Here is a 56573-nt window from a genome sequence, read left to right on the forward strand (position 1 = left end):
CTCCAGCCCCGCCGACGACACCTGGATGTACCTCGACGACATCACCCTCACCAACGGGTAGGGGGTTGATCGACCTCCTAGTGGCCGTTCAGGAGTTCTTTGTGGCTGCGAACATGCGTCGAAGGGTGAAAAAGCAACCCAAGGCGCCGAAGAGCAGCGCCATGAAGAAGTCGCCCATGTAACTCTTCACGAAATTCGGGTTGTTCGCCAGGTTGTAGTTCATCAGGTCCCACGGCTCGGAGCTGGTGATCAAAGACAAGGGCTGGCTATTGATGTACTTGGCGGCGTCCAGCCAGACTCCAGCGACGAAAGACAAAATCGCAGTGGCAGCTGTGATCGCTGCTATCACCCACACGCCTTTTCTGCTCAGCCCGCCAGCACCCATGACATAGAAACGGGCCGCCATCGGGGCAGCGGCGAAGGTGACGAGCGAGGACATCCAGCCAAAACTCCAGATGACAAGCCACAGAACGACGCCGATCGGGAGGGCAGGGAGGGCGAACAGCGCGCCTCGGCCCACGTTTTCGGCAGTTCGAACTGGGCGGGCGGGCGGCCATGCTGGTGCCTGAGATTGGTTGGCTTCCGGATGCCAAGAGGGAATGTGGGGGCCCGGGGCATCCGGAGCGCTCATTCCGAACTCAGGCTTGGGACGCTGCGATGCGCCGTATTCGTTGCTGCCGGGCTGCGTGTTTTCCGGCAGGTTGGTGCTTTCGGTCATGTTTCCCCCAATGTGGACCGCGGCGATCGTATGGGTCATCCTTGCACGCGACAGAGGAAATTCGCCAGCAATTGCGGCGAATAAATGCGTCGGCGATTCGACGCCGTGGGGAGAGCCTGGGGCTCGTGGACTAGCCGGCTTCGAGGATCTTCTTGAGGTTCTCCAGGTCCTTGCGCATGGCGGTGCGCATCATTGGCGCCATGAGGATGCCCGCAAGCGCGGAGAACCCGGAGGGTTCACCTGTGTTGCGGAGGGTCATGCGGGTGGCGCCATTCTCATCGGACCAGATGTAAGTGGTGCGCATCGGGAAAGGACCTTGGCTTGTGCGCATGGTGAGTTTCTCGCCGGGGACAAGCTCGGTGAATTCGTAGACATAGTCCAGATTTCGGCCCAGGAACCGTGCGGTGAAGGCAACCCGGGATCCGACCGCGAGGGGCTTCGGCGTCTGCCATTGTGCAGATCGTATGTTCACATACCAGACCGGCGCGTTGTCCGGGTTGGAAGCATAACTTGCCACGATGTCGCGGGGCCGCTGGATCAGTATTTCGGTCTGGACGTCCACCATGTCCCTAACTATCGCAGAACGCGCCTAGCGGGCGGTAACCCCCATTGAAGGAACTCATGGCAGATGCTCAGATTCTTCGGGGCGCTGCTGGGCCTCTTCACTCTGGGGTTCAATCTCCACGTAGTAGATCGCGCCTGCACCCGGGGCGTGAAGGCGGTGGGTCGCATGACGTATCGGCCGGTAGTCGTGTCCGAAGGGGTCCCGCACTGCTATTCGTTCAAGGTGGTCCACCCGCGCGAGGAGGCCGTCGACCTCCCTGAGCGTCGCGCAGTGGGTCTCTTCTCCCGCTACATCCAATACCCAGGGCGAACCGGTGGCGCCGCTGGCAAGTTCCAGGCTCAAGGTTTCAAATATTCCAGCCAGAAGGGCATCGAGCGTTGTGGGGTAGAGGCGGAGCAAACGATGCGCTTGCGGTTCGCGGCGGCGGTCGCTGATCCAGGTTTGGCGGAGCCACGTGAATTCGACCCGACCGAACGAGGACCCAAGAGTCAGCTTCCGGCCTTCCTCCAAGGTCAAGTGGAAGTTGTTCCCCGCCCGGTCCAGGATGCTGGCCGCTTCCTCAACGTACTCAAGGTCTTCCAGCATGGCGGTCTTGGACGGGTAGTACGTGAAATCGCCGAGCTCATCGACAACGACGTAGTCTTCCGGAGCCGCGCCGGCAAGCTCGGAAGCGTGTGCCGCTCCTTGGTTGAGGGGACTGCGTTTCATGGTGGATTCAGCTCCTACCGAGGTTGGCCCAAAGCCCGAATCGGCCGTGCGTCCTTTCTTCATCAGACCACCAAACCGAGCGGCCGTCGTCGGTCCTTAATGGTTTCCTTACGCGGACCGGAACAGATTTAGCGCCAAGGCTCCCGTTTGTAACAGTCGACCTCAGTTTGCCCAGAATTACGCAACAGCAGCATGTTGTTATTACAGTAAGGATTGCCTTGCCTATCTCGTTGCCGTTCCTCCCGACTCGTCGGGCTGCCGTGCACGAAGGGTAGGGCAACCCCCAGCCATTCCGGTCCCAGCCGGAACCCTTGAAAGGCCCCCCATGAAATTCGGCATCAAACCCGCTACGGCCCTTGCCGCCGCCACGGCCACGCTGCTGGCACTTTCTGCGTGTAGCGGCGCACCAAGCGGTACTGCGAGCGGTGGTTCCACGGCCGGCGCGTCCGGTGACGGCATCGTCGTATACAACGCGCAGCATGAAAACCTCACCGGCGCATGGGTGGACGCCTTCACCAAGGAGACGGGAATCAAGGTTACGCTCCGTAATGGTGACGACCTTGAAATGAGCAACCAGCTCAGTGAGGAAGGCAAGAACTCTCCGGCGGACGTCTTCCTCACGGAAAACTCCCCGGCGATGGTCCGCATCGCGAGTGCCGGGTTGCTCGCCCCCGTCGATCAGGCAACCCTTAGCCAAGTCCCTACGCAGTACCGGCCCTCCACCGGCGACTGGACAGGCATCGCGGCCCGCTCCACCGTGTTGGCCTACAACAAGACCAAGCTCAGTGCAGACAAGCTTCCCAAGTCCTTGATGGACCTTGCGGACCCGTCATGGAAGGGACGCATCGGTGCGTCCACGGGTGGAGCCGATTTCCAGGCTATTGTCAGCGCGATGCTTGCGCTCAAGGGAGAAGACGCCACCCAGAAATGGCTGGAGGCGGCTAAAACCAACTTCAAGTCCTACAAGGACGACACCCCGGTGCTCGCGGCTGTGAACGCAGGCGAGGTCGACGCAGGAGTTTTGTACCATTACTACTCCTTCGTGGACCAGGCCCAGACCGGAGAAAACAGCAAGAATGTTGATCTCCACTACTTCAAGAACCAGGACCCGGGTGCGTTCGTCAGCGTCTCGGGCGGCGCTGTCCTGGCGTCCAGCAAGAAGCAGGCGCAAGCTCAGCAGTTCCTGAAGTTCATCACGGGCAAAGCGGGTCAGCAGGTCCTCCAGAACGGTGACTCCTTTGAATACACCGTTGGCTCCGACGTACCGGCGAACTCCAAGCTTGTGCCCCTCAAGGACCTTCAGGCACCTTCGGTGGACCCCGCCAAGCTCAACAGCGAAAAGGTTACCGAGTTGATGACCAAGGTCGGGCTTCTCTAGGCCCCAGGGCCGCCTTGCTGCTGCGGACCGCCCCCTGTCCCGTCGAAGACGGGGGCTGCGGTCCGTCAGTGCCCAGCCGACCTTAAAGCCCCCGTTGCTATAAGGAATCTGGCCATTCATCCACGACCCCTGCTCGGAAAACAGGAATCTCACCAGGTCCGTCGTGTCCTCTGCCGTGCCGAGTCGACCCGCCGGAGTCGCGTCAATGCCCGAACGCCGCGTAGCGTCGTCCATCCACCCGGTGTCGATCGGGCCCGGGTTCACCACGTTCGCCCGCACGCCCCGGCCTGCCAGCTCGACGGCGGACGCTGTGACGATCCGGTCGAGGGCCCCCTTGCTCGCGCCATACGGCAGGTTGTGAACAGTGTGGTCGCTCGTCAAGGCGACAATCCGGCCGCTTCGAACCGGCGCCGGAACAACCCCACCTGGTGTTCTCCTTCATGGCCGACGACGCTAATCGCCAACCACTCTGCCGTCCCAGTTTCAAGATCCCGCCCTGCAGAGGAACAAGAAATCCTCAAGATTCGGGCCCCAGGGAACACCGAGACCCCCGAAGATCCTTGCGCCCCCGAACCCCGCCACGTAGCTTTGAGGAAGCGGACGTATGCGTCCGGGGGCATCGGGTTTGAAGCCGGTGGCCAGTCAGATTCAGAGAAGGAACATGGCCGTGGCAACAGGTATTGTCAAGTGGTTCAACGCCGAAAAGGGTTTCGGCTTCATTGCCCCCGACGACGGTTCGGCGGACGTTTTTGCCCACTACTCAGCGATCGCCTCAAGCGGGTACCGATCACTGGACGAGAATCAGCGGGTCCAGTTCGACGTCGTCCAAGGCCCGAAAGGCCCCCAGGCGGAGAACATCCAGCCTCTTTAAGAGGGCACCACTGACGAATCAGGCTAGTTCGGCAAGCAGCCGGCCCCACTTGGGTGCCAGTAAGGGCGCTCCGGCAAGCTTGAGGCAGTGCCATAGCGTCACCGCCACGGAATCAAGCACCGGCACTCCGGTGGTTTCCTCCACTTCCGCGGTGATGTTGGCGCCGTAAAGGTTCGTGCACAAATAAATGAGCGCGTCCGGGTTCGAGGCGGCAAGTTCCAAGGACCCGGGCAGCATCTCCGCGTCCGTGACCCGGGCGAAGGATTCGTTGTTGCTGAGGTCCAGGTGGCGGTGGTCAACCGTCCTGATTCCTTCGCGCCCATATGACTCAATGACGGCATGGTTCACGTCCCCTGTATAGGGCGTGAACATGCTGATCCTTTCCGTGCCGAACGCCTTGAAGGCCTCCAGGTAGGCCAACGTAGAGGTCGTGGCCGGGATCCCGGTGGCCTCCGTGATTTCCTGGACCAGCGCTTCGTCATGGGCGGAACCGAGCCAGGAGCCTGAGGTTCCGTTCCATGCGATGACGTCTACATCCGCCGTCGCGAGCAATGCGGCGGCCTCCCTCATGACGGCCGAATCGAATTGTTTGTCCGAGGAATCATCCAGTGCAATGCGTGTGACCGGAATGCGCGTGAAGTGGATGGTGACGTCCTCGCGGTCACCCAGGATCCGGTAGCTCTGCGGTTCAAGGCACGTGTTGGATGACGGCACGATCATGCCGATGCGGGTGGGGCGGTGTTCGGAAGGCATGGTTCTCCTAAGCAGAAACGGTGGCGGGAACGGACGGCAATTTTCGAACGGACAGGGCGTCGTGGTGGGCGGCGAAGCCGTTGCGGGCGACGAAACGGCCCACCGGTCCGGGATCGTGGAAACCGCCGTCGTCGACCACGACGCGTCCGGCGGAGACGACGACGGCGGGCCAGCCGTTCAGCGCCTTCCCTTCGAAAGGCGAGAAGTCAGTTCCCATGTGGAGCGCGCCGCCGTCGACCTCGCGTTCTTCGGCGGGATCGAAGATGACCAGATCGGCGTCGAACCCTGCCGCGATGGTGCCCTTGCCGGGCACGGCGTTGATCCGCGCGGGACCGGCCGAGAAGACCTCGACGAAGTCCTCCACTGTGCTGTTGGGCGCCATTGCGGTGAATGTGACGGGCATTCGGGTTTCGACGCCGGGCAGCCCGTGCGGCATGAAGCGGACGTCGTCGGTGCGCTCGCGCTTTTGTGAGAGGTCGTAGCAGGAGTGGTCCGAGGACACGGTGTGGATCGCTCCGGCCGCGAGCCGTTCCTTCAGCGCGGCGACGGTTTCAGCACTGCGCATGGGCGGGCAGCAGGCATACCACTCGGGGAATTTTGAGCCGTAGACGGTGTCATCCAGCGTCAGGTAGTGCGGGCAGGTCTCGGAGTAGGCTTCCTGGCCGCGCCCGCGGGCCTCGGTGACCAGATCCACCGCGCCGGGGGTCGACTGGTGCACGAAGTAGACCGGCGCACCGGTGTACTCGGCCATGGCGAGGGTCTCTTTGACAGAGATTTCCTCGGCGAGCTGGGGCCGTGTGGAATGCAGGTGCTCGATGCCGATCCGGCCGTCCGCAGCGTGCTGTTCGGTGCAGTCGGCGATGATGGGATCGTGTTCGGCATGGATGTACGTGAGTCCGTCCAGGCGCACCATTTCGCGCATGACTTTCAGGATGGTGTCGCCGTCGGCCATGGTGGAGCCGCGGTTGGTGGTGTACATCTTCACCGAACGGACGCCCTCGGCGGCGAGTTGCTCCAGCTGCCAGGGCACGGTCTCGTCCCAACTGACCACGGAGCCGTGCAGCGCGACGTCGCAGCGGGATTCGGCGGCCAAGCGCTTCTTGTTCAGGACGGCGTCCAGCGGGGTTTCCTGGGCGTCACGCGGAATACCAAAGTCGATGATGGTTGTGGTGCCGCCCCACAGGGCCGCGGTGGAGGTGGTGCGGTAGTCATCCAGGGTGCGGAAGCGGCCGGTCACTTGGGCCACGTGGCAATGGCCGTCCACACCGCCCGGGATGACCAACTTGCCCGAAGCGTCGATGATACGCGCGGCCGCAGGGACCGGTTCTGCGTCGTCGATGAGCTGGATGATGCGGCCGCCGTCGACCACGACGTGCGCGGCTTGCCGGCCGAAGCTGTTGACCACGGTGCCGTGGGCGATGACGAGATCGGGAATGGTCACGGTGGTTCCTACTTTCCTGCTGGAACGGCGGTGCCGGCAACGGAGGTGCCGGCGGCGGACTGGATGGCGGTCAGGGCGGCGTCGAGGTTTTCGGACAGTCCTCGGCGGTGCTTGACGGGCGGAGGCGCAAAAGCGCCTTGGCGGTGGAAGCCGGATTGCAGGGCCACAACCGCTTCGGTCATGCGGATCCCGGCGGAGATTCCGTCCACCACGGGCACGGGGATTTGTCCTTCAAGCTCGCGCGCGAGTCCGGCAAGCGGGGCACCTGCCAGGATGACGACGTCGGCGCCGTCCTCGGCGACCGCTAGCCGGCTCAGTGCCAGGAGGGTTTCCTTGAAGTCCTGTTGCACAGTGCCGATGCCGTTGAGGCTCTGGTTGATGGAACGGATCGAGGCAAGACGGCTGCCAAGTCCGAAATGCTCCACGCAGTCCCGGTACCAGGCGGTGATGCGGTCCGAAATGGCGATGATGGAGAAGCGTTGGCCCTGCAGGGCCGCGGCGCAGAGGGCGGCCTCCGTGATCCCGATGACCGGCACGTCGGTCAGTTCCTTGAGCGCAGGCATCCCGGGGTCGCCGAATGCGGCCACGACGACGCCGTCTATGCGGTCCGCAGCCGGATCGCCGCCGCAGTGCTCGGCGATGATTTCGGCGACGGCTCCGGCTGCGATGAGGGATTCGAAGCGGGTCTCGATGTATTCGACGCCATGTCCGGCGGTCCTGACGATCAGCTCGGTGTCAGTCCCCGCCGAGCGGCGGGCTTCGGCGTCGATCAGCGCGGTGACATCCGCGCTGATGTTGGGATTGATGACTAGCAATTTCATGGTCGTTTGCCTTGCAACTTGAGTTCGGTGGCGGGCTCGTTCTGGGGGAACTGCTCGCGGTACTTTCCAATGTGCGACGCCGATTGGGTTGCGGCGCGCTCGGCATCGCCGCTGGCGATGGCGGCGTAGAGATCGCGGTGCTCCTGGATCAGCTCCGGCAGGTCGTCCACGTGGCGGAAGAGCCAGTGCATGCGGCCTTGGAGCGGTTCCAGCGCGGTGCGGAGAAAATCGTTGTTGGCGATGGCCGTGATGGCATCGTGGAATTCGCTGTTGGCGCGGTGCGCCTCGAGGATTGAGCCTTTCGCAAGGAAGCGATCGGCCTCATCGAGGAGCCCGGTCAGGTGCTTGAGGTCCTTGTCCGTGGCGCGGGCCGCGGCCAGGCGGCAGGCGAGGACTTCGAGCGACTGGCGGACGTCGAAGAGGTCCTCGACGTCTTTGGGGCTCAACCCCGCCACTTCGGAACCGCGTGAGGCCCGGTCCTGGATGAGGCCTTCCTGCCGCAGCATGCGGAGGGCTTCGCGGATGGGGAGTCGCGAGACGTTGAATTCGGCGGCGAGGTCCCGCTCCACCAGCCGGGTGCCGGGCGCGTAGTGACCCTCAAAGATTCGCGAACGGATGGCGTCCCGCACGGATTCCCGGAGGGGACGGTCCGTGGTGGGGGTTTCTTCGGCAATCAGCATTCTTGCTCCATTCGTGTTCTCTTGGGTCAATGCGCCCGGCAACCCGGAGGCGTCCGGCCGTGCGGCGGTTCAGGACCGCACGGCCGGCCCGGTCAGGCGAGTTAGACCGGAAGCCGCTTGTTGTAGTTCAGGGTCAGGACGGAGACGCCCATGATCACGGCGGATCCTACAAAGTACAGCAGCGCCCAGGTGTAGGAGCCCGTGGCCCCGACAATCAGGCCTACCACAATCGGGGTGACGAACCCTGCGATGTTGCCGCTGAAGTTCATTGCACCGCCAAGGACGCCAGCGTTGGTGCGGCCGCCGAGGATTGACGGGATGCTCCAGAACAGGCCCACCCAGCGGAGGAAGAACAAGACCACTGAGAGGAGCACGACGGCGGTGATCGGGTCTGCGACGACCGTCACGCCAACGAGGCCGCCGACTACCACGACGCTGGAGATGCCCAGCAGGGTGCGCATGACCAGGTTGGCCGAGGCGCCGGCTGCGCGCCACTTGTCGGCGATAGCGCCGCCGAGGATCTCGCCGACGAAGCCTGCGCCGAAGATCACGAACGTGGACCAGCCGATGGTGTTCAAGTTGAAGTGCTTGGCCTGGGCGAGGTAGAGCGGGCCCCACGTCAGCAGGCCGTAGAACACGCCGTTGAATCCCAGCCAGCCAAAGCACATGGCCCAGAAAGAGCGGAACTTCAGGTAGGGGAGGAGTGCGCGCTTGCCCTTGACGCCGTCTTTCGTGGCCTCGGCGTCTTCTTCGGCGTGGGAGGACTCGATGTATTCGGCCTCGGCGTCGTTGACGGCCTTGTGGTTGCGGGGATTGTCCCGGACGTACCACCAGACAGCCAGGCCCATGAGGACGGTGGCGGCACCGGCGATGATGAACGAGTAGCGCCAGCTGCCTGTTGAGGCGATGAGCCAGGTGATGAGGATACCGCCCAGGCCGGCTCCGAGCGGGGCGCCTGCGTCAAGGATCGTGGCGCCGCGGCCGCGCTCTTTCTTGTGCATCCAGATGGCGTTGAGCTTGCCGCCGGCCGGCATGACGCCTGCTTCGGCGACGCCAATACCCAGGCGGGCGATGAACATGCTGAGGAAGCCGCCGGCCAGGCCGGATGCTGCCGTTGCGGCACCCCAGCCGATGCACGACGCCGTGACGACTTTACGGGGGCCGAACTTGTCGATGAGCAAGCCGACGGGGATCTGCATGAGCGCATAGGTCCAGAAGAATGCCGAAAGCAGGAGCCCGACGAGTTCGGGTGCGAGGTTGAATTCCTTTTGGATGATGGGCAATGCCACGGAAATGGAGCCGCGGTCGATGTAGTTGACGGCGACCAGGATCAGCAGCAGGACGAAGAGCCTCCAACGGACACTCGTGCGTCGCTGCACGCCGTCCTTGCCGGCTTTTTCTTCTGCTTCCGAGGCTATTGCTTCAGTGTTTTGGAGAGACACAGTTTCTCCTTCAGGGGGAGTTTGAGGAGCGGGGAAAGTCTTGAATTGTTGAGCTGGGTGCGGGTTGCCGCGGTAGCTGGACTCGCGCCGGCGGCAACTGTCGCGGCCCGGTCCTCTTTCTGGGAGGAGGGACGCTGCCGGTTCGTTGGGTCCGTTTTGGGATCCCGCTTTGGGATCCCAAAATCAAAAGTAGATGTGACCCGCGGCACTGTCAAGGCTTTTGGTATACAAGGCGAAGAAACAGAATGTGACTGAGTGGCCGTGTGTCTTTATTCCGGGCGGCGGCGTGCGCGGAGGTGCCGAAGATGGGATACCGACGCGCAAACGGCTACGCGACGCGGAAAATACCCAGCGACGCTGGAATACCGGTATCGCAGGGTATTTTCCGCCTCGCAGGGCAGCCGGGATCGGGGAGGGCTTAGCTCGGGTTGAGGTCGGCGAGAGCCGTCAGCGCCCGCTCGGGATGTTCCGCGATGCGATTCAGGACGTACAACCACCATTCGCCACCGAAGATGACGTATTCACGGGTCCTGTACCCGGCCCTGTGGAGCCGGTCGAGAAGGTCGGTCCCGAGTCCGAGGAGCATCTCGAATTCGATCGCGTCTGTCTTCAGTGCCTCGCCGTGCCTGGAGATGAGCGTGTTGACGAGCTCGTCGTCGTGGGTTGCGAGGGACACGGAGTGGCCCGAGCGGATGAGCTGGCTCGCGAGGTCGAGGTAGGCAGCCGTCAGTTCGGCGCTGTTGCGAGGGAAGGCGACGGACTCGGGCTCGAGGAAGGCGCCTTTGACCAAGCGAACGGTACCCGGGTGGCGAAGGACCCGCTCGAGGTCTCCGGGGGTGCGGTGCAGGCGGGCTTGGAGCGTGATGCCGACGCGGGGGATCTCTGCTGCGAGCTCGTCGTACAGGTCGAGGACCAAATCGGTCCGGTCGGAGCCTTCGGCCGAGATCATCAGTCCCGTTCCGTACGGTTCAGTTATCGCGGCGAGCTGGCGTACATGGTTGAGGGCCAGATCGCGGTCCACGAGTGCGCCGAGATGGGAGAGGTCGAAAGAGATGGTGCTCGGGAGGCCGCTCTTCCCGACGGCGTCGCCCAGCTCAAGGAAGACCCCGGCTTCCGAGCGTGCGAGCTCGGCGTTGCGCACGCTCTCGCCGGCATACTCGATGCTGGCGGCATGCCCGCGCGCCACCGCCGCTGCGGCTACCTCGATGGCATCGGCGGTGGTGTCCCCGGCCGAGTATCGCCTTGCCACGCGCGAAGCCATTGTTGCCAAGGCCGGCGTGGACATGACGCGTTGCTTCAGGTCTTCATCCAAAGCCCACGCCCGGAGGGTATCGGCAGCACGCTCGAGATCAATCTTGGTAGTCACCCGACAAACTGTACCGGCGGAGTTTGTGGACGCCGGCGTCGGGTTCATGATGTGAAATCCGGATCGGCCCTCCGCCCTCGCTACTCCTCCGGGAAACACCACACGGAGATGCGTGCGCCGTCCGGATCCGCGGTGACTCGGAGCCGCAGTTCCCGGCCCATCAGGGCTTCATGCGCGTCCTCGCTTGCCAGCTGGTCCGCGAGTTTGCTGATGGCAACGGCCATCGCCCGGCCCCAGTGCTGAGGCTCCCGGCTCGTGGCCACCGCCTCGGCGCTGGGCTGGCCGGGAACGGACACCCCTGCGGAATCCATCTCCCTCATGTCCATGGCGCTCATCCCGCCACCACCTTCCAGTTGTCGGCCGGTCTAGTCCCGGTCTTTGGCGTCGGCGCTCCGGGTGTGCGCCAGGATTTCCGCCAGCTCGGCAAGCCGATGTGCGCGTGCCGATTCCGCCGGCGTGAACGGTTCGTCCGGTCGGGAGAACAGGAGCGGCCCGCGCCATGCGGTCGGAATCTTGAGGAGGGTCGTGGAGGGCCCGACGGCGGCGCCTGCCTCGGCGGCCGGCCCTTCAGGTTCAGGGGTGACGATTTTCGCCGACAGCAGTTCTGCTACCGCCAGCGGTAATTCGTCCGGGTTGTCGGCGATCCGGGCAGCCAGGCTCAGGGCCTTTGTCTGGCCGTCCGCCATGGCGAGTGCAGTGGTAGGCCACACGTGCGAATCCCGGCCACCGCCGTCGTCGAGCGCTGTCAGTAGCTCATGCTCGCCGAGGTGGCCCGGGGCAGACACCACGAATTCGTCCATGACGGCTCCATCCATGGGGTGGACATGGATGCTGAGGATGTTGATGTTCGTCCGGGCGAGCGAGTGGGTCATGCGTTGGAGGGAGCCTGGCTGGTCGCGGAGCACAGTCCTCGCCCGCCAAAGCGCCGGGGCCGAATGGAGCTTCCTGCGGTGGCGGATGGCAGGTGCGTGGATCCAGCGACGCAGGATCCTGGCCGCGGAGGGCTCGGCAACCCAAATCACCAGGACCGTTGCGGTCACGGTCAGGAGGAGCACCTTGGCCAGGTAAGGGAGTTGCGTTTCAACCACAATGGCGTGGACAAGAAGTTCGATGGGAAGCATCACCGCGATTTGGGCCACGGTGACCCTTGCCTTCGGAGCCTCGGGCATCTGCCCGCACACTTCGCAGGAGAGCTCAGCGGTAACGGAAGACCTCTTCTTCGGCTTCATGGCACTATCGTGCCCGAACCCTGTTTCAGGCGGATTGCGCCTGCGTCACGATCTGGGGCGGTATTCATGGGGCCAGTTCGGCGCCGACCGGACGCGCCGAACTGGCCGTGATTCACGAAACCTAGCGGGCGTTCTCGTTGCTCTTGTTGGCAGCGGCGAGCTCGGTCAGGAGGTCGCGGATTTCAACAAGCAGGGCGGTATCAGCCGGCAGTGGCTCGTCCTCGGGCTCTTCGATGGAGGCGCGGCGCTTGGTCAGTTCGTTGATCTTGTTCATGGGCGCAACGAAAATGAAGTACACCACGGCGGCCGTGATCAGGAAAGTTAAGAACGCGGTGATGACGGCGCCGAAGTTGACGAAGGTCTTCGCGTTGTCGGGCCAAATCGCGAAGCCGAGCCCCTGGGCATTGACTCCGCCGGCGGCGGCGATGACCGGGTTGATGATGTTGGTGGTGAACGCTGCGACCAGGGCTGTGAACGCGGTGCCGATGACGACGGCGATGGACAACTCGATGATGTTGCCGCGAAGAACGAAGTCCTTGAAACCTTTGAGCATGGATTGACCTCCGGTGAATGGGTACAGGTGATGTGGCCGGAATCGCCCCGGCCCGGCTGGTAACAACCGACATGAGACTATCAATCGAAGACGTGCCGCCGTCTTACTTCGCTTCACGACCTACCATTCAACGGAAGGCGGTCCGGCTGCCTGGAGCCTCCCGGCGTAAGCTCGTAGCGGATGCCAGTGCCGCCGTCGTGGGCCCACGCCGCCAGGGTTCCCTGGCCGAGCTTGCGAGGCGAGGGCGGCGGTGGGGATTAGTTGAGCAGTTCGGCGCTCAAGAGAAGCAAAGAGGCAGGCAAGCCATTGAACGCCCTGGCAGAGATGTTCAGGATCGGTCCTGGCAACAAGGACCATCACCCGGCTGTGCGCTGCGCGGTGGGCGTCTTCCTGCCGTTGATCACCCTCGTGTTGTTCGGACGGCTGGACCTTGTGGTCTTCGCCAGCTTTGCGGCGTTCACGAATATCTACGGCCGTAACGAGCCCCACAGCCACCGTTTTCGAAGCCAGCTCCGTGCCGGTTCGTTGCTCCTCGGCATCATCCTGCTTGCCACCCTGACCGCCCGGGTTGGCCAGGGCTCGGACGCGTACCTGTGGATCCTCACGCTAGGCACCACATTGGTTGCCGCATTTTGCTCCGTGGTGACCGCGCTGTGGAGGCTTCGCCCGGCAGGTTCGCTCTTCCATATTTTCGCTTTCGCCGCGATCGCCTCCGTTCCCCAGCAGCCCCCGCTCTGGGAAGGGATGTTGGCGGCGGTTTTGACTGCCGTGTTGGCGTTGCTGATCGGAATGTCGGCGCGGGTAGTCCCGAGCCACCGGACACCATGGAAGCGACCGGCTGCGGACCGGTTGCTGCCCCAGGAAATCCGGGCAGCTTGGCTGGAAGGCCTGGGCTACTTCCTGGCTGCCGGGCTAGCCGGAACGCTTGCTACTTTGGTTGGGCAGTGGCTCGGATTCGGACACGGCTATTGGGCCATGGTGGCGGCAGTAGTTCCCCTGGTTGGGCGCAGTACCCGGCATCGGGTGCAACGGGGAATCCAGAGGATCGTGGGGACATTGCTCGGTTTGCTGGTGTTGGCCGGAATCCTCTGGCTCGGCCCGGCGCCATGTGGATGGTGTTGGTGATTGCCGCATGCCAGTTCGGAGCAGAGCTCTTCATTACGCGCCAATATCTCGTGGCGCAGATATTCGTCACACCGCTCGCGCTCATTTCCACTTTGCTGGTTGCCAACGTTCCGCCCGCGCTCCTGCTGCGGGACCGCATTGTGGAGACCGTGATCGGGGCCGCCGTCGGCGTCGCGGTGGTATTGGCGCCTGCGGCATGGTCCCGGGTCAGGGAACTCACTTCCGGCTAGGCGTTTCCCAATTGGCGACCGTGTGGGACCTTATGTAAAGGGACTTATTGTTTCCACATGCCCCAATCAGCATATTCACCGGGAGAACGCGCCATGCTTCCTGCAGATAACACTTTGACCACCATCGACCGAATCCAGAACCTGATCCTGGAGAGTGCCGACTTCGAGGAATTCCTCAACGAGCTGGCGCGGTTTTCTGCCCACCAGATGGCGGGCGACGGCGATGACGCGCTCTGTGGGATCACGCTGCTGCGCGAGCGGAAGGCACTCACGATTGGTTGGAGCAGTGATGCGGCCCGCGAAGTGGACGAGATCCAGTATTCCTTGGCCCAGGGGCCATGTTTGACGGCTGCCGAAGAGGAAAGGGAAGTCCACGTCCCGGATCTTCTTGAAGAGAACCGCTGGGGTCCCGACTATGCGAGTGCCGTTGCGTCGCACGGACTGAGGTCGGTGTTGTCGTTGCCCTTCAATCTGGAGGGAGAGGCCAAAGCAGCGCTCAACCTGTACTCCGAGGCCCCGTACAAGTTCGACGAACGGGCTGCTGATCGGGCCCGCGGATATACCCGTGAGGTGTCGCAGGCCTTGCGTCTCGCTATCAGGTTCGCCCTCCATGCAGACAGCGCAAAGAATCTCCGGGCGGCCATGGAGTCCCGCACAGTGATCGATATCGCCGTTGGAATTGTCATGGCACAAAGCCGCTGCAGCCAGGAGGACGCTGTCCGGATCCTCACGGAGGCCTCGAGCAATCGCAACGTGAAATTGCGCGATATCGCCACGTCCTTGGTGGACTCCGTTGACGCAGCGGGCACCCTGACCCACTTCGAAGAGCCCGCCCAGGAGCCGGGCCGCAGCCGGGCCGGGTGAGGCGGGCCCGCTCGTCGGTCGACTCGCGGGGTGTACAACGAGGGTTCCGGAGGATAGGCTTCTTGAGGTTGAGCCGTCGGCCATAGACGCCTCTTTTGGAGTACCTATGGACCGTAGATTGCACGCCCTTGTAAAGTTTGATGTTTCCACCGACGCTGTCGAGATCGACGTGCGGGGGAGCCTGAATCAGGACTCCCGCTCCGCGCTGGTTCACATTGTTCGCCGGATTCGCCGAATGGGCATCACCTCCCACATCAGAGTCGGCTTTTCGCACGCCGCGATTGTCGAATCGCAGGCACTAGCGGGACTCCGCAACGACCTCAATGCGATCGACGGCGGAGCCACCGAAGTTGGCCTGCCCACCGGATCCGGCGTTTCCCTGGAATTCACGGACAAGCCTGCCAGTCCCGGTTTCGGGGCCGCGGCGGGAACGAAATCGATTGAAATCACCGGCGAATTCGCAGCCTCAATCGACGCGGCGGGACTCCAACCGCTGGACAAATGCTCCGATGAAGAACTTCTTGCTGCCAGCGATTTCGCGTTTGGCCTGCTGGACCAGCCCGGTACATCCGCCTCGCCGGTAGTGCTGGCGCACTACGACGCGATCGGCTTGGAGATTTCGCGCCGGGAAACCAAGCATGCCCCTGCGGATCCCGCTGAACCGCAGTAAACTTGAGCCCACCATTGAATGGAATCCGTGGGAAATGGGGAAAGCGCAGTGGCCAACTCGGCATCCGGTGATTCCGTCGTGGACCGCATCGTCCGGATCATCGAAGCATTCCCCGAAGGATCCACGTCACTGCGGCTTTCCGAACTCGCGGAGACTGCCGGCTTGCCGCTCACGAGTGCCCATCGCCTGGTCCGGCAGCTCGCCGACCACGGTCTCCTGGATCTGGCTGCCGGCGGAGATGTCCGCCTGGGCCTGCGGTTATGGGAACTCGTCAACCGGAATTCACCCACCTTGGCCCTCCGGCAAGCGGCCCTGCCGTTCATGGAGGATATCCAGCAGGTCCTGAACCAGAACGTGAACCTTGCCGTGCTCGATGGTTGGGAAGCGTTGTTCGTGGAGCGGCTGTCCCGCCGGGGATCCGTGGCCAACCGTGCCCGCGTTGCCGGCCGGATGCCCGTTCACATTTCTTCGGCCGGGCTGGCGTTAATGGCCAGCCAGCCGCGGGAAAAGCAGGCCGATTACCTCAAACAGTTCAGCGACCCAGCTGGAAAGGTGACGGTCGACGTCGTCCGTCACCTTTTGGCTGAAACCGCCCAGCAGGGGTACGCGCAGCTCGCGGGCGTCGTGGATCCGGACACTTGGGGAATCGCGGTGCCGGTCGCGGACGGCAAGCGGCGCACGGTGGCGGCGCTCGGCGTCGTGGTTCCCCTCGCCGAAATGCGCCTGCAGGCGTTGGTGCCGGCGCTGCAGACGGCGGCGCGCGGAATCGGGCGCCAGCTCGGGGAGCAGCGGAACACTTAAGGGTTTTCCGTTGAACGGAATTCGTCTAACGCCGACGATGCGGCGGGGGTCACACTGATCAGCAGAAGCTCCGCAGCCCTTAAGGCGCGGTTCCGCAATGAAGCGAGGAAACTTTGGCACGCAAGATCATCACCACCCAAGTGGCCATCATGGGGGCGGGCCCGGCCGGCCTCATGCTTTCCCATCTGCTGGCCACAGCGGGGATCGAATCCATCGTCATCGAGGTCCGCAGCCACCAGCAGATCGCCGAAACCGTGCGTGCGGGCATCCTGGAACACGGCTCCGTGAACCTGCTCGTCGAAAGCGGGGTTTCGGACCGGGTGCTGCGCGACGGCGACAGGCATGACGGGATCGAACTGCGCTTCAACGGCGAAAGCCACAGGATCGACTTCAAAGAGCTCGTGGGGGAATCGGTGTGGCTCTACCCGCAAACTGACGTCTTCCTAGACCTCGCCGCACGGCGCAAGGACGACGGCGGCGACGTCCGGTACAGCGTCACGGACACCACCATCCACGACCTCGAAGGCAAACCGAAAGTCTGGTTTACCGACGCCGAGGGCCAGGAATTCGAAATCCAGGCGGACTTCCTGGTGGGTGCTGACGGTTCCCGCAGCCACTGCCGCTTCCAGATCCCCGAGGCCAACCGCAAGTGGTACTTCCACGAATATCCCTTCGCCTGGTTCGGCATCCTCGCCCAGGCCCCGCGCAGCTCAGACGAACTGATCTACGCCAACTCCGAGAACGGCTTCGCCCTGATCAGCCAACGCACGGAGAATGTGCAGCGCATGTACTTCCAGTGCGACCCCAAGGAAAACGTGGCCGACTGGGACGACGAGCGTATCTGGTCTGAATTCCGCAAACGCGTCAACGGAAACGGCTTTGAGCTCAAGGAAGGGCCCGTCCTCGAAAAGATGGTCCTGCCGTTCCGCAGCTTCGTCCACACGCCCATGCGCCACGGGAACCTGTTCCTTGCCGGCGACGCAGCCCACACTGTCCCGCCGACCGGCGCCAAGGGCCTCAATTTGGCGCTCCATGACGTCAAGGTGCTGTTCGAAGGCCTCGAATCCCACTATTCGAACGGTTCCAAGGCGCTGCTCGAGTCCTACAGCGACCGGGCCCTGGAACGCGTTTGGAAAGCCCAGCATTTCTCCTACTGGATGACGTCCATGCTGCACACCGTTCCCGGATCGGACGACTTCGGCCGCGCGCGCCAGCTTGGCGAGCTCCACTCCGTAGTCTCGTCCCGGCACGCCCGGGCGTACCTGGCTGAGTCGTACACGGGGTGGCCGGGCGGGAAGTAGCTGGCGACGCGCGCCGGGCTACTTGTGCGTCGTCACGTACCGGATGCCCCAGCTGGCTTCCCACGCCTCCCCGGGTTCCAGCCAGCGCAGGCCCTCGCCACTGTTGAAGGCATCGGCGGGCGCTGTCATCGGTTCAACCGCGACGGCTGTCACCATGCCGCCGTCGGCCGCGAACTCCGTGGTGGTAAAGGCCTGGATATACCCGAAGGAGGCATCCATGAACATCTGGACTTGGCTGCCGTCGGGCGCTTCGAGGTAGTGCAGCGAGCTTCCGTCCTCCTCGCGGCGGACATCGCTCCAGGCGTCGTCGAGGTCAACGACGCCCACCAGCTGCCCGGCACGGAAATCGTTCCTGGTTCCGGCGACGTCCGTGGTGATTCCACTGGGGTTCAGGCGTTCGTCCACCTCGATGTGGGTAGCGGCGTTGATGTAGAGCGTGAGTTCGTCCGTCGGCACGCTGCCCAGGCGGAGGAAAGGATGGGCGCCGAGCGCGACGGGCGCGGACCGGTGGCCCGTGTTTTCCAGGCGGTGGGTGACAAGCAGCCCGTCCTCCACGAGTTGATAGTGGACCGACGTCGACAGCTCGAAGGGGTACCCTGGCTGCGGCGAGATCCCGGCGTCGAGCGTGATGCTGTCTGTGGTGTGGGCGCCGACCCCGTAAGGAGTCCGAGTCAGGAGCCCGTGCAAGGCGTTGCCTTTGTCCGGTTCGGTGATGTCGAGTTGTTGGGCGGCGCCGTCGTAGCTCCATGTGCCGCCAGCCACCCGGTTGGGCCACGGGACCAGGACCCAGCCCGCGCACCATGGCGGTTGGGCATCGGCGGGATAGTCCTGGACCAGGGCCACGCCGTCGACGTCGAGTTCCCGCAGGCTGGCGGCGATTTCCGTGACGACGGCGCGCTGGATGCGGCCGCCTATGCTGGCCTTGAGTTCAAAATGTTTGCCCATGGGCGAACTGTCAGTGGACATAGTCGACCTTACTAAGAGGAAGCGCAGCTAAGGCGCCGGCCGGATCCGCGAGGAACTGTGCGAAGGCCAGTTCCGCGGCTCCGATCATCATGAGATCCGAGCCGAGGGCGGCCCGGTAGATCTTTACCTGGCCAGCCGGTCCGTCCATCGCCTGGGATCGCAGCGAGCTGTCCAATGTCCCGGGAGACAGGGCGTGCAAGACGCCGAGGAAGCCATCCAGGACGATCGCTTCAGGGTTGAAAATGTTCACCGCATTCCGCAAGGCGATGCCAAGATACTCAAGCTGGCGTGCCACTTCGGCGCCCACCGCTTCGCTGCTGTTCCGGCGAAGCGCTTGCTCGAGTTCACCCGCATCCCCACCGCCGATCCCGGCCAGTTCAAAAAGCGAGGACTGCGAGACTTCGGTCTCGAGGCAGCCTGCGGCCCCGCAATGGCAAGGTTTGCCGGTCGAGCGGACAAAGGTATGTCCAAGTTCCCCGGCGTAGCCGGATGTCCCGCGAAGCAATTCCCCGTCAGCGATGATTCCGCCGCCGATGCCGCTGGCGCCACCGTTGAGGAAGATCAGGTTCCTTTGGCCCGCGCCGGCGCCGAAAAGGAGTTCACCCTCGGCGCCGAGCGATGCGTCGTTGGCCGCGTGGCAGGGGTATCCGGTAGCTTCGCCGAGCATTCGGGCTATGGGTTCATCGCGCCAGCCCAGATGCGGGGCGTGCCGGACCACGCCGTCGCCGCGGTTGACGAGTCCGGGCACTGCGATGCCCACGCCCATGACCTGGTACGACGTGTCGAGCTCCGACCGCATTCCCTCGATGACGGCCGCCGCGATGTTCACGGCTTCTTTGGCCGTCGGGATCCGCTCGGTGTCGAAACGGATCTTCTTCTGGACCTTCCCCCCGAGGCCCACAAGACCGATGGTGACAGCATCGATCTCCGGGTTGACCGCAAGGGCAGCTATGGACGGCCGGGGATGGACGATCGGGCTGGGCCTGCCCACCTGCGCTTCGCCGGAGGGCGCCGTCTCATACACCACTTCCAAGTTCACGAGTTGCCCTATCAACGCCCCTACCGTGGACCGGTTCAGGCCTGTCCGCTTGGTCAGCTGGGCACGACTGAGTACACCGTTGTGGTGGACAAGGGAGGTCAGCAGCGCCAGGTTGTTTCGCCGTGACGGATCGGGCTCGCTGGCGGTGACGGGATTTCGGGTGGGGGAGGGCATCATCGCGACAATATCAGCTCCCAAACACCGTTCGGTCCAGGAAGTCGTTGCGGAACTTTCCGGACGGATCGAGGCGTTCAGCCAGGGCGATGAAGTCGTTGAAGCGAGGGTACAAGGGCGCGACGGCGGCAGCACCGGCGTCGAACAGCTTGCCCCAGTGCGGCCTCGCCGCGAACGGAGCCAGTTCCGCCTCAAGCAGCGGCAGGATGGCTTCGACGGCCGGCTGGTCCTGGCGCCACGTGAAGTGCAAGCCGATGCCGTCGCGGCCGTAGTTGGCGCTCAGCCAGAGCTGGTCGGCGGCCACCGTGCGGATTTCGCCAACCAGCAGCAGGGGAGTCACGACGTGGGAGAGCCGGCGCATGGTGCGGAGGGCGTCCACGGCGTGTTCACGGGGGATGAGGTACTCGCTCTGCAACTCGTCGCCTTGGCTCGGTGTGAATTCCATCCTGAAATGGGCCAGCCGGTCGGACCACGGCCCGGCCATGCCGAGCTGCTGCGTGCAGTTGCTACCTGACACGCCGGGAAGGGGGTGCCGGGCTTCTGTTGCCGGGGTGCCGCCGAAGAAATCCGACGTTTCCACGGCCGCATCGCCGCCGCGCCTCTTGAGCCACGCCTGGCCCACGGTGTCTTCGCTCCAATCGGTGAACAGGCTGACGCTATACGCGGAGGAGGTTATCTGGTCGAAGTTTTCCAGGACGAGGTCCCAGTTGAGGTTTTCGAACACGCTCTGGGCGACGTCGAAGGTTGGCTGGATGTCCAGGGTCAATTTGGTGACGATGCCGAGTGCGCCGAGTCCCACCACCATTCCGTCGAAATCCTCGTCGCCGCGGCCTACGCTGAGAATGCTGCCGTCCGCCGTGACCAGCTCAAGGCCCGCGACGGCGCTGGCAAGGTTGCCGTTGGCATCACCGGAGCCGTGCGTGGCGGTGGAGACAGCTCCTGCCACCGAAATGTGGGGGAGCGAGGCGAGGTTGTGAAGGGCGAAGCCTTGGCGCTGGAGTTCTGCCGCCAGGGTCCCGTACCGCGTGCCACCGCTCACGGTGACGGTCATGTTCGCCGCATCCACGCTGATGCCCGGATCCAGCTGGTCCAGCACCACGAGGGTACCGGCCGTGTCCGCGATGGAGTTGAAGGAATGCCTGGAGCCAAGCGCACGGACCTTCTGGGCGCCTGCCACGAGACCTTGCAGTTCCTCCGCGCTGGCGGGATGGGCGAGTTGCGGTGCCTGGTAGCTGTAGTTTCCTGCCCAGTTGCGTTCCGCCACCAGCTGATCAGTCACGGTTGAATCCTTCGTTCGAGGGCTCGACGGCCTTATTTGATGTCCACAACAACATAACGGCTGAATGGCCCATGCGCCAGGTATTTTCCGGACTTTTCCTTGAGGGGATGAAAAAAACTTTGTTGGCTTCACGTGGTTGACATCACAGGAATTCATAATATGTTGGATAGCGAAACAAACCCTTTTCCACTACCCGGAGCACTCAATGACGATTCAGCCCACCCGTGAAGACAAGTTCTCGTTCGGTCTTTGGACCGTCGGTTGGGAGGCGCAGGACCAGTTCGGTTCGGCCACCCGCCCTCCCCTGGACACCGTGGAAGCCGTCAACCGACTCAGCGACCTTGGCGCCTACGGCATCACTTTCCACGACAACGACCTGTTCCCCTTCGGCTGCTCGGCTGCCGATCGCCAACGCGAAATCGACCGCTTGCAGGGTGCGCTCAAAGCCACGGGGATGATCGTTCCCATGGTCACCACCAACCTGTTCAGCCACCCCGTCTTCAAGGACGGCGGTTTCACGAGCAACGATCGCGGCGTCCGCCGCTTTGCCCTGCGCAAGGTGCTGGACAACATCGATCTCGCCGCAGAACTCGGCGCCGAAACGTTCGTCATGTGGGGCGGCCGTGAAGGCAGCGAATACGACGCCGCCAAGGACATCCGCGGCGCGCTCGAGCGTTACCGCGAGGCCGTGAACCTGTTGGGCGACTACGTCACGGACAAGGGGTACAACATCCGCTTCGCGATTGAACCGAAGCCGAACGAACCCCGCGGCGACATCCTGCTCCCCACCCTGGGCCACGCCCTAGCCTTCATCGAAACCCTGGAACGCCCGGAGCTCGTGGGCATCAACCCCGAGACCGGCCACGAGCAGATGGCGGGCCTGAACTTCACGCACGGCATCGCCCAGGCCCTGTACCAGGGCAAGCTCTTCCATATCGACCTCAACGGCCAGCGCAGCATCAAGTTCGACCAGGACCTGGTGTTCGGCCACGGTGACCTGCAGAACGCTTTCTCCTTGGTGGACTTGCTCGAAAACGGCGGTCCCGACGGCGGCCCCGCCTACGACGGTCCGCGCCACTTCGACTACAAGCCCAGCCGCACCGAGGACATCGACGGCGTGTGGGACTCTGCGGCCGCGAACATGCAGACCTACCTGCTGCTCAAGGAGCGCGCCAAGGCATTCCGCGCCGACCCCGAGGTCCAGGAAGCCCTCCGGGCGTCCCGCGTGGCAGAAATCAACGAACCCACCCTGAACCCGGGCGAAGGTTACGAGCAGTTGCGTGCGGACAAGTCCGCTTACGAGGACTTCGACGCCGATGCCTACTTCGGCGGCAAGGGCTTTGGGTTCGTGAAGCTCCAGCAGCTCTTCATCGAGCACCTCCTCGGAGCGCGCTGACCTCATGACACTGGTTGCCGGGGTTGATTCCTCTACCCAAAGCTGCAAAGTGGTGGTCTTGGACGCGGAAAGCGGTGCGCTCGTGCGTGCGGGCCGCGCGAGCCACCCGGAGGGAACGGAAGTCCATCCGGACGAGTGGTGGCGGGCGCTGTCCGAAGCGTTCGGCGACGCCGGCGGCCTGGCCGATGTCAGCGCACTGTCCGTAGGGGGCCAGCAGCACGGGATGGTGCTGCTGGACCTCGAGGGCAATGTGGTGCGGCCGGCGCTGCTGTGGAATGACACTCGCTCGGCCGGCTCGGCGGAAGATCTCACCGCCGAAGTGGGGGCGGAGGACTTCGCCCGGCGGACCGGCCTGGTTCCGGTGGCTTCGTTCACGATCACGAAAATCCGCTGGATTAGGGACCACGAACCCGAAAGCATGGCTCGGGTGGCCGCCGTCGCGCTCCCCCACGACTGGCTCACGTGGCGTCTCCGCGGTTACGGTCCGGCGGGCTCCAGCCCGCTGGGGCCGGACCTGGACGAACTCACCACTGACCGTTCGGACGCCAGCGGCACCGGCTATTGGAGCCCGCTGACCGGACGCTACGATCTGGACTTGTTCAAACTGGCGTTCGGCCAGGACGCCCGGGAAGCCTCGGGCGGGACGACGACGGCGGCGCCCGGCGTCGTCGTTCTTCCCCGGGTGCTAGGTCCGGGCGAAACCGCGGGCCGCGTGCACCCGGCGTGTTTCGGGGGCCGTGGCGCAAGCGAAGCGTTGGGCGGCGGGATCCTGCTCGGCGTCGGGGCGGGGGACAATGCCGCCGCCGCGCTTGGGCTCGGAGCCAAACCCGGCGACGTCGTCGTGTCCGTGGGCACCAGCGGCACCGTGTTCGCCGTCGACTCTTCACCCGGACATGATGCGAGCGGGACCGTGGCGGGCTTCGCCGATGCGAGCGGCGAGTATTTGCCCATCGCAGTGACCTTGAACGCCGCCCGCGTGCTCAGCTCGGTAGCCGCAGTGCTCGGCGTCGACTTCGACGGGCTGTCCAGGCTCGCCCTTGAAGCTGAGCCTGGCTCGGGAGGCGTGGTGCTGGTGCCGTATTTCGAAGGGGAACGGACTCCCAATCTGCCTCACGCGAAGGCCAGCTTCCACGGCCTCAGCATCGCCTCCACCACCCGGCCGAATATCGCCCGGGCCGCCATCGAAGGCATGCTGTGTGGACTCGCCGGAGGCCTGGACGCGCTGCGTGACCAGGGTGTCCGTGCGGAACGGTTGCAGTTGATCGGGGGCGCGGTAAAGAATCCTGCCGTGCAACGGATAGCGGCTCAGGTATTCGACCTGCCTGTCGTGATTCCGAGCCCGGGCGAATACGTTGCCCGCGGTGCAGCCGTGCAGGCGGCGTGGGCGCTCGCAGGCTACCGCCCGGATTGGCCCGTGGCCCTCGACGCCACACCCGAGCCGGATTTCCGAGCGTCGATCGGGCAGAACTACAGGAAGGTCAGTGCCCGCGTTGACGCCGGCAACTGAATCGCTGCTCATCAGGACACCGCTTCTTGATTCCCTGAACCAGGATCCGGTGCCCGCATCGGGCAGTCCCGTCCGGTGGGGAGTCATTTCCACCGGACGGATCGCCTCCACGGTCGTCAGCGACCTCGCGCTCCTTCCCGACGCCGTTTTGCAGTCCGTCAGTTCCCGGACCCAGGAAAACGCGGACGCGTTTGCTTCGGAGCACGGCTTCCAGAGCGCCTACGGCGACGACGGCGGGCTTCCGGGGTACCAGCGGCTCCTCCAGGATCCCGCGGTGGACGTCGTGTATGTGGCAACCCCTCACACGAGTCATTTCTCGGCGGCGAAGGCGGCCCTCGAAGCGGGGAAGCACGTGTTGTGCGAGAAGCCGCTGACCATCAACGCCCGTGAAGCAGAGGTCTTGGTTCGGCTGGCCCGGGAGAAAAGCCTGTTCCTGATGGAAGCAGTGTGGACCCGGTTCCTGCCCAGCGTGCAACGGGCGGCGGAAATCATCGCATCCGGCGAACTCGGCGAGATCCGGTGGCTGCAAGCTGATCTCGGGTTTCCGGCGCCGTGCAATCCAGAATCCCGGCTGTGGAGGCTCGACGACGGGGGAGGTGCCCTGATGGACGTTGGTGTCTATCCCCTGACATGGGCGCTGATCAGCCTAGGACGCCCGGAATCGTTGACGGCCACGGCGCATCTCACTGACGGCGGAGTGGATTCCGAGACCGCACTGACACTGTCCTATCCTTCCGGGGCACAGGTCCAGGCCATGACCTCCTTGACCTCGGCCACCCCCCAAACGGCCACCATATGCGGCACGAAGGGGATGCTCCGATCCAACGCACCGCTGTTCAATCCGACGGAGTTGACCATCACCTCCAGCTCCGGCGAGCAACGGCAGGAGAAATTCACCCCGGTCGGCCATGGCTACACCTACCAGTTGCGCGAAGTGATTCGTTGCCTGCAACTGGGCCTGCTTGAGTGCCCCACAATGCCGTTGGCGGATACCCTGACCACCATGTCCCTGCTGGATGAAGCACGCAGGCAAGCGGGAATCAGCTACCCGGGGGACTAGGGGCAGGGCAGCACCTCGGCAAGTGACCAGCGCGGCACGGCCCGGTCCAAATAGCCAGCAACCTCGGATCACTGAATGATGATGTAAGTCACGCAGTCAAAACAGGATCCTGGAGGAAACATGCCCGCCACGCCGTCGCCGGGAAGAGTGGGCGATGTCCGCAGGCAGAACCTTGCGCTCGTCCTCGCAGGCATCCAGGGGAACAGCGGGGCCACGCGTGCCCAGCTTGCCGCGGAAAGCGGTCTCACGAAGGCCTCCGTTTCGAGCATCGTCACCGACTTGCTTGAATCCGGCCTGGTGCGGGAAACAAGTATCACCCGCGACGGCGAACGCGGACGGCCCGGAACCGGCCTTGTCCTCAATCCGGCCCGCGGTGCCTTGGCCGTGGAGATCAATGTGGATTACCTCGCGGTGGGAGTCCTGGATTTCACGGGGGAACTGACCTTCCACGAAACGGTCGAAAGGCATAACCGCGGAAGCCTGCCCTCCGACATCCTGCCGCTCCTCGTCGCCATGGCGCAGCGGGCGGCAACACAGGCGGCCGGCGACGGCGTCGAACTTCTTGGTGGGGAATTGACCGTGCCAGGCTTGGTGGATACGGAACGCAACGTGGTGCTGGCCGCGCCGAACCTGGGCTGGGCCGACGTCGGACTCTCCGAAGAGCTGCCCAGGCTCCTGCCCGCAGCCCCCTTCGGAGTGACCCTCTCCAACGAGGCCAATGGCGCCGCGCTCGCGGAACTCTGGTTTGGCCACGGCGACCGCTTCCCTGACTTCCTCTACATTTCCGGCGAAGTGGGCGTCGGTGGAGGGCTGGTCATAGATTCCCGGCTTTTCGCCGGCCCGCACGGCCATGCCGGTGAGATCGGGCATGTGGTGGTGCATCCCGACGGCCCGTTGTGCGCCTGCGGCGGTCACGGTTGCCTTGAGACGTTCGCGGGCCAAGACGCCATATATTCTGCAGCCGGAATACATCAGGATGTGGCTACAAAGCACATGGAATACCTGCTGAGCCGCCTTGCCGACGGAGATTGGAGCGCGGTTTCAGCGGTGGAACAGGCCGGGCACTACCTAGGAATCGCGATAGCCTCGACGGCGCGGGTGGCGAACATTTCCGCCGTCGTGCTCGGCGGTCATTTCGCCGTACTCGAGGAGTGGATCGCTCCTGCGCTGCTCCGGAGCTTGAACCACCACGCACCGGGACTGATCCCGGAAGGAAACCTGGCGTTCTCCGGACTGGGGCAGACGGGGGCCCTCAGGGGCGCCGCAGCAACCGCAGTCCGGAGAATATTGAGCCAGGCCTACGAACTGATTCCCTGAACTTCCGCGAGCGGGGCCGCCAAGGCTGTCAGTTCCACGAGGGCCGGCCGCGCAACCGTGCTTTCGATCGAGACCGCTGAGCCACTGTGGGCAGATGCCAGCACAGATTCCATGACCTCGAGCGCATGGAACGCCAATTGGCCGCCAGCACGTGGTTCGACCCCGGCCGGGGTTGCGGCGAGGTCGGCGATGCCGAAGCCCCTGCCCGAATCGATGTAGCCGGCCGAGATCGGAAGGGTCTGCCAGGAGTCGGCGCCAAGCGTGAAGAGCTGGACGTCGCCGTCGAAGTGGTTCGGATCAGGAACAACAAGAGATCCCGCCGAACCGTGGATCTCGATGTTGGCCGACTTGGTCTTCACCGCGTCGAAGCTCATCACCAGCGTGGACAGGGCGCCGGAGGCGTGGACCAGGACCCCGGTCACGTGCGAATCGATGGTCACCGGAATCACCTCGCCCTCCCGCGGTCCCGAACCAATGGTGCGCGTGTCCCGTGTGTGGCTTGCGGCACCAATGACCGAGACCACCGGGCCCAATAGCGTGACCAGGGCGCTCACGTAGTAGGGACCCATGTCCAGCAGCGGTCCGCCGCCGGGCTGGTAGTAGAAGTCCGGGTTGGGATGCCAGCGCTCGTGTCCCGGTGTCACCATGGTTGCCGTGGCCGAGATCGGCGCACCGATCAGGCCGTCGTCGATCGCTTTGCGGGCAGTCTGGATCCCGGTGCCGAGCACCGTATCCGGCGCGCAGCCGACCACGACGCCGGCCTCCCGCGCCGCGTCGAGCACTTGCCGTGCCTCGGCGGTTGTCGCAGCGAGCGGCTTCTCACCATAGACACTCTTGCCGGCGGCGATGGCCCTCAATGCGATCGGCGCATGCGCGGCCGGAATGGTGAGGTTGAGTACGAGCTCGATGTCGTCCGCCGCCAGGAGCTCGTCGACGGTCACCGCGCGGACGCCGTCGTAAGAATCCGCGACCGCTTGTGCGCGCGCGGGATCGAGGTCCGCGACGGCTACCAGGTCAATGTCGTCCAGCCGGCGGAAGTTCTTGAGGTACTGGGCGATGATGGCGCCACAGCCGATGATGCCTACTCTTAGCGGCTTGCCCACAGCATGCCCCTTTCGATGATGGTGCGGACGTTGCTGTCCTGGAGGATTTCCACGCGGTGTCCCGGGGTGCAGACGAAGATCCGTCCTTCGGCCCACTGCCGGGTCCAGATCGCAGGGGAGGTGACCTCCCGGTTCCATTGGTCCCAGTCGCGGACCTTCTGGGTGGTGGTGGCGAGGACGTCGATGTAGTCGTCAGACAGGACCCAGTACTGCTCGGTGACCAAATCGAAGTCGCCGATTCCCTGGGTGATGGGGTGGCTCGCGGCAGCCGGGAGCATGTTGACGGTGTACGGCACGTAGTTGTCCGGCTGTTCGCCGATGCGTTCGTCCGGATGTTTGCCGGGGTGGCAGGCGAACTGGCCGCCGATCATGTGCAGGTAGTCCGAGTTGTTCCGGTAGGAATCGGCGATGCCGCCGTGCCAGCCGGCAAGTCCCGTGCCGTTTTCGACGGCGGTACGGAGCCCCTCGAATTCGTCCTTCTCGATGGTGGACATGGTCATGCATTGCACGATCAGGTCCACGCCGGACATATATGCCGAATCGGCATATACCTTCGGGGATTCCTCCACCCGGACGTCGTAGCCGTTCTCCTTGAGGAAGGGGATAAAGAGTTCTGTGGCTTCGAATGGCTGGTGGCCATCCCAGCCGCCACGGACCACCAGGGCGGTCTTCTTGTCAGTCATGGTTTCCTTTGCTGAGAAATACGGCCGGAGAGCCGAAAATGAAATGGTTAGCGGCTTGAGAAGGCCGCGTCGAAAGCGGCGACCGGCGGGGCGATGGCGGCGAGTTCCCGGACCATGGCCAAGGATTGCGGTGCTCCCACGAGTCGGTCCATGCCCGCGTCTTCCCACTCGACGCTGGTTGGCCCCTCGTAGCCGATGGCATTGAGGGCGCGGAAGATCGGCTCCCATTTCACGTCGCCATGGCCTGCGGTGACGAAGTCCCAGCCCCGGCGCGGATCCGCCCATGGCAAGTGGGAGCCGAGCCGGCCGTTGCGTCCGTTGAGCTGGCGGATGGATTCCTTGACGTGCACGTGGAAGATCTTCGGCGCGAAATCCTGGAGGAACATCACCGGATCCAGGTCCTGCCAGATGAAGTGGGATGGATCGAAGTTCAGCCCGAAGCTCTCGCGATGCCCCACGGCTTCCAGGGCACGTTTCGCGGTCCAGTAGTCGTAGGCGATCTCGGAGGGGTGGACTTCCAGGGCGAAGCGGACCCCGACTTCGTCGAACACGTCGAGGATCGGGTTCCAGCGGTCCGCGAAATCCTGGTAGCCGCGCTCGATCATCGCCTCCGAGGCGGGCGGGAACATGGCCACTGCCTTCCAGATGGAGGAGCCCGTGAATCCCGTGACGGTCTTGACGCCGAGGCGTGCCGCGGCCCGTGCCGTGTCCTTCATGGCCTCGGCAGCGCGTTGGCGGACTCCTTCAGGATCGCCATTGCCCCAAACCTCGTCGGAGAGGATGTCCCGGTGGCGCTCATCGATGGGGTCGTCGCACACGGCTTGGCCGGTGAGATGGTTGGCGATCGCAAAGACCTTGAGGCCGTTCTTCTCAAGGATGTCGAGGCGTTCCTGGACATAGCTGTCGTCCACGGAGGCCCGGTGGGGGTCCAGGTGGTCGCCCCAGCAGGCGATTTCGAGCCCGTCGAAGCCCCATTCGCCCGCGAGCCGGGCGACCTCTTCGAAGGGCAGATCGGCCCATTGGCCGGTGAACAGTGTGATGGGTCTTGTCATCGGGATTCCCTCCTAGACTTCCTGCCAGCGGCTGGACTCTGCGGCGCTGCCTTCCACGGCAGCCAGCACCTTTTGCACCTGCAGGGCATCAGCGAACGACGGCGAGGGCTGCTCGCCTGCGCCGATCGCGGTCACGAGGTCCACCACTTGGTGCGTGAAGCCGTGCTCGTATCCGAGGCCATGCCCGGTGGGCCACCAGTTGCCGACGTAGGGGTGTTCGGGCTCCGTCACGAAGATCCGGCGGAATCCGGCGTCGGGGGATTCCGCGGCGTCGTAGAAGGACAGGACGTTCATCTCTTCGAAGTCGAACGCGAGGGAGGCCTTGGTCCCGTTGACTTCCAGTCGCATGGCGTTCTTGCGTCCCAGCGCGAACCGCGTGGCCTCGAAGACCCCGACGGCGCCCGCGGAAGTAGTGCCGCCGTCGAGCCCGTCGCCAGAAAAGCGGGCGGTGAAAATGGCGGCGTCGTCGACCGTGACCGCGCCGCGCGGCGCATCCGCGCCGACGTCGCCATGGCCGCCCAACCCGACGAGGTCACCGGCCAGCGGACGTTCGTGGACGAAGGTTTCCAGGAGTGCGGAAACGCCCGTGATCTGCTGCCCGGTGACCCACTGCGCAGCGTCGATGCTGTGCGCTCCGATGTCGCCCAAGGAGCCCGATCCGGACTTGGACTTGTCCAGCCGCCAGGTCATGGGCGCGTTTTCGTCGCTAAGCCAGTCCTGCAGGTACTGCGCCCGCACGTGCCGGATGGTTCCCAAACGGCCCTCTTCGACCATCCGCTTGGCCAGCGCCAAAGCAGGGGTGCGGCGGTAGCTGAAGCCGCACATCGAGAACACTCCGCGTTCTGCCGCGGCCTGGGCGGCTTCGGTCATGCGCTCCGCCTCCGCCACAGAATTGGCGAGGGGTTTCTCGCAGAGCACGTGCTTGCCCGCTTCGAGGGCTGCGATCGCGATCTCGGCGTGCGTATTGCCCGGGGTGCAGATGTCGATCAGGTCGATGTCGTCCCGCTCGAGGAGCCGGCGCCAATCAGTCTCCACCGATCCCCAGCCGAGCTTGCCCGCGGCGGCGCGGACGCCGTCGTCGTTCCGGCCGCACAGTGCGGTGAGCTGGGGGTCAAGCGGGAGATCGAAGAACCGCGGCGCTGTCCGCCAAGCGTGGGAGTGGGCGGCGCCCATGAATGCGTAGCCGACCATGCCGACCCGCAAGGGCTTTGCGGTAGTCATTGTGTTTCCTTTCGTGCTTTCAAAGAGCGTTGGCTATTTGCTGAATCCTGCGGTCAACCCGCTGAGCAGCTGGCGGCGGGCCACCACATAGATGACCAGCAGCGGCAAGGTGGCGAGCACCACGGAAGCCAACACGGCGGGAATGTTCACGCTGAATTCGCCCTGGAACGTCCACAAGGACAGCGGAAGCACACGGGTGGACGGGCTCTGGGTCAGGATCAGCGGGAACAGGAAGCCGTTCCAGACGCCGAGCGCGTTGTAGATGCCCACGGTCACGACGGCGGGGCGCGTCATGGGCAGCGCGAGCCGCCACATCATGGCCCAGTCCGAGCAACCATCGAGCCGCATGGACTCGAACAACTCGTTGGGTACATCGCGCATGAAGTTGCTCAGGATGAGGACGGAAATGGGAATCGCGAACGCAATGGAGGGCAAGATCAGCGCCAACAAGGTGTCATAGAGATGCGCTTTGGTGATCATCCAATAGATGGGAATGATCGTGGCGTGCAAGGGAATCGCCAGGCCCAGGAGGAACGTGTTGTTCGTCCACGTCAGGAACCGGCCCTTCCCCCGGACGATCGCGTAGGCGGCCATGAACGAGACCAGGAGCGCAGGTACGACACTGCCCACTGTGACGATCAGGCTGTTGAAGAAGTACATGGCGAAGTCGTTGTCCAGGACCAGCTTGTAGTTGTCCAGGGTCGGCTCGGTGGGCGGCATCATCGGGTTCGAGGTGAAGAACCCGGCCTGGTTCTTCAGGCTGGTCACCACCACGTAGTAGATGGGAACGATGATGATCGCCAGCCAAAGCCAGCCGCCCAGGCCGCCCAGGTAGTTGGGGCGGAGCCGGCCGGGGCCCTTGGCGCCTTTTGCTCGCTGGCCATGTTTGTGGCCTTGCTTGTTGCTTGGCGCGTTGGGCCTTGCCGGCGGTGCGGGAATCTGGGTTGTGGAAGCCATCAGGCACCTTCCAATTGGCTTGCGTTGCGGTTCTTGCCACCGAGTCTTTGCAGGAGCAGGGCCAGTGCAAGGCCGATCACCACGAGGATGACGCCGAGGGCGCTCGCCGCTCCCATGTCGTTGGCCTTGAAGCCGGTCAGGTACATGTGCAGCGGTAGCAGCCGCGTGGAATAGCCGGGGCCTCCGCCGGTGAGGACGAAGACGAGATCGAAGTAGGCCAGTGAGCCGACCACCATAAGGGTCGAGGACGTGATGATGGTGTATTTCAACTGGGGCAAGGTAATGGCGAAGAACTGCTGGACGCGCCCCGCGCCGTCGATTTGGGCCGCTTCATACAGCGACGCCGGGATCTGGCGCACGCCGCCTTGGTAGATGAGTGTGTGGAACGGGACAAACTGCCAGGCGATGACGAAGACGACGACGAACAGCACCAGATCTGAGTTGCCGAGCCAGTCCTGGGCGAGGAATGGAAGGCCCAAGCCCGGACCGAGTCCGAAGTTCGGGTCCAAGAGGGCCTTGTATGCGATCGCGACGGCCGCGGAGGACAGCAGCAGCGGCACGAAGTAGAGGACTGCGAGGGCCGCGCGGTATTTCTGGGACGCGGACGTGAAAACTCCGAGGAGCAAGCTGATGGGGGCTTGCACGATGAACGAGAAAAACATGATCTTGGCCGTGACCCACAGCGCATTGCCGGTGACGGGATCGGTCAGGACCGTGGTCCAGCTCGACAAGCCGTCCAGTTTGATTTCGCCCAGCCCGTCCCATTTGGTGAAGCTGAGGAAGAGCACGCCGAAGAGAGGGATGATGGCGAAGAGGAGGAAGAAGACAAGGGCTGGTGCGGCCAGCCACCCCGACGGGCCCTTTTCAAGGACCCGCCGGGAAGAACCGGTTGAGGTAGACACTGGTTACTTTCCGATCGTGGCGTTCATGGTTGAGACGAACTGATCGGGGCTGATCTTCTTCAGGAAGATCTGGTCCAGGTTCGCCAACATGGCGTCTCCCTGGGCGGGGCTGAGGGCCTGGTCCCAGGAGAGGGTGAAGCTCGGTGCGTTCTTGGCCATGCCGTACACGTAGCTCAGGAAATCCTTGTCCGGTGATGCGGCCAGCTTGCTTTCGATGCCCGTGGTCACGGGAACCGCTCCGGAGTCGATCAAGGACTGGGTGTCGGCGTCGGTGAACATTCCGCTCTTGACGTAGTCGAGCGCCGCCTTCTTCTGGCTGTCAGTGGCCTTGGAAGAGATCGACCAGAAGTTGGAAGGGTTGCCCACGACGTTGGCAGGATCGCCCTTGCCACCGGACACGGTGGGGAAGGTGACGTAGCCCAGCTTGCCGTTCTTGACGAAGTCCGCGGCGTCCTTCTTCATGCTCTGGTAGATCCAGCCACCCTGCAGGATCATGGCGGCCTTGCCGGTGTAAAGGAGGGCCTGGTCCGCGTTGCTGTCGGCGGCAATGGAGGAGAATCCGTTGGCGAATCCGCCGGCGTCCACCAGGTCCTGGATCTTGCTGAGGGCTGCCTTGACGGCGGGGTCGGACCAGGCGCCGGGCTTGTTGGCAGCGATGTTCGCGAAGACCTCGGGTCCGCCGATGCGCTCCACCAGGTATTCGAGCCACATCAGGTCAGGCCACTTGGACTGGCCGCCCAGGGAGAAGGGAGCGATGCCTGCAGCCTTGAACTTCGGCACCAGGGCCATGAGTTCATCCCAGGTCTTGGGGGCCTGGGCGCCGATCTTATCGAAGACTTCCTTGTTGTAGTACAGGACGACGGGCTGCACGTTGTTGTTGGGCAGGGCATACGTCTTGCCGTCGATCACGCCGTTCTTGAGCACGGACGGCAGGTAGCGGCTCTTGACATCCGGGTTTGACGATACGAAGTCCGACAGGTCGGCCACCTGGCCGGCGTCGACATAGGACTTCAGCACGCCACCGCCCCAACCGTAAATGAAGGTGGGTCCTTGTCCGGCGCCGACGGCGGTGCGCACTTTGGTCTTGTACGCGTCGTTCGCGAAGAAGTCGAGCTTGACGGCCTCGTCCGGGTGGGCTTTGTTCCATGCATCGATGGACTTCTGGAGTACGGGCTGGTTACCGCCCGTGAGGCCCCACATGGTGGCCGAATCGGCGTTTCCTGCCGAACTTGCCGGTCCACTTGATCCGCAGGCTGCGAGGGAGATCGATACGGCCGCGGCAGTGACGGCGATCGCTGCCGTGCGCAACGTGAGTTTTACCATTTGCAATTCCATTCGTCCTCCGGGCTCGACGCTGATTGCCCGGCTATTGGTTTCGGGAGTCCGGCCTTCGGGGAGCGAGGCTGCACTGCCGCTGAATATGCTTGATCCGAATCTTCGAAATATTTCGATAATCTTTTCGGTCCGTTAGGCAAATTTAGCTGTGGTCTGGGTCACCGTCAAGGCGATTCGGGCATAAAGTTCAACTCTTTTACGAAATGGCGATTGACTCTGCTTGCCTCGCCGCCCACACTTGTGTCAGCGAAATATTTCGAAAGAGTTGAGGATCCATGGCCAGCAGTGAAAGTTCCGCCAAGGTGACATTGGCCGCCATTGCCCGGGAAGCGGGCGTCTCGATGCCGACCGTCTCGAAGGTGGTCAATGGGCGCGAGGATGTTGCGGCTGACACGCGCGCCAAAGTTCTGACCGCCTTGGAGCGGACGGGATACAAGTCGCCGCTTCAGCGAAAGAACACCGCCGGCCGCCGGCCCGTGGTGGAGGTTGTGTTCGACACCTTGAATTCGGCGTATGGGGTGGAAGTGCTCAACGGCGTGTTGGAGCACGCGGCCGCCTCCGACGTCGAAGTCCTGCTCAACATCACCGGCCAGCAGTCGGCGTCGAAGCTGAGCCTCGAGCAGCGGGCGCAGCGGATCGTCGACGAAGGCCGCAGCGGCATGATCGTGGTGACCTCGGCGTTCAGTTCGGCCCAGCTGGATCCATTTCGACGGCGCCAGATACCCATCGTGGTCATCGACCCGCTCAACCCGCCGCCGGGTGACGTGGTCAGCGTCGGTGCCAGCAACTGGGCCGGGGGCAAGGCCGCCACGGCGCACCTGTTGGATCTGGGGCACCGCCGGATCGCCTACCTGGGTGGCCCGGAAGGCGCCGAGTGCAACCAGGCCCGTCTCCACGGCTACATGGCGGCGCTGATGGCGAATGGTGTGCCCGTCGAGGAGCGTTACATCCTGTCAGGGCCCTTCCGCTCCGAGAACGGGGTGGCGGGAATGAAAACCCTGCTTCAACTCGAAGAGCGCCCAACGGCCATCTTTGCCGCAAGCGACAGCATCGCCCTGGGTGTGCTCGCCGAGGCGCGGCGGCAAAAGATCCGCATCCCGGAGGACATCAGCGTGGTGGGATTCGACGGAACCTACCAAGCAGAGGAATCGGTGCCGCCGCTGACGTCCGTATCCCAGCCGCTGCAGGAGATGGGCCGTGCCGCCCTGCGCTTCGTGCTCCGCCAAATGCGCGGTGACGCATTGGACTCGCGGCGCGTGGAACTCGCCACGCACCTTGTGGTCCGCGAATCCACCGCCCCGCCGGCGTAGGCCTAGTCCGGACCCCCGCTCACTTTTGGGGGTGTTTTCGCCGACGCTAGCTCACATCTTCGAGCCCGACGACGGGGCGGTGGTCTTCCCTCAGCTTGGTGTTCCGCGCGTCAGGGTCTAATTTGGGCCGATTGATCTGTCAGAAGTCGTAGCGGAATGTGCTCGTTGCAATCCCGGTTCCACTCAGGCCATACGTCAAGGTGTAGACGCCCTGGTTCACGACGGTGACGTTGAGCCGGAAGGTCAGTTCGCCGGGTTGTGCCGAATTTGTGGTGCAACTGATGCCGGAAGGATCCAGTGGCTTCGCCGAGCAACTCCAGCCCGAGGGGGCAGTAACGGATCCGCTTGAAATTGTGCCGGGCGCGTTGATCGAGAAGTCGGCTGTGGCATTCCCGATTCCTCGGGACAGGGTGAAGACGGTCTCGAGCGTCGCCGTCGTGGGGTCCGCACCCGTGTCTGTCCGACTCGCTGTACCGCTGATCTTCCCGCGATTTGCCGTCGGCGTCGGCGTGGGAGCCGGGGTCCGCACGGGAACGGCAATGGGTAATGGTGTGCTGGCTGGCGCGGGCCCTCGTGCCGGCGCCGGTGTCGCAAAGAGGGGTTCGGTGATCACAGGCGTCGCCGCTTCGTCCGGCAGCGCAGGAAGCGGCGGGAGCGCTTCGGAGGCAACACGGGTGGGGGACTGGTCTCGGGACGGCGCGGGCGTCGGCCGGGCAGACCCGGTTGTTTGTATCCGGGCATCCTGATATCCCTGCGGCGCCGGCTGGCCACCCAGGACCTGGACAAAACCGACCCCTGCCACGACCAGCCCTACTGCGAGGCCAGCGAGGATAGACATCAATAGAGGCTGTGAGATCCGGGTCATCCCGGATGCCACCGGCGCTGAAGGAAACTGCCCTGCAATGCCCAGCCCCGAGGCGCCGCTTCCCCATGCTGCCAGCGGGACGCCTGTCATCAATGGCAGGAGCACGGCCCGCATGGTTGCCTGCACGTCCCTGAGCTCCAGCAGCACGGCCGTGCACTTGGCGCACTCGTCAAGGTGATCCCGGACCTTTGCCTCGGCGTGTTTGGACAAGCCCCCGCGAACATAGGATCCGAGCTGGGGTACGACTTTCGTGCAGGCGCCTTGCGGAATCTCGCTGACGTGCATCTGCAAATACTGTTTGCGCAATCCTTCCCTCGCGCGCACGCCCAGTGCGGAGACAGCGTTGGGCGAGAGCCCGAGGATCGGAGCGACGACGGCGGGCTTCATCCGTTCCACGTCCAGGTACCACAGGGCCGATTGCCATCGTTCCGGCAGTGATCGGAAGGCACGGGCCACGGTATGGGATTCGAAAGCCTGGACGACCGGATCCCCGGGTGTCATTTTGTGGTCAAGAACAGCCTCGTCGGCGGTCGGCAGGGCGCGGCGGGCATTCCGGTTCCTATGATGGGAAAGCCTGGTCACCGTGGACAACAGGTACCCACGGAAGAATTGCTCAGGCCCCTTGCCCTCGACCAGGCTCTGCAGGACCGACCGGAATGCTTCGGCGACGACGTCGTCGGCATCGCTGAGGTTGTCAACGTTCCTGCGGGCAACGGTAGAAGCGATGGAAACATGGCGAGCGTACAGCCCGTCATACGCATCCAGGTTTCCACCGCGGACCATGGCGATTATTTCACTGTCGCTAACAGCGTCGGCCATTGAAGAGGTAGTACTAGGCGCCATTACCGGCTTCCCCGCGAGCATAAATATTTCCGACCATATAGACACAGTGGCCGGACCCGGAATTTATGACGCAGGTTTGGAATCTTTTTTCGCGAAAAGGGTGATCAGCCATTTGTTCCTCAGTGGTTCGGTCCGGTGGCGCCCGTGGACGGGCACTTGGTCGACGACGTCGTTCTCGGAAGGCTCCATCGGTTCGGGGATCGCGTCTATTGACGAAGCAAATCGCCGCGTGCCGGTTGCCGCGTCCTGAGCTGCGCAACGAGGCTCTGGTCCCGCCACCGGGTCAGAAGCAGCCACATGCCATCCGCGACGGGCACCGCAGCCGCTGTTTGGATCTTCATGCCTACTGTGTGGCGCGTGCAGACGATTCATGTCGCAAGTGCGGAGAAGTATTTGCGTGCCGTGCGGGTGGCCTCAGTGGTGGACGCCGTCCCGCTTGAATCTCCCAGGAACCTCGACGTAGTAGATGGACCTCCCGGTGGGAAAGGAGAAGCGGTGCCCTGCGTGTCGGATTGGCTGATAGTCGTGGCCGAATGGGTCATGCACCGTGACTCGTTCGAGGTGATCGTCGCGTGTGAGGAGGCCGTTGACTTCTTGGAGCGTCGCAGGATGGGTTACTTCGCCATCCACCTCCAACACCCACGGCGCATCCGTGGTCCTGCCGGATTGTTCGAGGTAAAGCATTTCAAACAATCCGGCAAGGAGGGCTTCCAACGTTTCCGGGGAGAACCGTTGTAAGGGGTGGGTCTGCATATTCCGACGTTGGTTGGTTGTCCACGCTTGGCGGAGCCAGTTGAATTCGACAGTGCCCAACGAAGGGCCCAGGCGCAGGTGCCTGTCCTTATCCATGGTCAGGCGGTAGTCGTTTCCGGCTCGGTCAAGGATGCATGCTGCTTCGTCAACGTATTCCAAGTTGTCGAGCATGGCGGCCTCGGACGGATAGTACGAGAAATCACCGACGTCGTCGACCACAACATAGTCGATCGGGCTGCTGCCGGGAACCGTGGTGTCGGGTGCCGTTCCGTGGGTAAAGCCAAAGCGCTTCATGCTTACGTCAGCTCCTGCGGAGGACCAGTCCACAGCCCGGGTGGCCGTGAATTCTTCACTCGATCAGATCACCGAAAGGACCCGCCACCGGTGGTCTTTACGGTTTCCATATGCGGCAGGGCGGAGATTTAGCACTCTCTTAACGGTCAAGGCTCGAGCAAATGGGGCAGGCATGGCAGACTTCGGCCATGAGTATCGAGCACTGGTGGCCGAAGCTGAAGCCGTCCACCCAAGAATGGCTGATCGAGAACAATGGCGACGCAGTGTCCCCCGAGGTGCTTGCCGAGATCGCCCAAGTTGGAGGTGTTGTTACTTCCGATGCCTGGTGGGTTGGTGAGAACGGGCCTTCGGGGTTCTATTTCTCGGACGAGGCGGTCGACTGGATCGAAGCGGTAGCGAACGGCGAGGTGCCTGAGCGGCCCTGACGGCATCGCCGTCAGGCCACCTTGTAGCCGCGCTTAGCCCACGTGGACCCACGGGCGGCGGCTGACATCGGGTTCGGCTTCACGCAGCACTTCCCGGGTGACTGGAGCGATCTCTCCCTCGCCCAGGAACAGGAAGCGAAGGAGATTGATGACCGGGTTGCCTTCGGTCCAGCGGAAGTAGATGTGCGGCATGAGGCCGGTCACGTCGCGGATGTGCAGCAGCACCGAGGCGATGGTGTTGGGGACCACCGGGCCGTGGACTTCGAGGATCTGGTGTCCGTGCCGAACCACGCCGTGGACTTCGAGCGCGGTTTCGAAGTCGGAGGAATCGTCCACAATCACTTCCAGGAAGAGCGCCTGGTAATCCACCGGAATGTGGCTGACCTCGATCGCTGAGGTGAGTTTGTCCCGGTAGGCCTCCGCGGTGAGGCGGAGGGGTTCGTGGGCGATGAGCGCAATCGGGCCACTTAGGTTGGTGGACATGAATTCCAGCGCCTGGCGGTCCAGGTGGACGTGGGTCGCGTGCAATTCAAACGAGCGCCGGATCCGGGAAAGCAGGGAGATCACGATAATCCCCACGATAAAGATCGCGGCGATCCGGATGCCTTCGGGACGTTCGAAGATGTTGGCAATTGTCGTATAGATGAAGACAAGGGCGATGACGCCGAATCCGACGGTGCGCTTGCGCTGCCTCAAACGGCGGGCGGAGAGGGTCACCGCCACGGCGGCCGACGTCATCAACACCAACACCCCGGTGGCGTACGCGCCACCCTGGGCGTCGACGTCGGCGTTGAACAGGAAGGTGATCAGGAACCCGATGAGGGTGAATACCAACACGAGGGGGCGCACTGCCCGGGCCCATCCCGGTGCCATTCCATATCGCGGCAGGTACCGCGGGACCAGGTTCAGCAGCCCCGCCATGGCGGAGGCGCCTGCGAACCACAGGATGGCGATGGTGCTCAGGTCGTAGACAGTGCCGAACCCCACGCCGAGATATTGGTGCGCAAGGAATGCCAGGGCCCGTCCATTGGCCTGGCCGCCGGTTTGGAATTCCTGGTCCGGAATCAACACAACGGTGGTGAAGCTGGTGGCGATCAGGAACGAACTCATGATGACCGCGGCCGTGGTCAGGAGACGGCGGGTTCCCTTGATCCGTCCGGCAGGGTTTTCCTCCGTGTCCGAGGCACGTCCGCGGATCTGGGGCATCACGGCGACTCCCGTCTCGAAACCGGACAGGCCCAAGGCGAGTTTGGGGAAAACGAGTAGCGCGATGCCGATCACCATGAACGGGTTTCCGTGCGAAGTGGAAAGTGCATGCCACCAGTCACCCACTGCGACCGGATGTGCGAACACTTCCACAAACGTTGAGAACACGACCACGACGTTGAGGCCCAGATAGACGATGACCAGAACCACCGCCACGCCGATGGCTTCCTTGAATCCGCGCAGGAATACTGCGGCCAGCAGGGCCAGAAGGAACAAAGTGACCAGGATGTTCTGTCCCTGCAGCCAGCCCGGGGCGAGTGGATTCTGGATTGCGTGGGCCGTGGCGTCCGCGGCCGAGAGGGTCATGGTGATCATGAAGTCCGTTGCCGCGAACCCGAGGAGAACGAGGACGAGGAGCTTTCCTCCCCATCGTGGCAAGAGGCGCTCAAGCATGGCGATTGATCCCTCGCCACGGTGGCTTTCACCTGCGACGCGGTGGTACACAGGCAGGGCACCCAGCAGCGTGACGGCCACCAGGACGATGGTGGCCAACGGCGAAATCACTCCGGCGGCCAAGGCTGCGATGGCCGGCTGGTAGCCGAGGGTGGAGAAATAGTCGACGCCGGTGAGGCACATGACCTGCCACCACGAATGCTTCTTCAGATGGGGATCGCCCACCGCACCAGGTCCTTGGTGGGATCCTTTGGAGTCTTGCAGTCCGAACAGCAACCATGTCCGAAGGGAGGCCATGCCTCCGGGCCGTGGGGCCGAAGGATCAGCCGGGGGCCTGCTCAAGGTAGTCATGGTGTCCTTTCCGCGCGACGCGCAGGCACCGCGATCATTGCTGAACATAACACCGGCCACAGGTGTTTTCGCTGGTTGAAGCCGATCTTGATGAATCCTTAACGTCGATTTCCCGGAATCCACTTTGCGCCTGTTAAGAAGCCGTCAAGATTCGGCCCTGCGGTGTTAAGGAACCATCAGGAACCGATTTTCGCCGTCTGCCGGGGAGTTGACTGGCATCAGCCCCGCAAACGGGGCGCGGATGAAAGGACGTTCCAATGGCCGACGTGGCTGTTGTGGGGATCTTCGTGGTGTCCATGGGGATCGTGATGTGGATTGCCCACCTTCTGGGCAAAATCGTCGACGGCGATGGGCCGGTGAGCGGGCAATGAGCGCGGACGCCGTGATGTGGTTGGTCCTGTTCATTTCAGGCCTGTGTCTGTTCGGCTACTTGTTGGCCGTGTTGATCCACCCGGAAAAGTGGTGATGCGGAATGGTTTTCAGCGTTGCCTCCTTCCTCACCCAAGTGGTTGTCCTGCTCTTGCTGTTGGTCTTGGTGCACAGGCCCCTGGGCATCTACCTTGCCCTCGTGTTTGACGGCAAGAAGTCATCACGGGCGGAGAGGCTGTTCTACCGCCTCGCGGGAGTGGATGCCGGCGCCGAACAGAGCTGGTCGATCTACCTGCGCAGTGTCCTGGTCTTCTCTGCAGTGTCCATCCTGGTGGTGTTCTTGCTCCAGCGGCTCCAAGGCGTCCTGCCAGGGAACAATTCCCTGGCAGGCGTGGATCCCTGGACGGCCATGAACACGGCCATTTCCTTCGCGACGAACACCAATTGGCAGACTTACGTCCCCGAGACCACCATGGGCATCTTCGTACAGATGTGCCTGCTGGCCGTGCAGAACTTTCTCTCTGCCGCAGTCGGAATCGTGGTGGTGATTGCCCTGATCCGCGGCATCGCTCGCACCCGGACTGACAGGCTGGGGAATTTCTGGGTGGACCTTGCCCGCACCTCGTTCCGTGTACTGCTTCCGATGGCTGCGCTCGCGGCCATCGTGATGGTGATTGGCGGTGTGGTGCAGAACTTTTGGTCCACCGAGGTCGTCAACCAAGCAACAGGCGTCACCCAGACCATTCCCGGCGGGGCGGTGGCCTCCCAGGAGGCCATCAAGATCCTCGGCACCAACGGCGGCGGCTATTTCAACGCCAATTCCTCGCACCCGTTTGAGAACCCGAACGTCTTCATCAGCATGTTCGAGGTCTTCTTGATCCTGCTCATTCCTTCTGCCTTGCCGTACGCCTATGGCCGCATGGTGGGGGACCAGCGGCAGGGGCACACAGTAGTCGGTGTCATGGGCATGCTCTGGCTGGCGTCCACCTTGCTGATGGGCTGGGCCGTTGCCGGCGCTGCGGGAACGGCAACGGCGGCAGCAGGCGGTTTGGGCGAGGGCTTTGAACAGCGTTTTGGCGCGGCGCAGAGCTCCATCTTTGCCACGGCCACCACCCTGACTTCAACGGGAGCGATCAACGTGGCCCATGATTCGCTTCCGCCCTTGGCCGGCGGCGTGGCCATGGTCAACATGATGCTCGGCGAGGTGGCTCCGGGCGGCACGGGGTCGGGGCTCTATGGCCTGCTCATGCTCGCGATCGTCTCCGTGTTCATCGCCGGGCTCATGGTGGGCCGCACTCCGGAATTCCTGGGCAAGAAGATCGGGCCACGGGAAATGAAGCTCACGGCCATGTACATCCTGGTGACGCCCGTCATCGTGCTGGCCACGGCCGGAATCACCGTCCTTCTCCCGGACGCCGTTGCCAACGCCCCTGCAACCGGACCGCACCAATTCAGCGAAGTGCTGTACGCCTTCACCTCCGGAGCCAACAACAACGGCTCCGCGTTCGCCGGTATCACCACCTCGGGCCCCTACCTGTCCACCATGATGGGAATCGCCATGCTGCTTGGCCGCTATCTCCCCATCGTGCTGGTGTTGGCCCTGGCAGGATCCCTGGCAAAACAGGCCCGGATCCCGGCATCCGCCGGAACAGTGCCCTCCCATGGCTGGCTCTTCGGTTCGCTCTTGCTCGCCGTCACGGTGATCATGACGGCGTTGAGCTACTTCCCTGCCCTCGCCCTGGGCCCCCTCGCAGAAGGACTCCTCAAATGACCCCGTCCACAACGGACACCGCCGCCCGGACCTACGCAGACGGAAATCCCCTGGGAACTCCGGGAGAGCACAAGCACCACACCAAGGCACCGGCAAAGCTGGACCTTGCCAGTATCCGGACTGCGCTGCCGGTTGCAGTACGGAAACTGGGGCCACGCCAGATGATCCACTCTCCCGTGATGTTCACCGTGCTGGTAGGGGCGGCTCTCTGCACGGCCATCTGCATCCTCAAGCCAGCAGTGTTCGGCATATCGGTGACAATCTGGCTTTGGCTGACGGTGCTCTTCGGAACCCTCTCGGAAGCCATCGCCGAGGGCCGCGGCAAGGCCCAGGCAGACAGTCTCCGGGCCAGCAGGAAAGGTGTCGTTGCCCGGCTTCGGCTGGAGGACGGCACCCTCAAGGAAGTGCCGGGAACGGAACTGCGGAAGAACGACGTCGTCATGTGCGAAGCAGGGGACGTCATCCCCTCCGATGGCGAGATCATCGAGGGCCTGGCGAGCGTGGACGAATCCACCATCACGGGTGAATCGGCGCCCGTGATCCGTGAATCCGGTGGCGACCGCTCCTCCGTGACCGGCGGCACCAAGGTCCTTTCGGACCGCATCGCCGTTCGCATTACGGCTGAGGCGGGCGAAACGTTCATTGACCGGATGATCAAGCTTGTGGAAGGCGCTGTTCGGCAAAAGACGCCCAACGAAATCGCCCTCCACGTCCTCCTTGTCTCGCTCACCATCGTGTTCCTTGCGGTCACCATGAGCTTGGCGCCGTTCGCTTCCCTGCCGGGGGCAACGCCATCGCCGATCGTGCTGGTGGCGCTGCTGGTCTGCCTGATCCCGACGACGATCGGCGCGCTCGTGCCGGCGATCGGCATCGCTGGCATGGACCGCTTGGTGCAGCACAATGTCCTGGCCACTTCCGGCCGCGCCGTGGAGACCGCGGGAGACATCACCACCCTCCTGCTCGACAAGACCGGCACCATCACCTACGGCAACCGCCGCGCGGTCAACTTCTTCCCCGCCCACGACGTCGAGCGGACCGAACTCATCGAGGCTGCCCGGCTATCCAGCCTTGCCGACGAGACGCCGGAGGGACGCTCGATCGTGGATCTCGCAGCGGAAAAGGGCGTCGGCGGCCCGGACCTTGCCGCTCTCCTGAAGGGAACGGAAGAGTTCGCAATTGTCGAGTTCAGCGCGAGCACGCGGATGAGCGGCCTGGACCTCGACGGGCGGAAGATCCGCAAGGGCGCCGCTGCCGCCGTCGCGAAGTTCGTGGCGGACGCCGGTGGCAAGACGCCCGCCGAAGTGGACCGCAAGGTGCGGGAAATCTCAGCCCAGGGCGGCACCCCGCTGTTGGTGGCCGGCGTCGGGCACGACGGCGGAGCCCGGGTCCTCGGCACGATCCACCTCGCCGACGTGGTCAAGCCGGGCATGCATGCCCGCTTTGCCGAACTACGCCGGATGGGCATCCGGACGGTGATGATCACGGGTGACAACCCCATCACGGCCAAGGCAATCGCTGCAGAGGCAGGCGTCGACGATTTCGTCGCCGAGGCCACTCCGGAGGACAAACTCGCTGTCATCAAGGAAGAACAGGCGCACGGCCGGCTGGTGGCCATGACGGGCGACGGCACCAACGATGCCCCCGCGCTGGCAGCGGCGGATGTCGGCGTCGCCATGAATTCGGGTACTCCGGCTGCCAAGGAAGCTGCCAACATGGTGGATCTGGACTCGGATCCCACCAAACTCATCAACATCGTGGGCATCGGCAAACAGTTGCTCATCACCCGCGGCGCCTTGACCACGTTCTCGGTCGCCAACGACGTGGCGAAGTACTTCGCAATCGTGCCAGCCCTGTTCACAGGCGCCTTTCCCGGACTCGGGCTCTTGAACATCATGGGCCTGGCCTCGCCGTCCTCGGCCATCCTCTCCGCGGTGATCTTCAACGCGTTGATCATCATTGCCCTGGTGCCGCTCGCCTTGCGGGGGGTCAAGTACCGCGCTGTCTCGGCAAACCAGGCACTGGCCCGGAACCTGGCCATTTATGGCCTCGGCGGTCTTGTGGCTCCCTTCATCGGGATCAAGCTCATCGACCTGCTCATTTCCCTCATCCCCGGCATCGGCTAGGAGACAACCATGAACACCCTTCCCGGCTATTTTCGGCAAGCAGGAACGGCACTTCGGTTCTTGCTCCTGGCCACCGTGGTCCTTGGATTGATCTACCCATTGGCGATTTTCGGTATCGGCCAGGCCGTTGCGCCTTTCCAGGCCAATGGCTCCATCGTGAAAGACGCGGCAGGTAAGCCCGCCGCTTCTGCCCTGATCGCGCAAGTCTCTGCCAACGACGCCGGCACCCAGAACCCGCTGTGGTTCCACGCCCGCCCCTCGGCGGCCAAGTGGGACCCGGGGGCATCCACTGCCAGCAACCTGGGACCCAACGATCCCAAACTGCTCGACGCCGTCAAAGCCAACCGTGCCGCCGTTGCCGCTGCGGAAGGTGTCAAGGAGTCCGACGTCCCCGCGGACGCCGTGACGGCGAGCGGTTCAGGGCTGGACCCGCAGATCTCGGTTGCCTACGCCCGCCTCCAAGTGCCCAGGGTGGCAAAGGCGCACGGACTGAGTCCCGAGACGGTGCAGGCCATGGTTGACCGCCGAACCGTCACCGGACTTGAGGCCTTCCTTGGGCAGCCGTCCGTCAACGTCACCGAGCTGAACCTGGACGTGGCGGCAGTTGCAGCCAAATAAAGGAAACCAATTAAAGGAAACCGGCCATGTGAAGTGGCTGGCCGTCCCGTGTCAGGGAGCTTGCAGTAGCGAGGTGAGTTTGTCCTGGGACTGTTCGACCGGCGGTGCTTGGACAGGGACGGCCAGCGTGATCCTCGTGATGACGTTCTTCGAAGCTGATTCAAGGACGTACTCGGTACTCGAGGACAACTGGTTCCGCGCGTACCAAGCCCGTTCGCCTGCGCCGTCGACGGACTTGGGGGACATCATGAGCCGAGGCAGTTCCACTTTGCCCAAGGCAGCCGTGTCCGGGTACACGGTTGTGGAAATGGTCAGGGCGTTGCCCGGATCCGGATCCTGTCCGTTGGGCACACCCACCAAGCTGAAAGTGCAACTCGTTTCTTTTACGCCTTGGGTTTCCGTGACTGATTGCACACCCTGCTGGATCTGCGCGGCAATGGCTCCAAGCTTTTGCCGGATCTCGTCTGTGCCAGGCACTTTGCAGGCCTGCGCGTCGGGGGTCCCGATGATCCTGCCGTCCATGGCCGTGGTGCCCGGGGAGGCCGTGGCATCGGTTTTTGGAGAGGCCGGGGCGCTGGCTGGTGCCGGGCTCGCCGCTGAGCCACTTGGCTCCGGGCCGCCCTGGCAAGCAGTCAGCAAGAGCCCGGCCAGGGCAACGGACAGTGGCACCGCCCAGGTGCGGACGCTCCTACCAGAAGATTTCATAGCCTACTCCCATCACAATCCGGTCCCCGGCCTGGGCGGTGTGCATGAACTGCAGCAAGTCCGGATCGTTGAACGCGAGGCAACCCCAGGTGGGTTTGTTGTTGCCGTGCATGAAGATCGCGAATCCGGCGTTCATGATGATTGGCGAGTCCGGTGGCCGGTTGTAATTGATGACCACTCCCTGACGATAATCGTGCGTTGGCCGGGTCGCGAAGTACCACATGTTCTCGTCCGGGAAGATGTCCGAGCTGGATTCGAAGTACTGATTGTAGTTCGCATTGAGCCTGCCGCCCCAGCGCGAGAACTGGTTCAGCGTCCGGTAGGACAGGGCCGTTCCCGGGTTGCCGAGGCCGAACGCTTCGGTCACCGTGAACGAACCAGTGGGCGAGAACGCCTGCCAAGTGGGGCCGGTTGCCACGCCGGGACCGGCGAACCCCGACTCCCCGGCGGAGCCGATCGCGCCCCACTCCTTCACGTACTGCCCGTCACCGGGCCTGCGGACGCAGGTGATCATCGATACCTGGGTTGCCCGGTACGCGTCCGCTACCGCCAGGGACACCCTTTGCGCCCCGTTAGTCGGGTACTTCACGGCGCCGGAGTTCAAAGCGGGGCAGTACCCTGCGGTGGAGATCGTGTACCTGACACCTCCACCGTTGATCCACTGAAGCTGTCCGAACTGGAAGCTCTGGCTGCAGTTCCCGGCCCCGTCGCAGGCTTCGCCCGTGACGGGGTACCCGATGACGCCGTCCTGGGAATGGCGGGAGTCGTAGAAACTGCCAAGGCCGCCCCAAACCGGCTGGGTTCCGGCGCCTATCGCAAAGTAGATCTTTCCCCGCGTGAACTGTTGCGAGCAGCCGCCGAACCGCAGGCCGCACTGCTCGTCACCGTGCGGGGCTCCGAGGTAGCCGCTGAGGCCGCCCAGGGACTGGTAGCGGCCACTGATGGCGCCCACAACGGAGAACGTCCCGTATCCCGGGACGAAGTAGATGGATCCGCGTTGGAACTGCTGGGAGCATACCCCTCCAGGCAGTCCGCATTGCTCGTCGCTGCTCGGGTACCCCAGACCGCCCGTGTCTGCGGACAGCTGTTGGTAGCGGCCGTTGATCGCGCCCCAAACTGCGAACGTCCCGTATCCCGGGACGAAGTAGATGGATCCGCGTTGGAATTGCTGCCGGCACGCCCCTCCAGGCAGTCCGCATTGCTCGTCGCTGCTCGGGTACCCCAGACCGCCCGTGTCTGCGGACAGCTGTTGGTAGCGGCCGTTGATCGCGCCCCAAACTGCGAACGTCCCGTATCCCGGGACGAAGTAGATCCACCCCCTCTGGAATTGCTGCCGGCAAGCCCCTCCGGGGAGATCGCACTGTTGCTCCGCAATCGCCGGGCCGAGTCCGCCGGCGTCACCGCCGAGGCTTTCGTGCTTGGCGCCGATCGCGCCAAGGACGGCGAAGCCGGATGCCTTTACGGTTGTGGAGGAAGGTGCAGGGGTGGCTGACGTGGTGGGCGAAGGTTCGATTGCCTTTGGCGGCGTGGCGCCCGGTGTCGGAACCGGCGTCGCGGTGGGAGCCGGCGTCGGGGCCGGACCGGTCGGCCCGGGCGCGGGTAACGTCGTCGATGATGGCGACGGCGTCACAGGCACCTGCGCGGGGACCCCGGTCCCGGGAACCTGTGGTGCCACGGAGTCCGTGGAGGCTGAGGGTGACGGTGCAGGTGTTGGGCTTGCCATGGCCGGGGCGGGCAACAGGGACAGGCAAACGCCAATTGCTATTGCGGCTCCGAATCGATGGAGGCGCTGTGTACGGGGGAATTGAAGGCGTGCGCGCCCGGTGGACATCCTGGGGCTATCTTGTATGCCAGTAATTGCTTTCTCCTTTACCGCCACGCTCAAACCGAAGCCACGGTCGGTAAGGACAGTGGCCGCGGTGACGCAGCCGTAAAGAGAACCATCCCCCGAGGCACATGTATTGCTGATCGTGAGACTACCGCTCCGAAAGTTCCCCGGCGGGCAGACGCGCCGGTCAAAAAGGCTGGCTTTCTTGCGGGCAACCGACGCGTTAAACAAGTGAAAGAATGACCACATGGCACGGGCAACGTTGCGCATTTTCCTCGGGGCAGCCCCGGGAGTAGGGAAGACCTACGCCATGCTTGAGGAGGCTCACCGGCTGCGCGGCCGCGGTGAAGACGTGGTGGTGGCCTTCGCCATGGACCATGGGCGCAGCGACACCCGTGCCTTGATGGACGGATTGGAAGTCATCCCGCCGCACACGATTGCGTACCGGGACACCAGCTTTGAAGAGATGGACGTCGACGCGGTCTTGGCACGCAAGCCGCGCATCGCCGTCGTCGACGAATACGCCCACTCGAACATCCCCGGAAGCCGCAACGCAAAGCGCTGGCAAGACGTCGAGGAACTGCTCGACGCCGGCATCAACGTCCTCTCCACCGTCAACGTGCAGCACCTGGCTTCCCTTGGTGACGTCGTGAGTGCCATCACCGACGTCCGGCAGGCGGAGACAGTGCCCGACGACGTCGTGCGGCGTGCCGATCAAATCCATCTTGTGGACATCTCACCGGAGCTGTTGCGGCAACGGCTGGGCGACGGCAAGATCTATTCGGCGGACAAGATCGACGCTGCCCTGTCCAACTATTTCCGGATGGGCAACCTGACGGCATTACGGGAACTGGCGCTGCTGTGGCTGGCCGACCGCGTGGACGAAGGGCTCGCGAAGTACCGTTCGGAACAGGGGATCGAGGCGAGCTGGCCCGCCCGCGAACGCATCGTCATCGGCCTCACAGGCGGGCCGGAAGGGGAGGTCCTTGTCCGCCGGGCCGCCCGGATCCTCAAGCGCGTCAATGGCGGCGACCTGCTCGCCGTGCACGTCCGCGCCGCTGATGGTGTGGCCTCGGAATCTCCGCAGGCGCTGGAAGCCCAGCGCCTGTTGGTCCGGGACTTGGGTGGCAGCTACCACACGGTGGCAGGGGAGGACCCAGCGAAGGCCTTGCTTGACTTTGCCCGCAGCGTGAACGCGACGCAGATCGTCGTCGGGATTTCCCGGCGCCGGAGCCTCGTCGCCAGGCTGACCGGGCGGGGGATCGGCAACCGGGTGGTGCGTGACTCCGGCGATATTGACGTGCACATGGTTTCGCATCCCTTGGGCGGCCGGGGCGTGGACCGTCCACGGCAGCGGGACCTTGGCCGCACAAGGGTGATCGTCGGGTTTGCTATGGCGGTGGTCCTGCCGGTTCTTTTGCAGCTCCTGCTGGCGGCGAGTCCTTCGCACAACATCACGACGGCGGTGCTCCTCCAGTTGACGGGCTCGGTTGCCGTCGCCCTGGTGGGCGGGTTGTGGCCCGCTCTGCTCGGTGCCTTGTGGAGCAGCCTGTTGGTGAATTTCTTCTCCATACCGCCCGTGGGGACCCTGACCATCAGCGACCCCGAGAACATCATCGCGTTGCTGGTTTTCGTGGGCGTTTCAGCCGCTGTTGCGGCCGTGGTGGACGTCTCGGCCAGGCGCTCCAAGGAAGCCGCCCGTGCCCGTGCCGAGGCCACCACCCTGGGTGACCTCACGCGCGGGGCATCGAGCGCCGAGGACACCGTCGAAGGACTTTTGAAGCAAGCGCTGGACGTATTCCAGATGCGCGGGGCTGCGTTGTACAGGGCTGGCGCCGCGGGCCCGGGCGGCGGGACAGCGGGCGGCTGGCGCCTCGTCGCCAAGGCCGGAGAGGCCGCACCCCTCCCTGCCGGCGGCGGCGAAAACACCGAACAGATCGACGCCGGAACCCGCCTGGTCCTGTCCGGCCGCATCCTGCCAGCCAGCGACCGCCGCCTACTCAGCGCCTTCGGCGCGCACCTTTCGGCCCAGCTCGAGCGGCGGCAATTGGCGGCAAGCCGACGTGAAGTCAGGCGCTTGGCCGAAAGCAACACCATGCGAACCTCCATCCTGCGCGCGGTCTCCCACGACTTGCGGACTCCGCTGGCCGGGATCAAATTGGCCGTCGGCGGCTTGCGGCAAAGCAACGTCCACTACACACCGGAGGAGGAACAGGAACTGCTGGCAACCATCGAGGAATGCTCGGACAGGCTCGACGTCCTCGTGGGGAACCTCCTGGACATGTCCCGCATTACCTCGGACTCGGTGAATGCCCTCATTCGCCCGGTGCGCTGGTACGAAGTGATCCCCACGGCCCTCCATGGCATGCCGCCGGGGCGGGTGCGCGTCGACCTGCCCGGGAACATGCCGGAGATCGACGCCGACGCCGGGATGCTGGAACGCGTTATCGCAAACATCGTGGAGAATGCCATCAAGTACGCTCCGGATTCCGATGTTGTGCTGGTGGGAGCCGCTGGTGGCTTTAGCTCGTCCACCCTGGACGGGAGGCCGTCCGGAGAACTGCGCATCATCGACCACGGCCAAGGAGTCCCCGCCGAAAGCGTCGTCAGGATGTTCCAGCCATTCCAGCGGCTCAACGACGTCCCTTCCACCACCGGGGTTGGCTTGGGGCTCGCCGTGGCCAAGGGATTCACGGAGGCGATGGGAGGCACGCTCACCGCGGAAGAGACTCCGGGCGGCGGCCTGACCATGGTCATCCGGCTTCCGCTATCCACAGGGGTCGCGTTCCCGCACGAGGAGGCGCAAGCTCCCCTGGAGGCGCAATCCGTTCTTTTGCAGCACCGCCACATGCCGCCTTCGGGCAGTCCGGATAGCGCCTCCAGGGAGGCGGGATGAGCCACGTCCTGGTGGTGGACGACGATCCCCACATCGTCAAGGCCTTGCGGATTACGCTCCAAGCCCACGGTTACACTGTGGCCACAGCGTCCGACGGCGAATCGGCCTTGCGCTCTGCCGCCCAGCACCCGGTTGGCGTCTTGATCCTCGACCTGGGGCTGCCAGACATCGACGGAACCACAGTCATCACCCGCTTGCGTGAGTGGAGTAGCGTACCCATCCTGGTCCTCTCCGCACGTCACGGCTCGGACGACAAGGTGGAAGCCTTGGACGCCGGCGCGGACGACTACATCACCAAACCGTTCGGACTCGACGAGCTGCTCGCGCGCCTCCGGGCGATCCTGCGGCGCACCTCTGACCCGGGCGAAGAAGCGCCCGTGCTGGTCACTGAATCGTTCACTGCGGACCTTGCCATGAGACGCGTGACGCGCGACGGCGAAGACGTCCGCCTCACGCCGACGGAGTGGAGGATCCTGGATCTTTTCGTGCGCAATCCCGAGAAGCTGATCACCCAACAGCAGCTCCTCAGCGAGGTGTGGGGCCCGGCCTACGCCAAGGAGGCCAATTACCTGCGCGTGTACATGGCCCAGCTCCGCCGGAAACTGGAACCGGAGCCCGGGAACCCGCGCCACCTGATCACCGAGGTAGGGATCGGGTACCGGTTCATGCCGTGAGGCGGGCTGCGGCAGCATGATCGGCAAACTCCACAGTCTCCCCGGCCTCGACAAGCCGCGCATACGCGCCGCCTGAATCGCGAAGGTTTCCGGGCGTTCCGAACTCCACGATGGCACCGCGCGAGAGCACTGCGAGCTGATCGGCTTTCTCCACGGTGGAGAGCCTGTGGGCGATGGTGAGCGTAGTCCGGCCGACGGCCAGCCGGTCGAGCGCCGCCTGGACATGGGCCTCGGTTGCGTTGTCCAGGGCGGAGGTAGCTTCGTCGAGGACCAGCACTTTCGGATTGCGCAGGATGGTTCGGGCAATCGCCAAGCGCTGCTGTTCTCCTCCGGAGAAGCGGTGGCCCCGAGCGCCGACCATGGTGTCCAGGCCGTCGGGCAAGCTTGCGATCAGGTCCGCGATCTGTGCCGAGGCCAGCGCGCTCCACAGCACTGCGTCGTCCGCGCCGGGTGCAGCCAGCAGCAGGTTTTCCCGGATGGTGTCGTGAATCAAGTACGTCTCCTGGGACACCACGCCAACGATTTTCGTCAGGTCCTCAGGGGCGATGTCGCGCACGTCGACGCCGTCAATGGTGATCCGCCCGGCGGTGGCGTCATGCAGGCGCGGGACCAGCGAGCCCAGCGTCGATTTGCCGGAGCCCGTGGGGCCCACGATTGCGGTGCTGGTGCCGGCCGGAAGCGTGAGGTCGACGTCGAGCAGAACGTCCGTGCCGCCGTCGTACGCGAAACGGACGCCCTCAAAGCGGACCTCGCCGCGCACTGCGGCCGGGTCCAGCGGGACGGGCCGCGCCGGGGGAGTGATCTCGGGAGCCAAGTCCAGGTACTCAAAGATGCGGCTGAACAGGGCCATTGCGGTGACCCATTGGACGCCGAGATCCAGCAAGCTCATGACCGGGCGGAAGATGGCGCCTTGCAGCGCGGTGAACGCCACGAGCGTGCCGATGGTCATGCCGCCGCTGGTGACGGGCAGTCCGGCGGCGAGGTAGATCAGCGCCGGAATGGCCGAGAAGATTATGCCCATGGTGGACATGCGCCAGCGGCCGGCCAACTGGGAGCGCATCTCCAGGCCGATCAGCCTTTTGGAGCTTTCCGTGTAGCGGTGGGCGTCGCGTTTGGTGGTTCCGAGGGTTTTGGAGAGCCTGACGCCGGAGACTGACAGCCCTTCCTCGACCTGGGTGTTCATGGTGGCCAGCTCGCTTTGCAGCGTTGACGTGATGTTGCGCCGGAGCAGGGCCACCCGGCGGGTGAACCAAACAGCCGGCGGTATCACTATCAGGGACAAGAGCGAGAGCCCGGGCGAAATGGCCACCATGGCGATGGCGGTGGCAATGGCCGTGGTCAGGTTGGACGCAACACCGGTCGCGGTGGAGGTGATGACTTGCTGCAGGCCGGAAATGTCGTTGTTCAACCGCGACTGCACCTCGCCACTGCGGGTCCGGGTAAAGAATCCGAGCGATTGCTTTTGCAAGTGGGTGAACAGGCGCGTGCGCAAGGTGTGCATGATCTTCTGGCCCATGCCCGTGGTCATCCACGTCTGCAGCACGCCGATCAGCGCGGTTGCGGCGGCCACGGCGATCAATCCGGCGGCCAGCCACGCGAGCAGCGGCAGATCCTTGCCGGGTAGCGCGACGTCGATGATGTGGCGGACCAGGAACGGCTGCGCCAGGCCGATGATGCTGGAAGCGCTGATGAGAAGCACGACGACGGCGATGGTCGCCTTGTGCGGGGCGAACAGCCCGGCGATCCGTTTGAGGCTCACGGGGTGCTGTTTCAACTGGGTACGGTCCGCGGGATTGAGGCGGGCGGGGCCGCGGCCGGGACTTCGGGCTCCGACGCCCGGTCGATGGGGATTTTGGGTGAGGATGTTCTCCGTCATAAGCACCACCTCCAGTGGCGAGCGGGGCGCGGGAATCGCGCCTACTAATACAGAGGTTACCTCACTATGTGGCTACAGGTCAAATTGCTAGACTGACAGAATGCAGTCACAGCCCTCAGATTCTGCCGACCTTGGCGATCTCTTCCATGCCGCCTTCCGGGGGCTGCGCCGGACCTGGGCCGAGCAGCTGTCTCCGTGGGAGCTGACGCCGCACCAATGGCGGGCGCTCATGACTCTTATGCGCCCGGCGCCAGGGGACCCGATTCGGCTGAAAGACTTGGCGGAACGGCTGCGCATTGCGCCACGATCGGCCACGGAAGTGGTGGACCAGCTCGAGGTCAAAGGCCTCGTCCGCCGCGATCCGGACCCCACGGACCGGCGCGCCACCCTCGTCGCCGCCACCAGGGACGGGCAGCAACTCTTTGCGAAGATCAGCGCTGAAAGGCGTGGCAAGTCCTCCGAGTACTTTGCCCGGCTCAGCGCAGAAGATCGCGCCGAATTGGCCCGGATTCTGGGTCAGCTCGGGGACTGAAGCGAACGCCGCCCGCCTGCCAAGTTGCCGCAGAGTAGGTAGAGTCGAAGCCATGACTCGCCGGAAGGTTCCAGTTGCCCTCGTCGCGCTCCCTTTCGCGTTGTGCCTGATCGCACTTGCGCCAGCAGAGAGAGCGGGGGCCGCAAACTGCGATTCGCAAGGGCTTCTGGGGGTGGTTGGCATGTGCTCTCCCGCCAACTCCCCATCTCCCCGGCCATCGGAAAAACCCACTCCGTCGGCCACGGCTATCCCGCCTGTACAACCGCAACCCCAGCCGGATCCCGGCGTCGCGGTTCCGTCCGGTGGCGCTTCAACGCCTTCGACGGCGGTGACCGTGCGGGCGGACCCAACTCAGGCCGCGCCACCGGCGGCAACCACAGCTACAGTGCCTTCGCCGATCGTTTCCAGCCCGAGCCCCTCGACGCAAAATTCAACCTCTGCGGCGACCGCTACCCGGATTGACCCGGGCGCCCCCGCCCAGAGTGACCATCCCATTGCTCCAAGCGTTTCAGTGGCTGGAATCCTGTTGGCCTTCGGCGGAACCCTCATCGCCGCAGGCGGAGTGGTAGGCCTCAGAAGATATCCGCCGCTCTAACCCCGGCCCGCGGAGTTCATCGGGAAACAGGTAATAGCGGACCCTGCCTCATTCCGGTGGCCATTCCTAGGATTGAAAGCAAGCCGACAAGCTTTCACTAACAAGGAGAACCCCATGACCGAACCATCCCGTGCCCAGCAACTCGTCGGAGACATCTCGCCCAAACTTGCCTCACTCACCGACGACGTTCTCTGCGGGCTGGCCCAAGGCGATGTCCGCCATGGCGGTCGCCAAGCAGGTGTTTGCCGAGTAGCCAAGTCCGCGCGAGTAGCCAAGTCCGCGTCAGGGGCGCTTGGCGCCCCTAGCCCGGCTTGCTGCCGGAAGTCAGGCCTGCGGGGTGTGCCCCTGGAGTGAGGCAATCTGTGCACGCGCGGCCGCGATGAGTTCCTCGTTAGTGTTGGCGTGGCCGTTGAGGCCCCAGCCGCCGTCGGGCGCTTCTGTGAGCAGGACCCAGGTTCGATCAGGCAGCGTCGGGTCCGCGGCCGCCGTCGCGACGAGCGCGGTGAGTTGTTCGACAACGGCGAGCTGCTTTTCGCGGTTCAGCGCGCCCGCGTTCGTGAGCACCTGGACGCGCACGTAATTGCTGTCGCCGTCGACATTCGACAGATCCCCCGCCGGGAGTTCGTGGATGAATGCCGCCGTGTTCTTGCGGAACATCGGGATATCCGGCACCTGCTCCACACGCATCACCGTCGACGCCAGGTCAATCGCGAGCTGGTGTTTGTCTGCGAAAGTCCCTGCGGTGGCGTACACGTCGATCATGGGCATGATGCTTCTCCTCTTCGATGCAGTTCAACCGTCATGTGCGTTGCCATCCTTGCACCTTGCTGTCACCGTGTCTTCCTCTGGGCAATCATTTGCGGATCGTCCGGCTTGACGTCCTTGGAAGTGCGGTTCTTCGGCCTGTGCGGCATGACCGGTTCGGATGCGAAGCGTCGTGGGCCGCTCCACATTGATGGCGGGGCATCGATCGCGTAGGCAAGGGCGTATGCGACCCTTTCGTAGTTGACGCGCCAGCCCCTGAAGTGGGGCCATGCTTGCTCCGCCGTCACCTCAATCGGGTAATCGACAGTCCTCAGGAGTTCCACGGCCGCTTGAAAATCTTCAAAGGTCACATCTAGTTCGGAATCGGGATCGGGGTCTTCCTCGACCGGGATACGAATGGCCCGGGCCACTTGGTTCAGGCAGGTGAATCCCATCCGAATGACCAGCCGAGCCCGGGTGCTCGGGGCGGACCCCGGACTCAGGGAAAGCTGCAACGCGGCCGCGTCCATGACGCTGAGGAGGGAGTTGAGCCAGTTCGATTGCGGTGAAGGCGAACGGAACCATACCAGCGTCAGGTAGGTGCTGTGTGATTCGGCGACATCCGCGGCCCATCGCTCCCACCTTTGGTAAAGCTCGCTGAGCTCGCTGGTGCTGGTTTGGGCGGCCATCCCAAACCGTGTGCGCACCAGAAGCTCGGGTCCCCATGAGGGTGAGCCTGCCCTCGATACGAGGAGCGTTACTTCCGCCTCCCGCCTGTTGAAGGCTGCATAGAGCGTTGGCAGATAACCGATCTGCAGAGCGATCACGATCAACCCGGTATAGGCGGCGACGTAAACCAACACGGTGTTGCCGACATTCGATGGAGCAGCGTAGCCAAGCGTGAACATCGCGGAGCCAGCCTCGCTTGCGGCTTGCCAGAGGTCACCGTCGACGAAGGGAAGAAGCAGGAGACTGAACGACAAGTCGAACACGATCACCCAAACCAGCAGACGGACGAACAGCGCCATGGGGGACTGCCAGGCAAGGATCCGATCACGTACTTCGTACGAGGAGACGGGCTTAGTGATGACAAAGAAGATTTTCGCAGTGACCAAATGGGTCATCCGTGAAAGGTTGCTGTGCAGCGGACGTGGCACGATCAGCGTTCCGATCACGCTCATCCAGTTCAGGAGCAACGCAAGCAACCCGACTGAAAAACATGCCCACACGAATACAGTCAATGTGCTCTTTCGACATTGTTAGACACCAATTCAGCTATTGACCACCGGTAGGTACAAAGCTGATGAGGCTCGTATCATTCATTCCACCCTCGGATCTTGTCAAGGGTAAGCGGCTGCGCCGTACTTCGGTGCGACGTCACTAGCAAAGCATCGCCGGAGAGTTAGGGAGTAACCATCGTGGCACGCCATCTTATCCTCGGCGCCGGACTCGTAGGCGGGACGCTCGCGAGGCAGCTCTCCGCCCGTGGAGACCAGGTAACTCTCGGCACGCGCAGCGGCACTACGGTCCCCGGGGCGACTCCCGTGAAACTGGACGCGAGCAACCCGGCCGACGTGACACGGGCTGCGCGTGGAGCCGACACGATCTTCGTTTGCACCAATCCGCCCTACACCAATTGGGTAGCCGATTGGCCTCCGATCTTCGACGCCGTGATCAAGTCGGCGCGTGACTCCGGGGCCGGTCTTGTGCTCATGGGCAACCTCTATGCGTACGGCCCGCCGGACGGTCCGATGACCGAGCATTCACAGCTCGCCACCACCGAGAAGAAGGGCCTCGTGCGCAAAGCGGGTTGGGAGAAAGTCCTTGCCGCGCAC

At 63.9% G+C, this 56573-nt stretch carries 53 protein-coding genes and 2 pseudogenes (1 of these 55 running past the window's edge); 23 read left to right on the forward strand and 32 right to left on the reverse strand.

The window, feature by feature from the left end; all coding sequences use genetic code 11:
* Positions 1–88 precede the first annotated feature (88 nt).
* From QRN51_RS05040 to QRN51_RS05050, 3 genes are all read right to left on the reverse strand, one after another.
* On the reverse strand, positions 89–757 hold the full coding sequence (locus tag QRN51_RS05040; RefSeq protein WP_284988893.1) for a hypothetical protein: 669 nt from the start codon (positions 755–757) through the stop codon (positions 89–91).
* Between the two features lie 91 nt (positions 758–848).
* The gene (locus QRN51_RS05045; protein WP_284988894.1) at positions 849–1283 is read right to left on the reverse strand and encodes an SRPBCC family protein; all 435 of its coding nucleotides are present in this window, start codon (positions 1281–1283) and stop codon (positions 849–851) included.
* 54 nt (positions 1284–1337) lie between these two features.
* Positions 1338–1991 (reverse strand): hypothetical protein, encoded by a 654-nt coding sequence (locus QRN51_RS05050; protein WP_284988895.1) that lies wholly within the window; start codon positions 1989–1991, stop codon positions 1338–1340.
* 325 nt (positions 1992–2316) lie between these two features.
* On the opposite strand from QRN51_RS05050, the gene QRN51_RS05055 reads away from it, so the two are divergent.
* Positions 2317–3369 (forward strand): iron ABC transporter substrate-binding protein, encoded by a 1053-nt coding sequence (locus tag QRN51_RS05055; RefSeq protein ID WP_284988896.1) that lies wholly within the window; start codon positions 2317–2319, stop codon positions 3367–3369.
* 81 nt (positions 3370–3450) lie between these two features.
* Here QRN51_RS05055 and QRN51_RS05060 read toward each other — a convergent pair.
* Positions 3451–3765: pseudogene (locus tag QRN51_RS05060) on the reverse strand (SDR family oxidoreductase); the annotation flags it as partial.
* A 271-nt stretch (positions 3766–4036) separates the two neighbouring features.
* Here QRN51_RS05060 and QRN51_RS05065 point away from each other — a divergent pair.
* Positions 4037–4240, forward strand: a complete 204-nt coding sequence (locus QRN51_RS05065) for a cold-shock protein (protein WP_035743560.1) — start codon at positions 4037–4039, stop codon at positions 4238–4240.
* An 18-nt stretch (positions 4241–4258) separates the two neighbouring features.
* On the opposite strand, the gene QRN51_RS05070 is transcribed toward QRN51_RS05065, so the two are convergent.
* The 9 genes from QRN51_RS05070 to mscL all read right to left on the reverse strand — a co-directional run bounded on the left by QRN51_RS05070 (position 4259) and on the right by mscL (position 12525).
* On the reverse strand, positions 4259–4993 hold the full coding sequence (locus QRN51_RS05070; protein WP_059388791.1) for a maleate cis-trans isomerase family protein: 735 nt from the start codon (positions 4991–4993) through the stop codon (positions 4259–4261).
* A gap of 7 nt (positions 4994–5000) precedes the next feature.
* Entirely contained in the window at positions 5001–6434 is a 1434-nt protein-coding gene (locus QRN51_RS05075) for an amidohydrolase family protein (protein WP_284988897.1), read from the reverse strand.
* A gap of 8 nt (positions 6435–6442) precedes the next feature.
* The gene (locus tag QRN51_RS05080) at positions 6443–7255 is read right to left on the reverse strand and encodes an aspartate/glutamate racemase family protein (RefSeq protein ID WP_284988898.1); all 813 of its coding nucleotides are present in this window, start codon (positions 7253–7255) and stop codon (positions 6443–6445) included.
* Positions 7252–7935 carry a GntR family transcriptional regulator gene (locus QRN51_RS05085; RefSeq protein WP_284988899.1) on the reverse strand — a complete coding sequence of 228 codons (684 nt, stop codon included), beginning with the start codon at positions 7933–7935 and terminating at the stop codon, positions 7252–7254. Before QRN51_RS05085 ends, QRN51_RS05080 begins: the two co-directional genes overlap by 4 nt.
* Before the next feature lie 101 nt (positions 7936–8036).
* Positions 8037–9377, reverse strand: coding sequence for an MFS transporter (locus QRN51_RS05090; protein WP_284988900.1), 1341 nt, complete (start codon positions 9375–9377; stop codon positions 8037–8039).
* Between the two features lie 418 nt (positions 9378–9795).
* Positions 9796–10743, reverse strand: coding sequence for a proline dehydrogenase family protein (locus QRN51_RS05095; protein WP_284988901.1), 948 nt, complete (start codon positions 10741–10743; stop codon positions 9796–9798).
* A gap of 80 nt (positions 10744–10823) precedes the next feature.
* The gene (locus QRN51_RS05100) at positions 10824–11078 is read right to left on the reverse strand and encodes a hypothetical protein (RefSeq protein ID WP_284988902.1); all 255 of its coding nucleotides are present in this window, start codon (positions 11076–11078) and stop codon (positions 10824–10826) included.
* Between the two features lie 30 nt (positions 11079–11108).
* Positions 11109–11972, reverse strand: a complete 864-nt coding sequence (locus QRN51_RS05105; RefSeq protein WP_284988903.1) for an ACT domain-containing protein — start codon at positions 11970–11972, stop codon at positions 11109–11111.
* 121 nt (positions 11973–12093) lie between these two features.
* Positions 12094–12525, reverse strand: coding sequence for a large conductance mechanosensitive channel protein MscL (gene mscL, locus QRN51_RS05110; RefSeq protein ID WP_284988904.1), 432 nt, complete (start codon positions 12523–12525; stop codon positions 12094–12096).
* A gap of 306 nt (positions 12526–12831) precedes the next feature.
* Between mscL and QRN51_RS05115 the strand changes: the two are divergent.
* From QRN51_RS05115 to QRN51_RS05135, 5 genes and pseudogenes are all read left to right on the forward strand, one after another.
* Positions 12832–13880, forward strand: a pseudogene (locus QRN51_RS05115) (FUSC family protein).
* Positions 13881–13973: 93 nt separating this feature from the next.
* A complete protein-coding gene (locus tag QRN51_RS05120; protein WP_284988978.1) occupies positions 13974–14744 on the forward strand; it encodes a GAF and ANTAR domain-containing protein in 771 nt (256 codons plus the stop codon).
* Between the two features lie 106 nt (positions 14745–14850).
* A complete protein-coding gene (locus QRN51_RS05125; RefSeq protein WP_059388779.1) occupies positions 14851–15414 on the forward strand; it encodes a hypothetical protein in 564 nt (187 codons plus the stop codon).
* Between the two features lie 48 nt (positions 15415–15462).
* On the forward strand, positions 15463–16215 hold the full coding sequence (locus tag QRN51_RS05130; RefSeq protein ID WP_284988980.1) for an IclR family transcriptional regulator: 753 nt from the start codon (positions 15463–15465) through the stop codon (positions 16213–16215).
* Between the two features lie 113 nt (positions 16216–16328).
* Positions 16329–17516, forward strand: a complete 1188-nt coding sequence (locus QRN51_RS05135; protein WP_284988905.1) for a 4-hydroxybenzoate 3-monooxygenase — start codon at positions 16329–16331, stop codon at positions 17514–17516.
* An 18-nt stretch (positions 17517–17534) separates the two neighbouring features.
* On the opposite strand, the gene QRN51_RS05140 is transcribed toward QRN51_RS05135, so the two are convergent.
* From QRN51_RS05140 to QRN51_RS05150, 3 genes are read right to left on the reverse strand one after another with little or no spacing between them, the layout of a single operon-like run.
* On the reverse strand, positions 17535–18461 hold the full coding sequence (locus tag QRN51_RS05140) for an aldose 1-epimerase family protein (protein WP_284988906.1): 927 nt from the start codon (positions 18459–18461) through the stop codon (positions 17535–17537).
* 10 nt (positions 18462–18471) lie between these two features.
* On the reverse strand, positions 18472–19698 hold the full coding sequence (locus tag QRN51_RS05145) for an ROK family protein (RefSeq protein ID WP_284988907.1): 1227 nt from the start codon (positions 19696–19698) through the stop codon (positions 18472–18474).
* A 10-nt stretch (positions 19699–19708) separates the two neighbouring features.
* The gene (locus tag QRN51_RS05150; RefSeq protein ID WP_284988908.1) at positions 19709–20974 is read right to left on the reverse strand and encodes an FAD-binding protein; all 1266 of its coding nucleotides are present in this window, start codon (positions 20972–20974) and stop codon (positions 19709–19711) included.
* 205 nt (positions 20975–21179) lie between these two features.
* Between QRN51_RS05150 and xylA the strand changes: the two genes are divergently transcribed.
* The 4 genes from xylA (at position 21180) to QRN51_RS05170 (ending at position 26254) form a co-directional block, all read left to right on the forward strand.
* Positions 21180–22370: a xylose isomerase gene (gene xylA / locus QRN51_RS05155; RefSeq protein WP_284988909.1), complete on the forward strand. Its 1191-nt coding sequence runs from the start codon at positions 21180–21182 to the stop codon at positions 22368–22370.
* A 4-nt stretch (positions 22371–22374) separates the two neighbouring features.
* Positions 22375–23877, forward strand: a complete 1503-nt coding sequence (gene xylB / locus QRN51_RS05160) for a xylulokinase (RefSeq protein ID WP_284988910.1) — start codon at positions 22375–22377, stop codon at positions 23875–23877.
* On the forward strand, positions 23852–24937 hold the full coding sequence (locus QRN51_RS05165) for a Gfo/Idh/MocA family protein (protein WP_350224958.1): 1086 nt from the start codon (positions 23852–23854) through the stop codon (positions 24935–24937). The genes xylB and QRN51_RS05165 overlap by 26 nt, the downstream gene beginning before the upstream one ends.
* 120 nt (positions 24938–25057) lie before the next feature.
* Positions 25058–26254, forward strand: coding sequence for an ROK family transcriptional regulator (locus QRN51_RS05170; RefSeq protein ID WP_284988911.1), 1197 nt, complete (start codon positions 25058–25060; stop codon positions 26252–26254).
* On the opposite strand, the gene QRN51_RS05175 is transcribed toward QRN51_RS05170, so the two are convergent.
* Genes QRN51_RS05175 through QRN51_RS05205 form a run of 7 tightly spaced genes read right to left on the reverse strand, consistent with a single transcriptional unit; the run spans position 26236 to position 33495 of the window.
* Positions 26236–27357, reverse strand: coding sequence for a Gfo/Idh/MocA family protein (locus QRN51_RS05175; protein WP_284988912.1), 1122 nt, complete (start codon positions 27355–27357; stop codon positions 26236–26238). The genes QRN51_RS05170 and QRN51_RS05175 overlap by 19 nt on opposite strands.
* Entirely contained in the window at positions 27342–28040 is a 699-nt protein-coding gene (locus tag QRN51_RS05180) for a ThuA domain-containing protein (protein WP_284988913.1), read from the reverse strand. The genes QRN51_RS05175 and QRN51_RS05180 overlap by 16 nt, the downstream gene beginning before the upstream one ends.
* 47 nt (positions 28041–28087) lie before the next feature.
* Complete coding sequence (locus tag QRN51_RS05185) at positions 28088–29092, reverse strand: sugar phosphate isomerase/epimerase family protein (protein WP_284988914.1); 1005 nt, start codon at positions 29090–29092, stop codon at positions 28088–28090.
* Between the two features lie 12 nt (positions 29093–29104).
* On the reverse strand, positions 29105–30313 hold the full coding sequence (locus QRN51_RS05190) for a Gfo/Idh/MocA family protein (RefSeq protein ID WP_284988915.1): 1209 nt from the start codon (positions 30311–30313) through the stop codon (positions 29105–29107).
* 33 nt (positions 30314–30346) lie between these two features.
* A complete protein-coding gene (locus QRN51_RS05195) occupies positions 30347–31270 on the reverse strand; it encodes a carbohydrate ABC transporter permease (RefSeq protein ID WP_059388770.1) in 924 nt (307 codons plus the stop codon).
* Positions 31270–32172, reverse strand: a complete 903-nt coding sequence (locus QRN51_RS05200) for a carbohydrate ABC transporter permease (protein WP_059388769.1) — start codon at positions 32170–32172, stop codon at positions 31270–31272. The genes QRN51_RS05195 and QRN51_RS05200 overlap by 1 nt, the downstream gene beginning before the upstream one ends.
* A 3-nt stretch (positions 32173–32175) precedes the next feature.
* A complete protein-coding gene (locus QRN51_RS05205) occupies positions 32176–33495 on the reverse strand; it encodes an extracellular solute-binding protein (protein WP_059388771.1) in 1320 nt (439 codons plus the stop codon).
* Positions 33496–33782: 287 nt separating this feature from the next.
* Here QRN51_RS05205 and QRN51_RS05210 point away from each other — a divergent pair, with 287 nt between their 5' ends.
* Entirely contained in the window at positions 33783–34817 is a 1035-nt protein-coding gene (locus tag QRN51_RS05210; protein ID WP_284988916.1) for a LacI family DNA-binding transcriptional regulator, read from the forward strand.
* A 139-nt stretch (positions 34818–34956) separates the two neighbouring features.
* On the opposite strand, the gene QRN51_RS05215 is transcribed toward QRN51_RS05210, so the two are convergent.
* The 3 genes from QRN51_RS05215 to QRN51_RS05225 form a co-directional block, all read right to left on the reverse strand.
* Positions 34957–36501 (reverse strand): zf-HC2 domain-containing protein, encoded by a 1545-nt coding sequence (locus QRN51_RS05215; RefSeq protein ID WP_284988917.1) that lies wholly within the window; start codon positions 36499–36501, stop codon positions 34957–34959.
* A 230-nt stretch (positions 36502–36731) separates the two neighbouring features.
* Complete coding sequence (locus tag QRN51_RS05220) at positions 36732–36866, reverse strand: hypothetical protein (RefSeq protein WP_284988918.1); 135 nt, start codon at positions 36864–36866, stop codon at positions 36732–36734.
* 73 nt (positions 36867–36939) lie between these two features.
* Positions 36940–37572, reverse strand: coding sequence for a hypothetical protein (locus QRN51_RS05225; RefSeq protein ID WP_059388765.1), 633 nt, complete (start codon positions 37570–37572; stop codon positions 36940–36942).
* Between the two features lie 188 nt (positions 37573–37760).
* Between QRN51_RS05225 and QRN51_RS05230 the strand changes: the two genes are divergently transcribed.
* Entirely contained in the window at positions 37761–37997 is a 237-nt protein-coding gene (locus tag QRN51_RS05230) for a hypothetical protein (RefSeq protein ID WP_059388767.1), read from the forward strand.
* A 33-nt stretch (positions 37998–38030) separates the two neighbouring features.
* Here QRN51_RS05230 and QRN51_RS05235 read toward each other — a convergent pair whose 3' ends face one another.
* Positions 38031–40007 carry an APC family permease gene (locus QRN51_RS05235; RefSeq protein ID WP_059388766.1) on the reverse strand — a complete coding sequence of 659 codons (1977 nt, stop codon included), beginning with the start codon at positions 40005–40007 and terminating at the stop codon, positions 38031–38033.
* Between the two features lie 385 nt (positions 40008–40392).
* Here QRN51_RS05235 and QRN51_RS05240 point away from each other — a divergent pair, with 385 nt between their 5' ends.
* Genes QRN51_RS05240 through kdpC form a run of 4 tightly spaced genes read left to right on the forward strand, consistent with a single transcriptional unit; the run spans position 40393 to position 44888 of the window.
* The gene (locus tag QRN51_RS05240) at positions 40393–40473 is read left to right on the forward strand and encodes a potassium-transporting ATPase subunit F (RefSeq protein WP_284988983.1); all 81 of its coding nucleotides are present in this window, start codon (positions 40393–40395) and stop codon (positions 40471–40473) included.
* Between the two features lie 6 nt (positions 40474–40479).
* Positions 40480–42147, forward strand: coding sequence for a potassium-transporting ATPase subunit KdpA (gene kdpA / locus QRN51_RS05245; RefSeq protein ID WP_284988919.1), 1668 nt, complete (start codon positions 40480–40482; stop codon positions 42145–42147).
* Complete coding sequence (gene kdpB, locus QRN51_RS05250; RefSeq protein ID WP_284988920.1) at positions 42144–44270, forward strand: potassium-transporting ATPase subunit KdpB; 2127 nt, start codon at positions 42144–42146, stop codon at positions 44268–44270. The genes kdpA and kdpB overlap by 4 nt, the downstream gene beginning before the upstream one ends.
* 9 nt (positions 44271–44279) lie before the next feature.
* Positions 44280–44888, forward strand: a complete 609-nt coding sequence (gene kdpC / locus QRN51_RS05255) for a K(+)-transporting ATPase subunit C (protein WP_059388763.1) — start codon at positions 44280–44282, stop codon at positions 44886–44888.
* Between the two features lie 51 nt (positions 44889–44939).
* Here kdpC and QRN51_RS05260 read toward each other — a convergent pair whose 3' ends face one another.
* Together QRN51_RS05260 and QRN51_RS05265 are read right to left on the reverse strand one after the other, a co-directional pair.
* Positions 44940–45593: a hypothetical protein gene (locus QRN51_RS05260; protein ID WP_148667552.1), complete on the reverse strand. Its 654-nt coding sequence runs from the start codon at positions 45591–45593 to the stop codon at positions 44940–44942.
* The gene (locus QRN51_RS05265) at positions 45577–47316 is read right to left on the reverse strand and encodes a hypothetical protein (protein ID WP_284988921.1); all 1740 of its coding nucleotides are present in this window, start codon (positions 47314–47316) and stop codon (positions 45577–45579) included. Before QRN51_RS05265 ends, QRN51_RS05260 begins: the two co-directional genes overlap by 17 nt.
* 352 nt (positions 47317–47668) lie before the next feature.
* Between QRN51_RS05265 and QRN51_RS05270 the strand changes: the two genes are divergently transcribed.
* Both QRN51_RS05270 and QRN51_RS05275 read left to right on the forward strand, forming a co-directional pair.
* Complete coding sequence (locus QRN51_RS05270; protein ID WP_284988922.1) at positions 47669–50317, forward strand: DUF4118 domain-containing protein; 2649 nt, start codon at positions 47669–47671, stop codon at positions 50315–50317.
* Positions 50314–50991, forward strand: coding sequence for a response regulator (locus QRN51_RS05275; protein ID WP_284988923.1), 678 nt, complete (start codon positions 50314–50316; stop codon positions 50989–50991). Before QRN51_RS05270 ends, QRN51_RS05275 begins: the two co-directional genes overlap by 4 nt.
* On the opposite strand, the gene QRN51_RS05280 is transcribed toward QRN51_RS05275, so the two are convergent.
* The gene (locus tag QRN51_RS05280) at positions 50981–52867 is read right to left on the reverse strand and encodes an ABC transporter ATP-binding protein (protein WP_284988924.1); all 1887 of its coding nucleotides are present in this window, start codon (positions 52865–52867) and stop codon (positions 50981–50983) included. The genes QRN51_RS05275 and QRN51_RS05280 overlap by 11 nt on opposite strands.
* A 100-nt stretch (positions 52868–52967) precedes the next feature.
* Here QRN51_RS05280 and QRN51_RS05285 point away from each other — a divergent pair, with 100 nt between their 5' ends.
* The 3 genes from QRN51_RS05285 (at position 52968) to QRN51_RS05295 (ending at position 54348) form a co-directional block, all read left to right on the forward strand.
* Positions 52968–53399: a MarR family winged helix-turn-helix transcriptional regulator gene (locus QRN51_RS05285; protein WP_284988925.1), complete on the forward strand. Its 432-nt coding sequence runs from the start codon at positions 52968–52970 to the stop codon at positions 53397–53399.
* A gap of 183 nt (positions 53400–53582) precedes the next feature.
* The gene (locus QRN51_RS05290; protein WP_284988926.1) at positions 53583–53861 is read left to right on the forward strand and encodes a hypothetical protein; all 279 of its coding nucleotides are present in this window, start codon (positions 53583–53585) and stop codon (positions 53859–53861) included.
* Between the two features lie 247 nt (positions 53862–54108).
* Positions 54109–54348 (forward strand): hypothetical protein, encoded by a 240-nt coding sequence (locus QRN51_RS05295; RefSeq protein WP_284988927.1) that lies wholly within the window; start codon positions 54109–54111, stop codon positions 54346–54348.
* Here the strand turns inward: QRN51_RS05295 and QRN51_RS05300 are convergent.
* Together QRN51_RS05300 and QRN51_RS05305 are read right to left on the reverse strand one after the other, a co-directional pair.
* Positions 54319–54762, reverse strand: a complete 444-nt coding sequence (locus QRN51_RS05300) for a hypothetical protein (protein ID WP_284988928.1) — start codon at positions 54760–54762, stop codon at positions 54319–54321. The two genes, QRN51_RS05295 and QRN51_RS05300, sit on opposite strands and share 30 nt — an antisense overlap.
* Before the next feature lie 62 nt (positions 54763–54824).
* Positions 54825–55979, reverse strand: a complete 1155-nt coding sequence (locus QRN51_RS05305; protein ID WP_216363193.1) for a hypothetical protein — start codon at positions 55977–55979, stop codon at positions 54825–54827.
* 177 nt (positions 55980–56156) lie between these two features.
* Between QRN51_RS05305 and QRN51_RS05310 the strand changes: the two genes are divergently transcribed.
* A protein-coding gene (locus QRN51_RS05310) for an NAD-dependent epimerase/dehydratase family protein (protein WP_284988929.1) crosses the window boundary here: on the forward strand, positions 56157–56573 show its 5' portion. Its footprint extends 525 nt past the window's final position; only the first 417 of its 942 coding nucleotides appear in the window; its start codon is at positions 56157–56159; its stop codon lies beyond the right edge, outside the window.

The organism is Arthrobacter sp. efr-133-TYG-120 (assembly GCF_030209785.1).
Classification (GTDB): domain Bacteria; phylum Actinomycetota; class Actinomycetes; order Actinomycetales; family Micrococcaceae; genus Arthrobacter.

What these genes read in the sequence shown, in the direction of transcription:
- QRN51_RS05040 (WP_284988893.1), bottom strand. Translation starts at nt 757, where the DNA reads ATGACCCATACGATCGCCGCGGTCCACATTGGGGGAAACATGACCGAA.
- QRN51_RS05045 (WP_284988894.1), bottom strand. Translation starts at nt 1,283, where the DNA reads ATGGTGGACGTCCAGACCGAAATACTGATCCAGCGGCCCCGCGACATC.
- QRN51_RS05050 (WP_284988895.1), bottom strand. Translation starts at nt 1,991, where the DNA reads ATGAAACGCAGTCCCCTCAACCAAGGAGCGGCACACGCTTCCGAGCTT.
- QRN51_RS05055 (WP_284988896.1), top strand. Translation starts at nt 2,317, where the DNA reads ATGAAATTCGGCATCAAACCCGCTACGGCCCTTGCCGCCGCCACGGCC.
- QRN51_RS05070 (WP_059388791.1), bottom strand. Translation starts at nt 4,993, where the DNA reads ATGCCTTCCGAACACCGCCCCACCCGCATCGGCATGATCGTGCCGTCA.
- QRN51_RS05080 (WP_284988898.1), bottom strand. Translation starts at nt 7,255, where the DNA reads ATGAAATTGCTAGTCATCAATCCCAACATCAGCGCGGATGTCACCGCG.
- QRN51_RS05085 (WP_284988899.1), bottom strand. Translation starts at nt 7,935, where the DNA reads ATGCTGATTGCCGAAGAAACCCCCACCACGGACCGTCCCCTCCGGGAA.
- QRN51_RS05100 (WP_284988902.1), bottom strand. Translation starts at nt 11,078, where the DNA reads ATGAGCGCCATGGACATGAGGGAGATGGATTCCGCAGGGGTGTCCGTT.
- QRN51_RS05105 (WP_284988903.1), bottom strand. Translation starts at nt 11,972, where the DNA reads ATGAAGCCGAAGAAGAGGTCTTCCGTTACCGCTGAGCTCTCCTGCGAA.
- mscL (WP_284988904.1), bottom strand. Translation starts at nt 12,525, where the DNA reads ATGCTCAAAGGTTTCAAGGACTTCGTTCTTCGCGGCAACATCATCGAG.
- QRN51_RS05120 (WP_284988978.1), top strand. Translation starts at nt 13,974, where the DNA reads ATGCTTCCTGCAGATAACACTTTGACCACCATCGACCGAATCCAGAAC.
- QRN51_RS05125 (WP_059388779.1), top strand. Translation starts at nt 14,851, where the DNA reads ATGGACCGTAGATTGCACGCCCTTGTAAAGTTTGATGTTTCCACCGAC.
- QRN51_RS05140 (WP_284988906.1), bottom strand. Translation starts at nt 18,461, where the DNA reads ATGGGCAAACATTTTGAACTCAAGGCCAGCATAGGCGGCCGCATCCAG.
- QRN51_RS05145 (WP_284988907.1), bottom strand. Translation starts at nt 19,698, where the DNA reads ATGATGCCCTCCCCCACCCGAAATCCCGTCACCGCCAGCGAGCCCGAT.
- xylA (WP_284988909.1), top strand. Translation starts at nt 21,180, where the DNA reads ATGACGATTCAGCCCACCCGTGAAGACAAGTTCTCGTTCGGTCTTTGG.
- xylB (WP_284988910.1), top strand. Translation starts at nt 22,375, where the DNA reads ATGACACTGGTTGCCGGGGTTGATTCCTCTACCCAAAGCTGCAAAGTG.
- QRN51_RS05170 (WP_284988911.1), top strand. Translation starts at nt 25,058, where the DNA reads ATGCCCGCCACGCCGTCGCCGGGAAGAGTGGGCGATGTCCGCAGGCAG.
- QRN51_RS05180 (WP_284988913.1), bottom strand. Translation starts at nt 28,040, where the DNA reads ATGACTGACAAGAAGACCGCCCTGGTGGTCCGTGGCGGCTGGGATGGC.
- QRN51_RS05185 (WP_284988914.1), bottom strand. Translation starts at nt 29,092, where the DNA reads ATGACAAGACCCATCACACTGTTCACCGGCCAATGGGCCGATCTGCCC.
- QRN51_RS05190 (WP_284988915.1), bottom strand. Translation starts at nt 30,313, where the DNA reads ATGACTACCGCAAAGCCCTTGCGGGTCGGCATGGTCGGCTACGCATTC.
- QRN51_RS05195 (WP_059388770.1), bottom strand. Translation starts at nt 31,270, where the DNA reads ATGGCTTCCACAACCCAGATTCCCGCACCGCCGGCAAGGCCCAACGCG.
- QRN51_RS05205 (WP_059388771.1), bottom strand. Translation starts at nt 33,495, where the DNA reads ATGGTAAAACTCACGTTGCGCACGGCAGCGATCGCCGTCACTGCCGCG.
- QRN51_RS05210 (WP_284988916.1), top strand. Translation starts at nt 33,783, where the DNA reads ATGGCCAGCAGTGAAAGTTCCGCCAAGGTGACATTGGCCGCCATTGCC.
- QRN51_RS05215 (WP_284988917.1), bottom strand. Translation starts at nt 36,501, where the DNA reads ATGGCCGACGCTGTTAGCGACAGTGAAATAATCGCCATGGTCCGCGGT.
- QRN51_RS05220 (WP_284988918.1), bottom strand. Translation starts at nt 36,866, where the DNA reads ATGAAGATCCAAACAGCGGCTGCGGTGCCCGTCGCGGATGGCATGTGG.
- QRN51_RS05225 (WP_059388765.1), bottom strand. Translation starts at nt 37,572, where the DNA reads ATGAAGCGCTTTGGCTTTACCCACGGAACGGCACCCGACACCACGGTT.
- QRN51_RS05230 (WP_059388767.1), top strand. Translation starts at nt 37,761, where the DNA reads ATGAGTATCGAGCACTGGTGGCCGAAGCTGAAGCCGTCCACCCAAGAA.
- QRN51_RS05235 (WP_059388766.1), bottom strand. Translation starts at nt 40,007, where the DNA reads ATGACTACCTTGAGCAGGCCCCCGGCTGATCCTTCGGCCCCACGGCCC.
- QRN51_RS05240 (WP_284988983.1), top strand. Translation starts at nt 40,393, where the DNA reads ATGTGGTTGGTCCTGTTCATTTCAGGCCTGTGTCTGTTCGGCTACTTG.
- kdpA (WP_284988919.1), top strand. Translation starts at nt 40,480, where the DNA reads ATGGTTTTCAGCGTTGCCTCCTTCCTCACCCAAGTGGTTGTCCTGCTC.
- kdpB (WP_284988920.1), top strand. Translation starts at nt 42,144, where the DNA reads ATGACCCCGTCCACAACGGACACCGCCGCCCGGACCTACGCAGACGGA.
- kdpC (WP_059388763.1), top strand. Translation starts at nt 44,280, where the DNA reads ATGAACACCCTTCCCGGCTATTTTCGGCAAGCAGGAACGGCACTTCGG.
- QRN51_RS05260 (WP_148667552.1), bottom strand. Translation starts at nt 45,593, where the DNA reads ATGAAATCTTCTGGTAGGAGCGTCCGCACCTGGGCGGTGCCACTGTCC.
- QRN51_RS05265 (WP_284988921.1), bottom strand. Translation starts at nt 47,316, where the DNA reads ATGGCAAGCCCAACACCTGCACCGTCACCCTCAGCCTCCACGGACTCC.
- QRN51_RS05270 (WP_284988922.1), top strand. Translation starts at nt 47,669, where the DNA reads ATGGCACGGGCAACGTTGCGCATTTTCCTCGGGGCAGCCCCGGGAGTA.
- QRN51_RS05275 (WP_284988923.1), top strand. Translation starts at nt 50,314, where the DNA reads ATGAGCCACGTCCTGGTGGTGGACGACGATCCCCACATCGTCAAGGCC.
- QRN51_RS05280 (WP_284988924.1), bottom strand. Translation starts at nt 52,867, where the DNA reads ATGACGGAGAACATCCTCACCCAAAATCCCCATCGACCGGGCGTCGGA.
- QRN51_RS05285 (WP_284988925.1), top strand. Translation starts at nt 52,968, where the DNA reads ATGCAGTCACAGCCCTCAGATTCTGCCGACCTTGGCGATCTCTTCCAT.
- QRN51_RS05295 (WP_284988927.1), top strand. Translation starts at nt 54,109, where the DNA reads ATGACCGAACCATCCCGTGCCCAGCAACTCGTCGGAGACATCTCGCCC.
- QRN51_RS05300 (WP_284988928.1), bottom strand. Translation starts at nt 54,762, where the DNA reads ATGCCCATGATCGACGTGTACGCCACCGCAGGGACTTTCGCAGACAAA.